This window comes from Buchnera aphidicola (Brevicoryne brassicae), from assembly GCF_005082825.1.
GTDB classification, from domain to species: Bacteria; Pseudomonadota; Gammaproteobacteria; order Enterobacterales; family Enterobacteriaceae; genus Buchnera; species Buchnera aphidicola_AK.
On the sequence record NZ_CP034882.1, the window covers coordinates 384,318 to 441,988 of the forward strand.

A 57,671-nucleotide genomic window follows, 5' to 3' on the forward strand; every position below is an offset into this window, starting at 1 on the left:
AGTAAGTTTTTATTTTTTATAAGTATAAATATTCTAATAAAATTTTTATTTAGGCTTTGAAATAGGTGAATTCGAAAAATCTGTTGCAGAATGTGCTCCAGCAGAATTTTTTCTAGTAATATTTGATTTTTTTATTAAAAAATTAGAATCAATTATTATTTTTTTTTCTTTTAAATATAAATTTTCAGAAATTTTTGTTATAGGTGCACTAGATTGATTTTGCTTCTCTGTAATTAAGATATCTTTTTTTTGTGATGTTAATAAAAAATTAGATTTTATAGTTTTTTGAATTTGATTATTATATTTTAAAGATTTTTTAATCAAATTTATTTCATTTTTTATTTTAAGAAAATTGAGTTTTTTAAATTGTTTGTTTTGTATTATTATTTTTTGTTTTTCTATTTCATTTAATTTTAATATTGGATATTTGATCCAAACTTTATTAAATGCTAGTTCTAATGAAAAAACTGAAGACATTATAATTATTGGAGATTTAAAAATATTCTCTTGTAAAAATTTTTTTTCTAAAGTATTTTTTTTTAATTTTTTAGAACTATTTAAAACATGATAGAACACAGAATTATCAATCGTATGATTATATTTATTGATTAACGTATTTTTAAAGGAAACACTTTTACTTGGATATTTCTTTTTTATATTAAAATTATTTATTTTATTTTTCTTGTTTATAAAAATGTTTAACTTTTGTTTTTTATTATTAAAAGAATTATTTTCTTTAATATCATTTGAATTTTGACTATCTAAATATTCTTTTTTATTTTTTTTATAAAAATAACTATCTTTTACTAATTTTACATTTTCATCTTTTAAAGATTCACTTTTTAAAGTTTTATCAAGAAAATTTAAATTAGTATTATAGTTTTCTTTTTGAGATTTATTTAAAGGTGGAGATTTTTTTTTAAACAATTCAGATAAAGACGATATATTTTTTTTACTTAAAGAATCCTGTTTTTTTTTTAAAAGAACGCTATTTTTATTTTGAAAAGTATTTTTTTTTAAAATTTCACTTGTAAGTAAAATATGTTTTATTAAAAATGAATTTTTTAACCAAGAAACTATTTTAAATATCAAATTATTATTTGATAATATGTTTAAAAAATTTTTATTCCAATTGTTTTTTTTTAAAATTTTTTCTCTGTCTTTTTTTATTTTTCTAGAATTATGTTTAGATGTATTAAAATTATTTAAATTTAATTTTTCTTTTTTCTTTTTTTCTAAGATATTGTCTTTTAAAATATGTGTAATTTTACTCTTTCGAAAATTATAAAGACCATAACTAGTAGAATTTATATTTTCACCTCTTTTAACTCTAGAAACAGAATAATGAGGGGTTTTCATTTTTTTGCTAGGAACAATAATTGTTTTTCCACCACCTTGACGTTTTTCTATAGCATGTACTGCATCTCTTTTTTCATTTAACAAATAACAAGCTATTTCTATAGGAACTATAGCATGTACCTCATGTGTATTTTCTTTCAAAGCTTCTTCTTCAATCAAACGCAAAATAGATAAAGATAAAGATTCATTGTCTCTAATAGTTCCTGTTCCTGTACATCTTGGACAAACATGATGACTAGATTCACTTAAAGATGAACTTAATCTTTGTCGTGACATTTCTAATAAACCAAATTTAGAAATTTGACCGATTTGAATTCGAGCTCTATCTTCGCGTGCAATCTCACGTAACCTATTTTCAATAGCTCGTTGATGACTAATAGGAGTCATGTCTATAAAATCAATTACTATTAATCCACCTAAATCTCGTAGACGTAATTGACGAGAAATTTCATCTACTGCTTCAAGATTTGTATTAAAAGCAGTAGATTCAATATCTACACCACTTGTAGAACGAGAGGAGTTAATATCAATCGCGGTTAAAGCTTCTGTACTATCCAACATAATTGATCCCCCAGAAGGTAGTCGTACTTTCCTCTGAAAGGCAGAATCTATTTGTGTTTCAATTTGAAAATAACTAAATAGTGGAACAGATCCAGTATATAGTTTGATTTTATTAATAAAATCTGGTCTACCTAAAAAGGTTATATGTGAACGAGCTAAATCTAATATTTTAGGATTGTCAATTAAAATCTCTCCAATATCCTGACGTAAATAATCACGAAAAGCACGTACAATAACGTTACTCTCTTGATGAATTAAAAACGGTGCGGGGCGTTTTTTTGCTACTTTTTGAATTGTATCCCAGTGTTTTAATCTTAGTGATAAATCCCATCGTAATGATTCTATAGATTTTCCTGCTCCAGCAGTACGCACTATTATACTCATATCTTCAGGTAACTTTAATGATACTAATAATTCTTTTAATATCATTCTATCATTACCTTCAATTCTTCGTGATATACCATCAGACTTAGGATTATTCGGCATTAGTACTAAATAACTTCCTGCTAAACTAATAAAAGTAGTTAAAGCTGCACCTTTTGTACCTCTTTCTTCCTTATTTATTTGAACAATTACTTCTTGTCCTTCTTGTAAAATATCTTTAATGTTAAAACGTAAACTATGAATGTAATGTTTTGGAAAATAATTTTTAGATATTTCCTTTAATGGTAAAAATCCATGTTTTTCTTCACCATAATCTACAAAAGCTGCTTCTAAACTGGGTTCAATACGAGAAATTTTTCCTTTATATATATTTGATTTTTTTTGTTCTGATCCCAAAGTTTCTATATCAAGATCATATAAGCGTTGACCATCAACAAGGGCTACGCGCAACTCTTCCTGCTGAGTTGCATTAATTAACATTCTTTTCATTGTAACTTTTTCTCTCTTATTTTTATAAATAAGTAAATACATCAACAGGAAATATAAATCAGTAAAAAATTAATTTCTTATTATAATAATATGACTTCTATTTGAAATACCTATAAAAATAAGTTTTTTATAAAAAAATTTAACATAAAAAGAAGTTTAAATATAAATATATAAAAAAACTTAATGTATATAAATAAAACTGATATATTTAAAAATATCAAAATCATTATCTTCACTACTATATTTAATAGTGAATAATTTAATTAATATATTTATATAAATAATTATATTATAATAAATAAAAATTAAAAAAATTACTTTAAAATAGAGATTTTTTTAATGAAACATAAAATACTGCCTATATCTATTATATATATTAATGAAGATATGATAAACCAACGATTAGATAATTTTATGCATAGTAAATTTAAAAATCTACCTAAAAGTATGATTTATCGTATTATAAGAACCGGTAAGATTCGAGTTAATAAAAAAAGAATCAAGCCGTGTTATAAATTAAAATTAGGAGATATGCTTAAAATTCCACCAATAAAAATCTCAAATAATATAAAAAAAACTTTACCTTCCTTAAATCAAAATAAAAATTTACTGCATAGTATTATATATGAAGATAATGATCTATTGATTATCAATAAACCTTCAGGAATTGCAGTACATGGTGGTAGCGGATTAAATTTTGGAGTTATTGAATACTTTCGAAAACTACGTCCACTAGAAAAGTTTCTAGAACTTGTACATCGTATTGATCGTGAAACATCAGGTGTATTAATATTAGCAAAAAAACGTTTGTCTTTAATATCTTTGCATAAACAACTAAGAGAAAAAAAAATCAAAAAAAAATATATAGCATTAGTACATGGTTTATGGCCTTTTAAAATAAAAAAAATTTCAGAACCATTATTAAGACTTAAATCACAAAATACACAAAAAAAAGTATTAATTAATCCACTTGGAAAGCCTTCAGAAACTTTTTTTAAAATAAAACAAACATTTTCTTCTTCAACATTGTTATCAATTATCCCAAAAACTGGTCGAACACATCAAATTCGAGCACATACTTCATATATAGGGCATCCCATATGTTTTGATAAAAGATATGGAAAAAATAATTTAGATATAAGCATAAAAAATAAAATAAATATTAATAGACTTTTACTACATTCTAGTGAAATAAATTTTATTCATCCAAAAAATAAAAAAAAAATATGCATACAAGCTCCATTAGACAAAGCATTTAAAAATTATTTAAAAAATATGATCTAATCGATTTGATAAAATTTAATGTAAAAAAGAAATTTTTATATTAAAATAATTTTTCTAAAACATTTAATGGAAAAACATATATGGCTGTTCAAAAAAATAAACCTACTCGTTCTAAAAGGGGAATGAGACGTTCTCATGATTTTTTAGTAGAACCAAAATTATCCATAGATAAACTTTGTGGAGAAACACATATTCGACATCATATTACTTCTAACGGTTATTATAAAGGTAAAAAGATAATTTAAAAAAATTAAAAAATGGTGCTTGTAAAAAAGTACCATTTATAAAATATATAAGAAATATTAAATTCAATTTAACCTTTTTTAACAACATATATTTTTATTAAAAACGTTTTTTGTAAAATAAAAAAACAACATTTTTAAAAAATTTTTATATTTTAATAAGCAAAATATTAATATTTTAAAATACTTTTTATAATATCTAAAAATATTTAAAAAATTAACATAGATTGTATCTGAAAATCATTAGACATAACTTTTTATGTTTTATATCATAAATTTTTTTTAAATAATACAGAACTAAAAAATTAGGTAATTATAATGTATTCATTTGCAATGTTATTTCCAGGACAAGGCTCACAATATATAGGTATGTTATCTTCTTTCTTTTACAAAAATGATAATATTATTAAACAGACTTTTAAAGAAGCATCACATTACATTAAGTATGATCTACTTAAATTGATAACAGAAGGACCAAAAGAAAAACTAAATCAAAATAAATATACACAAGCAGCCATATTAACTTCATCAGTTTCAATTTATCGACTTTGGAATAGTAAAAATGGAATATCTCCATTATTAATGTCAGGACACAGTCTTGGTGAATATTCCGCTTTAGTATGCTCTAATGCAATGAAGTTTTCTGATGCATTAAAAATTGTTTTTTTACGTGGCAAATTAATGGAAAAGACTAGTATAAATCGTCCTGCCTTAATGAATGCAATAATTGGTATAGATAAAAAAATAGTTCAAACTGCTTGTGCAATATATTCAAAAAAACAAGTAGTATCTCTAGCTAGTATAAATTCTCATGATCAAATTGTAATATCAGGAGATAAAAACGCTGTATACAAAACCAGTTTAAAATGTAAAAAATTTGGTGCTAAAAATATATTTAACTTAAATATTAACATAGCTGCTCATTCTGAACTAATGAAACCAATATGTGAAAAGTTAAACAAAATATTAAAAGTTACCGTTATACGTCCACCAAAAATCCCAATAATCAATAATGTTGATGTAAAATTTGAAAATACTGGCAAAAAAATTAAAAATGCCTTAATTAGACAAATTTATAGTACTGTAAGATGGCAAGAAATTATAAATTTAATAGAACTAAAAAAAATTTTTATGATATTAGAAGTAGGACCTAATAAAATTTTAACCAATTTAAATAAAAAAAATAAAAATTTTATTTCATTTAGTACAAATAATTTAAAAAATTTTCTAATAGCATTTAAAAAAATTAACAAAGGAAGTTATGAAAAAAAACAAAAAAACGGCATTAATTACAGGGGCTAATCGCGGAATAGGAAAAGCAATTGCAGAAGAATTCGTAAAAAAGGGAATTCAAATAATTGGAACCTCAACAACTCAGAATGGAGTTAATATAATTAATAAATATTTAAAAGAAAATGGATTTGGTTTAGTTTTAAATTTAAATAACACTGATTCTATCATACAAAATATTAAAAATATTTCTAAAAAATATTCTATTGATATATTAATTAATAATGCTGGTATTAAAAAAGATAATTTATTAATAAAAATGACTGATAAAGATTGGAATGATGTTATTAAAACTAATTTAACATCAATCTTTCATCTCATAAAATATGTTCTTCAATCCATGATAAAAAAAAGATATGGTCGAATTATTACTATTAGTTCTATAATTGGTTATACAGGCAATAAAGGACAAGTGAATTACAGTGCTTCGAAGTCAGGACTTATAGGATTTCATAAATCATTAGCTTTAGAAGTTGCATCAAAAGGTATTACTGTAAATATAGTTTCACCGGGATTTATTAAAACAGATTTTATAAAAACGTTAAATTTGATGCAATATCAAAAATATTTATCTCAAATACCTATGCAAAGATTAGGATATGCTAAAGAAGTAGCTAATGCTGTTATGTTTTTAGCTTCAGAGAAATCATCATATATTACTGGACATACATTACATGTAAATGGCGGCATGTTTATGATATAATACCTAAAAGACTATAATAATTATATTTAAAAAATAATAGAGACCATAAAAATGAAAAATGTTGAAAAACGTATAAAAAAAATCATAACTGATAAATTAGATATTAAAGAAGAAAACATCATTAATAAATCTTCTTTTACAGAAGATCTGGGTGCAGATTCACTTGATATAGTAGAATTAATTATGGCATTAGAAGAAGAGTTTGATATTGAAATTTCAGATGAGGATGCTGAAAAAATCAGTACTATACAAGAATCTATTGATTATATTAAATCTCGTTTTCAAAAATAAATAATGCAAAAAAACAAATTTATTGTAATTGAAGGATTGGAAGGTGCAGGTAAAACTAACGCCTGTATATGTATAAAAAAAATATTAAATCAATATAATATTAAAAATATAATATTAGTACGACAGCCAGGTAGTACACCTATTGCAGAAGAAATAAGAAAATTAATACAAAAAAAATTTGATACAGATAATTTTATAAAAGAAACTGAATTATTATTAATGTATGCAGCAAGAATCCAATTAATTGAAACAATAATAAAACCTGCATTAAAAAATGGAAAATGGGTTATTTGTGATCGTCATGATTTATCTTCTTTAGCTTATCAAGGTGGAGGATTAGGGATTAAAAAAACAATAATCACTCAATTAAAAAATTTATTTTTAAAAGATTTTATTCCTGATTTAACGATTTATTTAGATATATCTCCAAAAATAGGATTAAAAAGAGCACTTAAGCGAAGTCCTTTAGATCAAATTGAAAATAGATCTTTAAATTTCTTTAAAAAAGCTAGAAAAATTTACTTAAAAAACATCAAACTAAATCAAAAAATTATAAAAATTAATGCTAATTTAGATTTAAAAACTGTAACGAAAAACATTACAAAAAAAATGTCAAATTGGCTACATAAGCAAGTTATATGAACTTATATCCTTGGTTAATGAAACCATATAAAAATATTATTTACCAATATCAAATAAAAAAAGCCCATCATGCTCTTCTTATAAAAACTGAAAAAGGAATAGGAGTATCTAATTTAATTTGGTATATCAGTAAATGGTTGTTGTGTCTTAAACCTATAGGAATAAACTGTTGTAATGAATGTCATGGATGTAAATTAATGGTTGCTCGAAATCATCCAGATTGGCATTACCTAAAAAATAACACATTTAATATTAATGATATAAGAATAATCAATGAAAAAATATTCAAACATCCACAACAAGGTGGAAATAAAATTATTTTTTTATCAAATATTGAAAACTTAACACCATATGCAGTAAATGCTTTTTTAAAAACATTAGAAGAACCTCCAAAAAATACTTGGTTTTTTCTTATAAGTTATAATCATGTTAATTTACATTTAACTTTAAATAGCCGTTGTCTTTTATACAAAATATTTATTCCAAAAGAAAAAGACAGTATAAAATGGTTGAAAAAAAAAACATTTAAGAAAAATAGATCATGTTTAACTGCATTAAGAATCAATCAAGGTTCACCTATATCTGCAAAAAAATTTATTAATGAAGAAGTATGGATAGAAAGAGAAAATTTTTATAAATGTTTATTTAATGCTTTTAAAAATAAAAATATGTTAAAAATATTAAAAATTTTAAATAAAAAAAATAGCACAATTAAAATAAACTGGATATGCTCATTATTATTTGATTCTATTAAGTTCAATTTTAGTAAAGAAAAATATTTAACTAATATTGATCAAATAGCACTTATTCAATTTATTTCTTATAATTATACTAATTCTATTTTGGACATTAGTATCCGCACTTGGATGCAATGCAGATATAGACTATTAAATATACCTGGAATAAATTATGAGTTATTATTAACGGAACAACTACTCAGATGGGAACAAATTTTACATTTTGTACTTTTAACTTAATTATGAAATTACTTATATAAAAGAGATAAAATAATGTTCTTAACTGATTCACACTGTCATATTGATAGATTAAATTATAATTTATTACATAAAAGTTTAGAAGATGTTTTAAATAAGTCTTATAAAAACCACGTAAAAAATTTACTAGCAGTATCAACTTCAATAAATAATTTTCATAAAATTCAAAAAATGTCACAAAAAAATAAAAATATTTATTATTCCTGTGGTATTCATCCCTTAAATTGCAAAAAAGAATTAAAAAATTTTCATACATTAGAAATTATATCTAAAAAAATAGAAGAACAATCTTATCTAAAAAATGTAGTGGCATTAGGTGAATCTGGTTTAGATTATTACCACTCAATAGAAAATAAAAACATTCAAAAAGATTTTTTTCGTGAACATATCAGAATTGCAATAAAAGTAAAAAAACCAATTATAGTACATTCTCGTAATGCTATAAATGATACTATAAAAATACTAAAAGAAGAAAATGCACAAGACTGTAAAGGAGTATTACATTCTTTTACTGAAAACTATGATTCAGCATATAAATTATTAGATATAGGTTTTTATATTTCTATTTCTGGAATTATTACTTTTAAAAATGCTATACAATTAAAAAATACAATAAAAAAAATACCATTAGAACGTTTATTAATAGAAACAGATTCACCATATTTATCACCAGAACCACATCGAGGATTAGAAAATCAACCTGCATATTTATTTAATACAGCACAATGCATTTCTTCATTAATGAAAACAGATATAAAAATACTAGCAAATATTACAACAAAAAATTTTCGTAGATTATTTAATATAAAAAATATAAATATATAAAAAACTTTTTAATTATTATTTTTTTAAATATGAAAACGTTTATTCAAAAATAAAGTATATATGTTATTCATTTTGAATTTTTATATATATTTAGGAGTCTTTCAACGTGTTTAAAAATGTATTTGCAAACCTTCAAAAAGTTGGTAAATCACTTATGTTACCTGTTTCAGTATTACCTATTGCAGGAATACTTTTAGGAATAGGATCTGCACATCTTAGCTTGTTACCGGATATTGTTTCTCAACTTATGGCTCAAACAGGAGGATCTGTTTTTAGTAACATGCCTTTAATTTTTGCAATTGGAGTTGCTCTTGGTTTTACTAAAAATGATGGTGTTGCAGCATTAGCCGCTGTCGTTTCTTATGGTATTTTAATTAAAACAATGTCAGTAATCGAACCAATAGTTTTAGATACAACTATTGATATCATAAAAGATAAACATCTTTCTGATACTGGTATATTAGGAGGGATTATTGCAGGTGCAATTTCATCATATATGTTTAATAAATTTTATCGTATTCAATTACCTGAATATTTAGGTTTTTTTTCTGGAAAAAGATTTATTCCTATAATTTCAGGATTATCTACGATATTAATAGGTTCAATATTATCTATAATATGGCCTCCTATTGGACATGAAATTCAAATTTTTTCTCAATGGGCTGCTTATCAAAATCCTATTCTTGCTTTTGCTCTTTATGGTTTAGTAGAAAGAGCTTTAGTGCCATTTGGATTACATCATATATGGAATGTTCCATTTCAAATGCAAATTGGAGAATATACTAATGCTGCAGGACAAGTTTTTCATGGAGATATTGCTAGGTATATGGCGGGTGATTCTACAGCTGGAAATTTATCAGGGGGATTTATCTTTAAAATGTATGGTCTTCCTGGGGCAGCATTAGCCATTTGGCATTCGGCGAGAAAAGAACACAAGGCTAAAATAGGTAGTATTATGATCTCTTCAGCTTTAACTGCATTTTTAACAGGAATTACCGAGCCAATTGAATTTTCATTTATTATTGTTGCACCTGTTTTATATTTTATACATGCTATTTTAGCTGGATTATCTTTTCCTCTTTGCATTTTTTTAGATATGCGCGCAGGAACTAGTTTTTCACATGGTTTTATAGATTTTTTAGTATTAAGTGGAAATAGTAATCATATACTTTTCTTTCCTGTTATTGGAATATTTTATGGATTTTTATATTATATTATATTTTATTTATTAATTATTAGTTTTAATTTACAAACACCAGGAAGAGAAAAAATTCAAAATAATACATTATTAAAAAATAATATTGAAATTGCACCATATATTATTAAAGCGCTCGGTGGAAAAAACAATATCAAGAATTTAGATGCATGTATTACTAGACTGAGAATTACTGTATTAGACATATCTAAAGTTAAACAAAATGATTTAAAAGATCTTGGTGCAGCAGGAATAATTATTTCAGGATCAGGTATACAAGCTGTTTTTGGTACTAGATCTGAAAACATTAAAACAGCCATCGAAGAACATATAAAAAATATATAAAAAAATTATTTTAAAATAAAATATAAATTTTAAGTTTTAAAGGATTGAAATCATGTCAAACGATTCAATTTTTAAAAAAATTATTGAAAAAAAAATACCAGCAAATATTATTTATGAAGATGAAATAGTAACTGCTTTTAAAGACATAAAACCTAAAGCTCCAATACATATATTAGTCATACCTAATATCCTAATTGCTTCATCAAATGATATTAATAAAAAAAACAAAGATATTTTAGGACATATGTTTTATGTTGCTGTTAATATTGCAAAACAAAAAAAAATTAATAAAGAAGGATATAGAATAATTGTTAATTGTAATAAAAATGCAGGACAAGAAATAAATTATCTTCATATGCATTTATTAGGAGGTAAAAAATTAAATGCACTGTAATATAAAAAAATTAATTTATTTTTAAATTTAAGGAAAAAATTTTATTAAAAATTTAATGTCTATATTTTTTATTGTTATCTTTATCAATAGTTGTTCTATTTTAAAAAAAATAGAAAAAAATTCAACAAAAGAAAAAAATTCAGAATTTCTTTTTTTAGATTTTGATACTGCAGCAGAAAATATTATTTTAGAAATCTTAAAATCAAAAAATGTATTTATTTCTAATAATACATTATTTTTTGTTAATTTTTTAAAAAACAATACAAATACTATTATAGATAAAAAAAAATTAACAAATATTATAAAAAATAAAATTTCTAAAAATACTAATAAAGTGAATTTTATTACAAACGAAATAATCGATAAAGATAAAAAAAAACTAGGTTTATTAAATATAAAAAATTTAATTAACACGAGTACTGCAATATTGTTGTCTCGTAATAATCATGCAAAATATTATTTAGAAAGTTATATTTCCGGAAATAAAGAGCCTTTTTTTTTAACGTTAAAATTAATATTAGTTAAAACAGGAGAAATAATATTTCTAAAAACAGAAAAATTTTATTTATGAAAACAAAAATTTTTTATTTAAAAAATACATGTATTTATAGAAAATCATTTTTTTAATAAGAGTAGCGCTTTCTACTGAAGATTATATAAATTTATCATACATAATACTATTTTTAGTATAAAAAATAGATTTTTCTATTTACAAATCAGTAGAAAGTTCTAACTCTTAATTATTACAATACTATATGAAATTGATTTTAAAAAATATATATTTTAAAAATATTAAAATTGATAAACAACTCCAGCACCAATAATATTATCTGTAGGAATATTATTTTCTTTAATAAATTTATTACTACTCTTTAATAAATTAATTTTATAATTCATATATGTAGAAATATTTTTATTGAATTCATAACGAGTAGAAATATTTATTTGTTTTGCTAATTCCCAAGTATTTTGATCAAAATTATCTTGTTTTATATTTGAATTTTGTCCTTTAGAATCTAAATAACTTAAAGAAGGATAAAAACCAGAATGAAAATTATACTCTGCAATTGCTTCAATATTTTCTATTTTATTTATATATGATTCACTAGATGGATCATTGTTTTTATCATTCACATTAAATGGTTTTAAATTACTACCTGCACCATAAAAAGCGGCAATATATATATCATTTGCATCATATTTAAAACCTAATCCATATGCATTTATAGAAGGAATTTTTTCATTTTTTTCTTTGTCATTATATTTAGATCTTTCAGAAGAAAAACAAGAACCAATAGCAGTTAATCCCACATCAGTTTCATATTTTAAAGATGCTCCCCAAGTGGAACTATTTTCTTGATTAACAATTTTGTTCTTAGATTCATCTTTATATTGTAATGCAAAACTAATTCCGTCAAACAAACCAAAAATATTATTATTTCTATAAGTAAGAAGACTATTATTTCTACCTATCATATAGGAATCATTATTATTAAAAGCACTATTTTTGGTAATATATGGTGTGTGATTTGTTAAAGATTCTACATCATGAAAAATACCATAGTTACGACCATAATCTATTGAACCCCAATTTCCATATTTAAAACCTGCATAACCCAAACGTACAGTATTTGATTCTTGTTTATTATTAACTGTATCTTCTGGTGAAAAAAAATCAGTTTTATATTCAACGGTAGCATAACTAAAAAGTTCATCAGTAATATTTATTTTTCCTGATAAACCTAGAATAGCATTTGTACTATCATTATGCGATTCAATTTTTTTTGATAAAAATTTATGAGAAAATTCATGATTAGGATTAAGACTACCATATAATTCTAGTTTATTACCATTTTTGTTAAAAATATCTACAGCATTAACTCCATTACTAGCAGATAATAATAATGGTATTGCAATTGCTAAGGATTTACGATTTATCATAATTTTTTATATTACCTTTTTAATGAATATATAAATTATATATCAATGTATACTTTAATAAAAAATAACAGTTATTTTTTTTTATATAAAAATTAATATAATAAAATGCTTTCTGAATAAATATTAAAAATTTTTTTAGAAATTAGAATTATTAACAGTACGAGGAAATGGAACAACATCTCTTATATTTGAAATTCCTGTAATATAAGAAATTAATCTTTCAAAACCCATCCCAAATCCTGAATGTGGCACTGTACCATATTTACGAAGATCTCTATACCACCAATAATTTTCTTTTTTTAATCCTAATTCTAATAAACGTTTATCTAAAACTTCAATACGTTCTTCACGTTGAGAGCCACCTATCAATTCTCCAATATTTGGAACTAATAAATCTATTGCTGCAACAGTTTTGTTATCATCATTTAATCTCATATAAAATGCTTTCAATTTTTTTGGATAATTTTTTATTATAACAGGAATTTTAAAATATTTTTCTACAAGAAAACGTTCATGTTCAGAAGATAAATCAACACCAAAAAACACAGATTTTTCAAATTTAATTCTAGAATCAAGTAAAATATTTATGGCTTCTATATAATCTATACGTATAAAATCTAATAGTACAACTTTATTTAAACGATTAATGATATCAGCATCAATATGCTTTTTAAGAAAATTAATATCTTCAATACAATTTTTTAAAAGAGATTTACAAATATATTTTAACATATGTTCAGCAAAATCTGATATATCATTTAAATCAGTAAAAGCTGATTCTACTTCTAACATCCAAAATTCTGCTAAATGACGACTAGTATTAGAATTTTCAGCACGAAAAGTAGGGCCGAAACTATAAACTTTCGATAAAGAACAAGCATATGTTTCTAAATTTAGTTGTCCCGAAACAGTTAAAAAAGATTCTTTTCCAAAAAAATCTTTTTTAAAATCAACGGATCCATCTTTTTTTTTAGGAATATTGTGCATATCTAAAGTTGAAATCCGAAACATTTCTCCGGCACCTTCAGTATTTAGTCCGGTAATAATAGGAGTTGGTATCCAATAATAATTTTTTTTATAAAAAAAATTATGTAAAGATTGTAAAATACAATTTCTTATCCGAACTATTACTCCTATTAAATTCGTTCTAGGTCTTAAATGAGAAACTTCTCTCAAATATTCTAAACTATGTTTTTTAGCAGATATAGGATAAGTATCTGGTTGTTTAATCCAACCTAAAACTTTAATTTTTTTTGCTTGAATTTCATATTTTTGTTTATTACCAATAGAGAGTATTAAAATTCCACTAAGTGTCACAGAACATCCAATAGTTAGATGCAAGATTTCTTCATAATAATTAGATAAAGTATTATTAGCAATTACTTGAACAGAATAAAAGCATGAACCATCATAAATTGTAATAAAAGAAAAGCCTGATTTTGAATCTCTGCGGCTTCGAACCCATCCAGATACAGTAATTAAACTATTAACGATAATATCATTTTTATATATATCTGATATCGATACTGTATTCATAAAAACTTTCCTTTTATACTTGTCTTATTTAAAATAAAAAAATAAAAAATATTTTTTAAAATAGTGTGTTAATAAACTTTTATCACAAATTATAAGTATATTATAAACCTTTTTATATATTACCTATTATTTAATGATACGTTAAAAACTTTACACAAATTTCTTAAAAACTTTTTATCTAAACAAAAAGTTTTTCCTGGACTATCAGATAATTTAGCAACAGGTCTTCCATTACATTTTACTAATTTTATTACTATATTTAGCGGCTTTACATAAGGAATATCACATGTTAATTTTGTGCCTATACCAAAAACAACATTAATTCTATGGTTAAATTTTTGATAAAGAGATATAATCTTTTTAAGATTTAAATTATCTGAAAATAATAATGTTTTAGTACTAGGATCGATACCTAACTTTTCATAATGTTTAAGAGCTTTTTCTCCCCATTTTACTGGATCTCCTGAGTCGTGTCTGATTCCTTGGTATGAAGAAGTAAAATAAAAGTCAAAATCACGTAAAAAAGAATCCATATTAATAGAATCTGTAAGTGCTATACTTAAATAATTTTTATATTGATACAACCATGTTTTTAAAGCTAAAGTCTGACTTTCTTTTAAATTTGAACTAATTTGTTGATGTGCTTGAAACCACTCATGAGCTTGAGTTCCTACTGGTGATAATTTTAGTATACGAGATATATGATAATTACTCGAACCTATTAAAAAAGGAAATTTTTCTTTTAATCTTTTAATAACTGAATATTGCACATCATAAGAAAATCTTCTTCTTGTTCCAAAATCAACAATTTTTAAACGAGATAAATCTATATGTTTAGTGAAATTAAAAAATTTCATTAATTTATAATCTAAATGTTTTATAGCAGTTTTAGAAGTAATGTCTGGAGAAAAATTTCTATGAAACAGTTCACTAATTAGTGCTAAAATTGGCACTTCCCATAATATTACTTCTTTCCATAAACCACTTATACGAATATTTAACTGACCTTGATGATTATGAATTTTTACTTGAGAAATATTATAACGAAAATTTCTTAACCAATGTAAATATTCTTGTTTAAAAAATGGAAAAGAATTCATATAAACATATTCTTCATCACTTAAAGATAAAAATTTCATCATATTGATCTGTTCTAATAAAGCATCAGAATAACAACCTAAAACATTCTCTCCCCTACAAACAAATTCAGCTATTACCTCTACATTTTTATAATTACAAAACACAGCTTGTTGCATATAAAATTTATATGCGTCAGTATCAAGAAGTGTTTTTACTATTGGATAATCGTATCGTTTCATAGTATATTCTAATTATCTATTATACTTATTTGCTATTTCATATATCTATAAAAACTGTATGTTAATTTATGTTCTAATAAATAAAATTAATTTCTTATTTAAAAATATAACATAAATAAAAAAGTTATCACAAAGAAATAATATTTTTCTAATCAGATAAATAGTTTGTAGATACAAAATATTTCAATTTATTTAATTTATAAAATTTTTTTATAAGTTTTTATATCATCTTAATTTAAGTTAAAGAGGAATTATAATGTTTTATTATTTCATTCGTAAACTATTATTTTTATTAGATCCAGAAAAAGCTCATACTTTAGTATTCAAATACCTTAATTCTAAAAAAGTTCAATTAATAAGAGATTTTTTTTTACATATGAAATTCCATCAAAAAAAATTAAATGTATGGGATTAACATTTAAAAACAGATTAGGAGCAGCAGCTGGGATAGATAAAAATGGAGAATATATAACTTGTTTATCAAGAATGGGTTTTGGTTTTATTGAAGTTGGTACTGTTACTCCTTTACCTCAATACGGCAATCCTAAACCCAGAATGTTTAGAATTCCTTCAAAAGAAGCTATAATTAATAGAATGGGATTTAATAATTTAGGTATAGATAATTTGATTAGAAATATAAAAAAATCTAATTTTAAGGGAGTTATAGGTGTAAATATTGGAAAAAATAAAGATACGAGTATGAACAATGCAATTAATGATTATTTAATATGTATAGAAAAAATTTATCTTTACGCTAGTTATATTGCTATTAATATTTCATCTCCAAATACTATTAATTTAAGAAAATTACAACATGGAATTATTTTTGAAAATTTATTATATCATGTAAAAAAAAAGCAAAAAGAATTAAATAAAAGGTATTTAAAATATGTTCCAATAGCTATTAAAATTTCACCGGATCTTTCAAAAAAAGAATTATTGCAAATTTCAAAAAAATTAATTCAATACGAAATAGATGCAGTTATTGCGACTAATACAACATTAAATCACTCATCAATGTTTAATTTGAAAAATAATGTTCAAAAAGGAGGCTTAAGTGGATTACCTTTACAAAAAAAAAGTACTAATATAATTTCAATATTATCAGAACATTTAAAAAAGCAAATTCCTATTATTGGAGTAGGTGGAATCAATTCAATTCATGCAGCACAAGAAAAAATAGAATCAGGAGCTACTTTAATACAAATTTATTCTGGATTAATATATCATGGTCCGAAACTTATTAGAAAAATCATCCAAAACATATAAAAATTTTTATTTATATCTATTGAAAAAATATTTATATATATCCAATTTCATGTTGGATATTTATTAATAAATTTTATATAAATATACAAAAAAAGTATGTAATATACTATTTGATTAAATCAATTATAAAAAATTAAAATGAACTGTTTATTTGCAAGTACAAATTTTGGAACTGAAAATTTATTAGAACAAGAACTGTTAGATATAGGAGTTAAAATTTTAAATGTAAAACGTGGAGGAATTTACTATGAAGCAAATGAATTATTATTGTATCAAAGTTTAATGTGGAGTCGTATTGCATCACGAATTTTTTTATATATAAAAAAATTTAGAATCAATAATATCAAGGACCTTTATAATAATATATATGATATTAATTGGACTGAATTTTTTAATGTAAACAATACTTTTATGATAAATTGTAAAGGAACTAATAATATTGTTCGTAATAGTTTATTTGGATCTTTAATAGTAAAAGATGCCATTGTTGATCAATTTAATAAAAAATATGGTTGTCGTCCAAATGTTGATCGTATTTCTCCTAATATTAGAATAAAAGTATTAATATCAAATAAAAATATAATGCATGTTATGTTAGATTTAAGTGGTGATGCTTTATATAAAAGAGGTTATCGTCAATTTTGTCATTCCACTCCTATTAAAGAAAATTTAGCTTCAGCAATAGTATTAAATTCAGGATGGATAAAAAATACTCCTATAATAGATCCTATGTGTGGATCAGGGACATTATTAATTGAAGCAGCAATGATGTCGTGTGATAAAGCACCTGGATTAAACAGAGTAAAATGGGGTTTTAAATTCTGGAAAAAATATAATAAAAGTTTATGGGAAAATGTATTCGAAACTGCACAAAAAAGATTTCAAATAGGATTACAAAAATGTTCTAAAAATTATTTTATAGGATACGATTACAATGCTGAAATTATAGAAAAAGCCAAAATAAACACATCAAATGCAGGATTATCAAACATTATTCAATTTTTCACAAAAAACTTAAACAATTTAAAAAATACTTATAATAAAAAAGAATTTGGAATATTATTAAGCAATCCGCCATATGGAGAAAGAGAACAAACAGAAAGTCAACTAGTTGGATTATATGTACAATTAAGTATGATATCAAAAAAATATTTTAAAAACTGGCAATTATCAGTCTTTAGTTCATCAAATTTTTTGTTAAATTTTTTACAAATGCAATCACATAAAGAATATATTTTAAGAAATGGTGCATTAAATTGTACTCAAAAAAACTATAAAATTTTCTTACATTCTTCTATTACTGAAAGTGATGAATTTCAAAATAGATTAACTAAAAACTTTAAAAAATTAAATAATTGGACACAACAAGAAAACATAGAATGTTTTCGTGTATACAATGCTGATTTACCAAATTATAATATAATAATAGATATTTATAAAAAATGGATAGTTCTTCAAGAATATAAAGCTCCTAAAATAATAAATTATAAAAAAGCACATAAAAGATTATGTAATGCTATTTATCATACTAAAGAAATATTATCTATTAATATTAATAATATAATATTAAAAATTAGACAAAAAAATAAAAATAAAACACAATATCAAAAATTATTTAATCAAAATAATTTTATAGAAATAAAAGAACATCATGCAAAATTTTTAGTAAATTTAACAGACTATTTAGATACTGGATTGTTTTTAGAAAAACGACTAATAAGAAAATTAATAGGAAAAATGTCTAAGGGAAAAGATTTTTTAAATTTATTTTCATATACTGGAACTGCAACTGTTTATGCTGGATTAGGAAATGCAAATAGTACAACTAGCATAGATATATCTAATACTTATATACAGTGGTCTATACGAAATATGTCTATTAATAATTTATCTGGTTCTAAACATAATTTTATTCAAACAAATTGTTTGAATTGGATAAAAACAACTAAAAAAAAATTTGATCTTATATTTATTAATCCACCTACTTTTTCAAATTCAAAAAAAATGAATAAATCCTTTGAATTAAAAAGAGATTTTTTTCATCTTATTAAAGATTTAAAAAGAATTTTACGTCAAGACGGTAATATTATTTTTTCAAGTTCTACACATAATTTTAAAATTAACTTAGATGTTCTTGATAAAATAAAATTATATGCAAAGAATATTACAAAAAAAACTCAATCTAAAGATTATATAAACGATTCAAAAATTTACCATTCCTGGATAATTAAACATTCTCAACAAATTCAAGGATAGAAAATTTATGTCTCTTGTTAGTATTCAAAACGCTTATTTATCTTTTAGCAATTTAGAAATTTTAAAAAATAGTACATTTTATATTAATAAACGTGAAAGAATATGTTTAATTGGTAAAAATGGAGCTGGAAAATCTACTGTTTTAAAAATTATCAATCAAGCACAAGATTTAGATAACGGGAAAATTTTTTATAAAAAAAACATAAAAATATCTTATTTAGAACAAAAAAATCCTAATAATGTTGATATTTCTATATATGATTTTATTAGTTTAGGACTAAACCAAGAAAATACAACAAGTAACAATGATATTATATTAAATACAAAAAAAATAAATATAAAAGATCATATAAAAATTATAAAAATAATCGAAATAATTCAACTAAAAAAAAATACTTTATTATCCGAACTATCTGGTGGTTTATTAAGAAAAGTGACTTTAAGTCGGGTGTTAATAGGACAACCTGATGTATTATTGTTAGATGAACCTACTAATCATTTAGATATAAAAACAGTAAAATGGTTAGAAAGTTTTTTAAATAAATTTCCTGGAAGTATATTATTTGTGTCACATGATAGAAATTTTATTCAAAATATATGCACACGTATTATAGATATTGATCGTGGGAAATTAGTTTCTTGGCCAGGAAATTATAAAAATTTTATCAAATTAAAAAATGAAAGTAATCGTATTGAGAAAACAAAAAAAAAAATATTCGATAAAAATTTAAAAAAAGAAGAAAAATGGATTAGAACAAGTGTTAAAGCACGTTCTACTCGAAATGAAGGAAGAGTTAAAAGTTTACAAATATTACGAAAAGAAAATGATAATTATCAGAAAATAGAACAATTAGGTAAAATTAAAATAAATGAATCTAAAAATTATTTAGGAAAAATTCTTTTTAAGTTAGAAAACGTAAACTTTTCTATAAATAATAAATTTATTATTAAAAATTTTTCATCAATAATTGAACACGGTGATAAATTAGGATTAATTGGAGATAATGGATGTGGAAAAAGTACAATGATTAAAATTCTCATGGGAGAAAAACAACCTCAAAAAGGAAAAATTTATAAAAATACAAGATTAAAAATATCTTATTTTGATCAAAATAGATCTTCTTTAGATCCAAACAAATCTATTATAGAAAATATGAATTATGGAAAAGAACAATATTTAATAAAATATTTAAATAATTTTCTTTTTAAACCTAATGAGTTAAAATCATTAGTAAAAACATTATCTGGTGGTCAATGCAACAGATTGTTATTAGCACAACTATTTTTACAACCAAGCAATGTTTTAATTCTTGACGAACCTACAAATGACTTAGATTTAGACAGTTTAGAATTATTAGAAAAAATTATTATTAATTACCAAGGAACTGTTTTAATAGTTAGTCATGATGAAAGTTTTATTCAAAATACCATAAAAAAATGTTGGAAATTTGAAAATGATGGAATAATTAATACTTATATTGGTAATTGTAACTCTTTTAAAAAAGAAAAAAAAATTTACAAAAAATTAAAAAATAAAAAAAATACTTTTTCTGTAAATATAATACAAAAAAAATTAAAAAAAGATTTAGATAATATGTTATTTAAAATAGAAAAAACAGAATTTCATATTAAAAAATTACAAAAAGAGATAAATCAAATAAATTTTTTTAAAAACAATTTAAAAGACAAATTACCAATATTAAAAGCTTTAACTGAAAAAGAAAAAGAACTAGAAACACAAATAATACATTGGGAAGATTTAGAAAAATCTATTATAAAATATAAAAATTAAAATTTAATTAGAATTAATATAATAATATTATGTTTTTTTCATACATTGAAAAGAACAACAATAATTAAAAATATTAGAACAATTTATACACTGAATAAAAAGAAGATGACATGAATTATTTTTACAATTTACATAAATATCTGAAGGTTTTTGGCACTGATTACAATATGATATTATTTCATTAGAAATTTTTTCAGACATACGATAATCAAAAACAAAATTTTTCCCTTTAAAAAGAATTGGTAAATTGTTTTTTTTAGCGTCATGTACATAACCAATAATTCCACCTTCTAAATGATAAATATATTTAAAACCGTTAAAACGCATCCAAGCAGTGGCCTTTTCACAACGAATTCCACCGGTACAGTACATGACAATTTTTTTATTTTTAGCATGTTGCATTATTTTTATAACTTTTTGCAATTGTTCTCGAAAGGTTGAACTTTCAATTTCTATTGCATTTTCAAAATGACCAATTGCATATTCATAAGAATTTCTCATATCGATAAAGATTGTTTTTTTGTCATTTAACATCAAGTTAACTTGTTTTGATTTAATATAAACACCAACATTTTTAGGATTAAAAAAATGCTCTTCGATTCCATCTGATACAATTTTTTTTCTTGTTTTAACTGAAAGTACCCAGAAAGATTTTTTATTATTTAATGATTTATTGATACGTAAATTATTTAATTTTGAATCTAATTGATATAAAAAACTCTTTATAAAAGAATAGTTTTTTACTGGTACACTTATCTGCGCATTAATGCCTTCATTCGCAATATAAATTCTTCCTAAAACATTATTTTTATAAAAATTTTGATAAATTTTATCTCGATATTCTTGAGGGTTTTTTATGTTAAAATATTTATAAAAAGATAAAGTTAAACGTTCTATTATTTCAGATAACATTCGTTTTTTTAATTCTTTTTTAGAAATAACATTATGTAAAACTGACATTAAAAAATACCTTCAGTTGTAATTAATAAAAATGATTTAAAATTATTAATAATATTATTTTTTTTAAAATATACTCATATGAACTTATTCAAAAATAAAAATATTATTATATATGAGATAAATTTGTAAATTTTTTTATCTGTTGAGATAATTCTGTATATATTTTATTTAATTTCAATAATTTATTTTTTTCTTGATTTACTATTTTTTCTGGAGCATAGAGTACAAATTTTTTATTTAAAAGTTTTTCTTGTATAACTAAAATATTGCTTTGAATTTTTTGTTCTTCTTTTTTTAATCTTATCAATTCTACTTTTACATCTACTAATTTTAATATAGGAATCATTACTTCCATTTCATTAATTATTTTCTTTATATATAAATTTTCATCATATTTTTCAAACAATATTGTAATACTTTCTAAAAAAGCTATTTTTTTTAAAAATAAAATATTTTCGTTAATAATATTTTTTTGCTCAAAAGTTGTATTATAAAAAAATAATGGTAGTAATTTACTAGAATTAACACGCATATTAGTTCTAACTTGTCTTAAAAAAATAACTATTTCTTTTATCCAATTCACGTCATTGACCACTTTTTCATCAATTAATTTACTATTATATTTTGGAAAAGTTTGTAACATAATTGTTTTTTCTTTTATATTAGTAATTGATTTTATACGTTGCCAAATCGCTTCTGTTATAAATGGAATAACAGGATGACATAGTCTTAAAACTAATTCTAAAGTATAAACTAAAATATTTTTAGTAGTATAAATTTGTTTATCAGAACCATCTTTAATAATTATTTTTGTAAATTCTAAATACCAATCACAAAACACATTCCAAATAAAATCATATAAAACATTAGCAGCAATATCAAAACGATAAGTATCTAATGCATCACGATATGATTTAACTGTATTATTAAGTTGTATCAAAATCCATTTATTTATTAACAACATATCCTCTGTAAAATCAACTGTAAAAAAATGATGATTTTTAGTGTTTATTAAAACAAATCGACTAGCATTCCAAAGTTTATTACAAAAATTTCGATACCCTTTTAATCTATTCATATCCCAATTTATATCACGTGTGTTAGACGCTAATGCAAAAAAGGTAAAACGTAATGCATCGGTTCCAGTCGAATTAATACCCTTAGGAAATTGTTTTTTAGTACGTTGAATAATTTTATTAGATAAATTTGATTGCAATAAATTACTCGTTCTTTTTGCAATTAAATTCTCTAAAGAAATTCCATCTATCATATCTAATGGGTCGATTACATTACCTTTTGATTTTGACATTTTGATGCCTTGATCATCTCGAATTAATCCTGTTATATAAACATTTTTAAATGGTACTTCAGGTTTTCCCTTATCATCTTTAATAAGATACATTGTCAACATAATCATTCTAGCAATCCAAAAAAAAATAATATCAAAACCACTTACTAAGACATCAGTAGAATGAAAAATTTTTAAAAATGTTGTTTTTTTAGGCCAACCTAAAGTAGAAAAAGTCCATAATCCAGAAGAAAACCATGTATCTAATACATCTTCATCTTGTTTTAATAAGATTTTTTTTGATAAAGAGTATTGTTTACGTATTGTTTCTTCATCTTGTCCAACATATATATTTTTTTTATCATCATACCATATAGGAATTCTATGACCCCACCATAATTGACGAGAAATACACCAATCTTCGATATTATTCATCCAAGATGAATACATACTTTCATATTGTTTAGGTATAAATTTTATTTTCTTTTCTTTAACAGCATTAAGAGCTACTTTAGCCATTTTCAATGTTTTTAAATACCATTGATTTGTGAGAATAGGTTGAATAATGGCGCCACTTCGATCACTATAAGGAATAGTAATTTCACATTCTTCTACTTGTTTTAATAATCCCAATTTTTTAATTTCTTCGATAATTTTAATTCGTGCAGATAAAATATCTAATTTTTGAAAAGAAATTGGAATAGAACTACTATATACATCAGATTTTTTTCCATTATAATCATAAACATCAGAAACGCATTTAATTTTTCCATCAAAAGAAAAAACGTTAATCATGGGTAATTTATGATTAAACCCTACTTTATAATCATTAAAATCATGTGCTGGTGTGATCTTAACGCAACCTGTTCCCTTATCTATATCAGCATATTCATCTCCAATAATCGGAATAATTCTATCAACTAAAGGACATTTTACGAATTGACCAATAAATTGGTTATATTTATTATCTTTAGGATTTACTGCAATAGCTGTATCTCCTAATAAAGTTTCAGGTCTAGTTGTACAAACTATTAAATATTTAATATTGTAATTTGAAAAAACATTATTTTTAACAATTGGATATTTAATTAACCATCTTTTACCTTTTTCTAAACGATGTTTAACTTCTAAATCTGATATTACGGTTTCTAATTTTGAATCCCAGTGTACTAACCTTTTTTTTTGATAAATAAAGTTATTTTTATAAAATATAATAAACGCTTCTCTAACAGCAAAAGAGATATCAGGATCTAAAGTAAATTTTTCACGATCCCAATCAGCAGAAATTCCTAAACGTCGCATTTGTTTAGTTACAATACTATTGTATTTTTTTTTCCAAATCCAAACTTTTTTAATAAAATCGTCTCTACTGTAGTCTTTTTTAGTTTTTTTTTCTTCTAAAAATATTTGACGCTCAACTAATATTTGTGTTGCTATTCCAGCATGATCTGTTCCAATTTGCCAAAGAGTATTTTTTCCTTGCATCCTATGATAACGAACTAATACATCCATAATTGTTTGTTGAAAAGCATGTCCCATATGCAAATTGCCTGTAATATTAGGAGGTGGCATCATAATACAAAAAGTTGGTTTTTTTAGATTATTAGGTTTAAAGTATCCATTTTTTTCCCAAAAATCATATAAAGACTCTTCAATATATTTAGGATTATAATTTTTTTTCATTTTATTTCACTATTTATAAATAAAAAGAAGATATTACCATATTATAAAAAAGATAATGTATTAATATATATTATTTAGTTGATTCAATAAAAATTGACATAAGAGTTCAACAGGACGACCAGTAGCGCCTTTATCTGTTCCTGATTTCCAAGCAGTTCCTGCAATATCTAAATGTGCCCAATTATATTTTTTTGCAAAATTAGAAAGAAAACAAGCTGCAGTTATAGCACCAGCCTTACCATTTCCTACATTAGAAAAATCTGCAATAGAAGAACTTATTTGTTTTTGATATTCTGAAAATAAAGGTAGACGCCATATTTTATCATCTGTTTCTTTTGAAGATTTTTTAAATTCATTAGCTAAATATTCATTATTTGTAAAAAAACCACTTACAGATTCTCCCAATGCTATCACACATGCTCCGGTTAATGTAGCAATGTCAATAACCACGTTTGGAGAAAAACGTTCTACATATGTTAATACATCACATAATACTAAACGTCCTTCGGCATCAGTATTTAATACTTCTACTGTTTTACCTGACATAGTCGTCAAGACATCTCCTGGTCTAAAAGAATTACTTCCTGGCATGTTTTCACATCCAGCTAAAACTCCTATAATTGTCAAAGGTAATTTTAATTCAGCTACCATAATTATAACTCCATAAACTGCTGCAGCACCAGACATATCATATTTCATTTCATGCATATTTAATGCTGGTTTGATAGATATTCCTCCAGAATCAAAAGTTAAACCTTTTCCTATTAATACAATTGTTTTATCATTACTAGTATTATTGTTTCCAGAATATTTTATTACAGACATAAATGGTTTATTTTTAGATCCATCTCCAACAGATACATAAGCATTCATTCCTAATTTTTTCATTTGTTCCATATTAATTACTTCAACAATAACATTTTCTGGGTATTTTTTAGACAGTTTTTTTGCTTTATAAGATAAATATAAAGGATTACAAATATTAGGTGGTAAATTATTAATATTTTTAGTAGATACTATTCCAGTGTTAATAGCTAATGCATGTTTTAAAGATTTCTTTGCTATAAATAATTCATTTTCTTTTAAGATGTTTAATATAATTGCATTAAAATGAATATTCTTTTTAAGAACATGATTTATTTTTGTGATTCTATATAAATATTCATGTATAAAAAGAGTTATTGATCTAATTAACCAATATATATTATTTTCACTATTAATATCTATTTCAGAAAAAGAACATATAATATTTTTTACAGATGTTTTTTTCAATTTTTTTATGATATTTTTAAATATTTCTTTTAAAATCGATCTAGTAACTTTACTTTCTTTTCCTAAACCTACTAAAAGTATTCTTTTAGAAAAAATTCTAGGAACATTGTATAACATAATTGTTTCACCTACTTCACCTTTAATATCACCTAATTTTAGTAAAGAAGTAATATAACCACCACTGCATTTATCTAAGTAATTAGCAGAAATAGAAAGTTTGCATGAATCAAACAGACCAATTATTATACAATCTGTCTTTTCTTTATCTAAAAAACAGTTTTTTACAAGAAATTTCATGATATTTACTCTATTTAAAGTATAATTTTTTTATATTTAACAATATCTATTATTATTAACATTACTACAATATAAAAAAATATTATATACTAGTAGTAATATTTTTATTTTTAATAAAATTTTTAATTTAAATTTAATTTTATTAAAAATATATTTTTATAATACTGAGACTTTAGAATATGAATAATCTTTATCATCGTAATTGTTTAAGATTATTAGATTTTTCCTCTCTAGAATTAAAAACAATTATAAAATTAGCTCAAAAATTAAAAAAAGATAAAAAAAATAATAAAGAAATTCAATTACTTAAAAAAAAGAATATAGCTTTAATTTTTGAAAAAGAATCCACTCGTACAAGATGCTCTTTTGAAATTGCTGCATTTGATCAAGGGGCACATGTTACTTATCTTGGACCTGGTAGTACACATTTAGGATCAAAAGAATCAATTCAGGATACAGCAAAAGTACTTGGTCGATTATATGATGGTATTCAATATAGAGGTCATCAACATAGAACAATAGAAATTTTAGCAAAATACTCAAAAGCACCAGTATGGAACGGTTTAACCGAAAAATTTCATCCTACACAATTACTTGCTGATTTGATGACTATTAAAGAAATATATCCTAAAAGAAAATTTAATGAAATAAAATGTGCATATGTTGGTGACACACGTAATAATATGGGGAACAGTTTTTTAGAAGCAGCATCACTAATTGGACTAGATTTACGTTTAGTATCTCCTGAAGAATGCTGGCCACAAAAAGAATTGTTTGCATTTTGCCAAGAAAAAGCAAAAGAAAAAAAAGGTAAAATAATATGTACTGAAAATATTAAAAAGGGTGTAGAATATGCAGATTTCATCTATACTGACGTTTGGGTTTCTATGGGAGAATCTGAAAAAACATGGAAAAAAAGAATTCAGTTATTAAAATCTTATCAAGTTAATGACTTTATGTTAAATGCGACTAAAAATTCTCAAGTAAAAATATTACATTGTCTTCCTGCTTTACACGATCAACAAACAGACATAGGAAGATCTATATTAAAACAATATGGATTTGAAAATGGAATGGAGATAACAGACAATATTTTTCAAAAACATGAAGAAACCATTTTTGAACAAGCAGAAAATAGATTACATACTATAAAAGCCATTCTTGTATCTAGTCTATCAAAAACAATTAGCTTGTAAAACACTGTAAATACACTTAAAATTAAATATTTTTAATAATATTGTTTATGTACATATGTTGACTAGTTATCAAATATTTTTTATAGGGTTTTATATTTATATACTAAAAGTATCACATAGTTTCTTTTCTGAAATTACTAAGGAAAACAAAGTTGAGAAATCCTTTATTCAAAAAGAATATTATTTCGATTAATGAACTTAAACGCAACGAACTAGAGTTAGTTTTAAAAAAATCTGAAATTCTTAAAAAAAAACCACAACCTAATTTATTAAAAAATAAAATTATAGCTAGTTGTTTTTTTGAAGCGTCTACTCGTACTCGTTTATCATTTGAAACAGCCGTTTATCGATTAGGAGCGTCAATAATAGGATTTCCTGATGGAAACAATATTTCTTTAAAAAAAAAAGGAGAAACATTATCAGATACTATATCAGTAATTAGTTCTTACGTTGATGCAATTATTATTCGACATCCTCAAGAAGGATCTGCACGTTTAGCGACTGAGTTTTCTAATGGAACACCAATATTTAATGCAGGAGATGGAGCAAATCAACATCCAACACAAACACTTTTAGATCTATTTACTATTAAAGAAACTCAAGATAGACTTTCTCATTTAAATATTGCCATGGTTGGAGATCTGAAATATGGAAGAACAGTACACTCATTAACGCAAGCACTAGCTAAATTTAAAGATAATAAATTTTTTTTTATTTCACCTGATGCATTAATCATGCCAAATTACATTAATGATATGCTTCAAAAAAAAGAAATTTTTTGGAAAAGATGCAAAAATATTGAAGAAATAATTTCTGAAATAGATATTCTTTATATGACACGAGTTCAAAAAGAAAGACTTGATTCTACTGAATATGCAAATGCTAAATCAAAATTTGTACTACATGTTAAAACTTTGAAACATGCACGTAAAAATTTAAAAATATTACATCCTCTTCCTCGTATAGATGAAATAGATTATGATGTAGATCAAACACCGTATGCATGGTATTTTAAACAAGCAGCAAATGGAATTTATGCTCGTCAAGCTATTTTATCTTTAGTATTAATAGAGAAACACTAAGAACAAAAGTATGCAAATTAATAAACTTCAAGTAGAAGCAATTAGATCTGGTAGCGTAATCGATCATATCCCAGCTCATATAGGATTTAAGTTACTATCATTGTTTAGATTTACAGAAACAGAAAAACGTATCACTATAGGTTTAAACTTACCTTCTAAAAAATTAGGGAAAAAAGATATTATTAAAATTGAAAATACTTTTTTAAGTGATGATCAAATTAATCAATTAGCAATTTATGCTCCGCATGCAACTGTAAATTATATTAATGAATACAATCTAGTCGGAAAAACCTTTCCTACTCTACCTAAAAAAATAGATAGAATTCTCATTTGTCCAAATAGTAATTGTGTGAGTCATCATAATTTCATTACTTCTAGTTTTATTTTTAAAAAAAATAAATTTTCTAATATGGATTTAAAATGTAAATATTGTGAAAAAGAATTTCCTAAAAACATAGTGTTATCATATTGATAATTGTAATTGTTATATTAAATATATAAAAATGGTATTATATGAATTATATAATTAAAACTAAAAATGCACCTAAACCCATTGGTCCTTATTCACAAGCTATAAAAATTGATAATTTTATTATGTTGTCTGGGCAAATACCTATTGATGTAAAGTCTAATTACATTCCAAAAAATATTGCTGAACAAACGTATGTTGTATTAACTAATATAAAGTCAATTTTAATTGAATCAGGATTCTTAGTTAAGGATATTATAAAAACAACAGTTTTTACTACCGAATTAAAAAAAATTGATATTATCAATGAAATTTATATGAAATTTTTTTTAGATAATGATTCAAAATTTCCTGCTAGATCGTGTATAGAAGTTCAAGCACTTCCTAAAAATGTAAAAATAGAAATTGAAGCAACAGCATTTAAAAAAATTAATTCAATATAAAAATATATTTTTCCATTAATATTATTTAAAATAAATTGTTTAATATGCCGCAAAGCGGCATAGAAAATAAAAAATTAAACACTTCGACGACGAAAAAAAGATGATTTTAATTCATTTTTAGATGTATTAGATTTATTTATACGATTTTCAGAAAAACGACGATTGCTGCTTCTATCTTTACTAAATAGAGACCTATTAGACATTTTTCCTTCATATGTTCTAGGATCTCGTAATAACTTTATATTGATCAATTTATTTAATATTCTAGTACGAGTAAATTTATTTAATAGATCTTTAGATAACCCTTTAGGCAATTCAATTGTAGAATAAGTAGAAAAAAGTTTAACATTACCAATATTACGACTATTAATATTTCCTTCGTTTGCAATTGCTCCGACTATATGTCTTACTTCTATTCCATCATTACGTCCTATTTCAATACGATATAAATCTATATCTTTACTATCACGACGTGATCGATTATGACGACTGTTATCTTCACGTCTACGATCATCTTTTGAAAAAAAAGTATTTTTAGAAGAAGATGAACGTTTTAGTAAATCTGTTTTTATAATTAAAGGGCGTTCACCTTGAGCCATTTTTAATAAAGCAGCTGCTAAAGTTTTTATATCTAAATCATCTGAAGAATATAATTTATCTAACAAAGCAGTATATTCATCTAAATCTCGACTTTCTAGTTGTTGTTGTACTTTTTTTGAAAATTGTTCAAGACGTCTTTGACATAACAACTCAATTTTTGGTAATTGAACTTCTTGAATAGATTGTTTGATAGTACGTTCTATATTACGTAATAAACGACGTTCACGATTTTCAACAAATAACAAAGCACGACCTGTACGACCAGCACGACCTGTACGACCTATACGATGTACGTAAGACTCTGCGTCCATAGGAATATCATAATTAATAACAAAACTAATACGATCAACATCTAAACCACGAGCTGCAACATCTGTTGCAATTAAAATATCTAATCGACCATTCTTTAATCTTTCTAATGTTTGTTCTCTTAATGCTTGATTCATATCTCCATTTAAAGCTGCACTATTGTAACCATTACGTTCTAAAGCTTCAGATACTTCTAAAGTTGCATTTTTAGTTCTAACAAAAATAATAGTAGCAGAAAAATCTTCAGTCTCTAAAAAACGAATTAATGCATCAGTTTTTCTACCATATACCATCCAATAACTTTGTTTTATATCTGGACGTGTAGTGACATTAGATTTTATTTTAATTTCTTTTGGATTTTTCATAAACCGTTTAGAAATACGGCGTATCGCTTCTGGCATAGTTGCAGAAAACAATGCAGTTTGATGATCTTTAGGGATTTTAGTCATAATTGTTTCTACATCTTCTATAAATCCCATCCGTAACATTTCATCTGCTTCATCTAAAACTAATCCATGTAAATTTGAAAGATTAAGAGTTCCTCTCTTTAAATGATCTAATAAACGTCCTGGAGTTCCTACAACGATTTGAGGTCCTTGTCGCAATGCACGCAACTGTAATTCATATCTTTGACCACCGTATAAAGGAAGTACATGTATTCCGATCATATATTTAGAAAAATCAGAAAAAGCTTCAGCTACTTGAACTGCTAATTCTCTTGTAGGAGCTAATACTAATATTTGAGGAGCTTTTAAATTAATATTAAGATTATGTAATAAAGGTAATGCAAAAGCAGCTGTTTTACCACTTCCAGTTTGTGCCATTCCCAATACGTCATGTTCTTCTAAAAGTAAAGGAATACAAGTTGCTTGAATAGGAGAAGGTTTAACATATCCCATTTCAGTTAAAGATTGAATAATAAAAGGATTTAAACCAAGAAAAGAAAATGTGCTTTCAATACGAGTCATGCAGTAGATATGCCTTTTAAGTTACAGTGGCCAGTCTACATAGCTCATGATGAAAATATTTTATTTATTCTCATTGAAAAGTGTGAACCGGCTCAAATGAAATGATTTAATAAATAAAAAATTGATTTTTTTAATACCAAAAGTTTTATTTATGAGTTATTACTAATAATTTTTAGATATATAAATAACTTGTGTTATTTATAAAAACCACATTAGTAATTTATTAGAATTTATTTTTTAAAATTAAAAGTCTATTTTTATACAATAAAAATTATTAAACTAAAATATTTTTATAATATTTCTATCTATATGTTACTATTTGAAAAGATATAAATCTATATTTTATTAAAAAATGTTTTAACATTTTAAAAAAAAATATTAACTAGTAATAATTATATCAGATAATGTTATTATTTATCGATTTATTAGAAATGATAAAATTTTCTGTCTCTTTAATACTCAACCTCAAACGACCTTGACGATCTATTTCTAGTACTTTTACAGATATTATTTGATCAATTGTTAAATGATCAGAAACTTTTTCTACTCTTTTTTCAGAAATTTGAGAAATATGTACTAAACCTTCTTTTCCAAATCCAATTGAAACAAAAGCACCAAAATCAACAATACGTGTAACTTTACCAGAGTAAATTCGCCCTACTTCAATTTCAGCTGTAATTTCTTCAATTCTACGGATAGCATTTCTTGCTTTTTCTTTAACAGTAGCTGATATTTTTACTGTTCCATCATCTTCAATTTCAATTATAGTTCCTGTTTCTTCAGTAAGCATGCGAATAACAGAACCCCCTTTTCCTATTACATCTTTAATTTTTTCAGGATTAATTTTTATGGTGTGAATGCGAGGAGCAAACTCAGAAATTTCAGTTCTTGATCTACTTAAGGCTTGATTCATTATATTTAAAATATGTAATCGAGCTGATCTTGCTGAATTTAAGGCTGTACGTATAATTTCATTAGTAATACCTTCTATTTTCATATCCATTTGTAAAGCAGTAATACCTTTTTCTGTACCAGACACTTTAAAATCCATATCTCCTAAATGATCTTCATCTCCTAAAATATCTGAAAGTAATACATATTGACTGCCTTCTTTTACTAAACCCATAGATATTCCAGCAACAGCAGATTGAATAGGCACTCCAGCATCCATTAATGCTAAAGAAGCACTACATACAGAGGCCATAGAAGAGGACCCATTGGATTCAGTAATCTCGGAAACTATTCTAATAGTATAAGGAAAATCTTCTAATTTAGGCATAACAGCTAAAAGACTTCTTTTAGCAAGACGACCATGACCAATTTCTCTTCTTTTAGGTGATCCCACCATTCCTATTTCTCCAACTGAATAAGGAGGAAAATTATAATGAAACAAAAAATTATCTGTTCTATCTCCTAACAATTCATCTAAATTTTGTGCATCTCGAGATGTTCCTAAAGTTACTGCAGCTAAAGATTGAGTTTCTCCTCGAGTAAATAAAGCAGAACCATGTGTTCTTGGTAAAACACCTGTACGAACATCTAATGCACGTATCATATCTTTTTCACGTCCATCAATACGTGTTTCATTATTTAATATTCGTTGACGTACAATTTTTTTTTCAATTTTATGTAAAATATCTTCTATTTCTGATTGATCTATATTTGAATCTTCGTTAAAAATAAAATTTATTATTTCTTCTTTAATAAAATTTAATTTTTCAGATCTTTCTTGTTTATTAAATATTAAATAAGCAGAACGTATATCTTTTTCTGCTAATTCTATTATTTTTAATTCTAATGCTTTATTAATTTCTGGATAAGATATACTCCAAGGTAATTTGCTTGCTTCATTCGATAATGAACGAATATTATTAATTACTACTTGTTGTTGTTGATGTCCAAACATAATAGCTTCAAGGACTTTTTCTTCATTTAATATTTTTGCCTCTGCTTCTACCATAAGCACAGCATTTTGAGTTCCTGAAATTACTAAATCTAAAGAACTGTGTTTCATATCATCACTAGTAGGATTTAATATATATTGATTATTAATATAACCTACTCTAGCAGCACCTACTGGTCCATAAAATGGAATTCCTGATAAACTCAATGCTGCTGATGCGCCTATAATAGAAATTATATCTGGATTAATTTGTGGATTAACTGACACTACTGTTGCAATTATCTGAATTTCATTAAAAAAACTTTTAGGAAATAAAGGACGAATAGGTCTATCTATTAAACGAGCAATTAATATTTCATTTTCACTTGGACGTCCTTCTCTTCTAAAAAAACCACCGGGTATGCGACCTGCAGCATATGTGCGTTCTTGATAATTGACAGTAAGTGGAAAAAATTTTTGACCTAAATGTGTTTTTTTTTGTCCAACAACAGTTACAAAAACAGCAGTATCATCCATACTAGCCATAACAGCAGCTGTAGCTTGTCGAGCCATTATACCTGTTTCTAAAGTAATCGTATATTGACCATATTGAAATTTACGTACAATTGGATTTAGCAAAATAATATCCTTAACATAAAACTAATTTTTTAAATTACTTGCAAGTTGTACTTTAAAATTTTTAATATAATAAAAATATATTAATATAAATTTTAAATTTGATAATTGTAAAAAAAGGGCCAAATAAAGCCCTTTATAAAAAATATTTTTGATTTTTTATTAATATAAAATTTTTGATTTTATAACTTCTAATACAACTTTTTAGCGTCTTAATTTTAAATCTTCAATTAAAATAGTATAGCGAGATATATTTTTTTTCTTCAAATAATCTAATAATTTACGACGTTTTGATACCATATTTAAAAGACCCCTACGACTACAATGATCTTTTTTATGTTGAGAGAAATGTGTTTGAAGATGATTAATTTGAGTCGTTAACAATGCCACTTGTACTTCTGTTCTACCAGTATCTTGTTCAGATTTCCCATATTGTAAAATGATTTTTTTCGTGTCTATTACAGATAAAGACATATAATACTCCATATATTTAAAATTATATTAAATTAATTATTGAATTTAATTAATTTGTTTGAAAAATAATATCATGCTAATCTTAAATTTAACAGTGAATAACTTAATTACCAAATGTAGAAACTAATCGATATGGAATTAATAATTCTTCCATGTTAATTTTTCCTAATCCAATAAATTTATTATCTTTATCTCTGACTCGTACTAAACTGTTTTTAATATTAGAATTAAAATTTACTGTTTGTCCTAATTTAAAATTATATGATTTTTTAGGAGAAAGATATACTTCTGGCAAAAAAGATACAGGACTATCTACAGGCATCAACAAATCATCTATTTTGTTAAAAAAACTATTATTTTTAATATTTTCTTTTTTTAATAATTCATGTAAATCAGATATTTTTACTAGTTTTTTAGAAAAGTATGATCCTACTTGTAAACGACGTAAAAACACTACATGAGCTCCACAACCTAATTTTTCGCCTAAATCTTCAACAAGAGTGCGAATATACGTACCCTTTGAGCAAAATACTTTAAACTCAATTAAATCATTTTTTTGATGAATAGCATCAATATTATATATTGAGACTTTTCTTGCGCTACGCTTAATATTTAATCCTTGGCGTGCATATTTATATAAAGATATACCATTATATTTAATAGCTGAATACATTGAAGGAACTTGATCAATTAAACCAGTAAGTTCTTTTATAGATAAATTGAGCTGCAAATCAGTAAAAGTAATTGGACGTTTTTTAATGATAACACCATCAGAATCAGATGTAGATGTTTTCTCACCCAATTTAGCAATTACATGATATCGTTTGTTAGAATCTGTTAAATAATGAGAAAATTTTGTACATTCTCCAAAACAAATTGGCAATAGTCCTGTTGCTAAAGGGTCAAGAGTACCAATATACCCTGCTTTTTTTGCATTAAAAATTAGTTTTACTTGTTGTAAAGCGTTATTGGAGGATATACCTTTCGGCTTATCTAATAAAAGTAATCCATTAATATTTCTTTTTTTATGAAAAAACATCTATTTATCCTTTATTTTTTCATAATATCATGCATGTTTATCTTTTTTAGATAAATCATTTAATAAAATAGAAACGTTGTTACCTATTGAAAAAGAATTATCATGGTAAAATACAATATTTGGTATAATTCTTAATCTCATTTCTTTACATAATAATTTACGAATATAAGTAGAAGCTTTATTTAAAATAATTAAAAGTTTTTTTATATTTAATTTATTATAATTTTTTAAAAAACTTATAAATATTTGAGCATGAGATAAATCTTTAGATACTCTTACTTCAGAAACTGTTATTATTGTTTTAATGCGTGGATCTTGAAGCGAATACTGTATAATTATAGCTATTTTTTTTTGTAATTCTTGAGCAATACGAACAGATCGATTAAACGATTTTTCCATAATTATATTACCAAATTAAACCCTTTATAATAAAATCATATATTTCTATTTACAATATTCTTTTAATTTCTTTTAATTCAAACACTTCTATAATATCTTTAATACGTATATCATTATAATTTTTTATACCTATTCCACATTCTAATCCATTACGTATCTCATTTACATCTTCTTTAAAACGACGTAATGATTCTAATGAACCTTCATAAATAACTATATTATTTCTTAATACGTGAATTGGATTATTTCTTTTAATTATTCCTTCTAAAACCATACAACCAGCAATTAAGCCAAATTTAGGAGATTTAAAAGTATTTCTAACTTCAGCTAAACCAAGAATATTTTGTTTATACTCAGGTGATAAAAGACCTATCATAGCTGATTTTACTTCATTAATTAAATCATAAATAACTGAATAATACCGAAGATCTAAATGTTCTGCATTAATTATTTTTTTAGCAGAAGAATCAGCTCTAACATTAAATCCTAAGATAATAGCATTTGAAGCTAAAGCTAAAGAAGCATCTGTCTCTGTAATACCTCCAATACCTAAACCTATTATTTTTACTTTTACTTCTTTAGTAGATAGTTTTAATAGAGCATTAGATATTGCTTCTAAAGAACCTTGTATATCAGATTTGAGAATAATTTTTAATTCAGAAACATCATTTTTATTTATGTTATCAAACATATTTTCTAAATTGACTTTATTTTGACCTGATAATTTTGTTTCACGAGATTTTTCTTTACGATAACATGCTACCTCTCTTGCTTTTTTTTCATCACGAACAACGGTAATTACATCACCTGAAAAAGGAACTTTAGATAATCCTAAAATTTCTACGGGAATAGATGGACCTGCACTTAAAATTTCATTTCCAATTTCATTACGCAAGGCTTTTACACGACCATATTCAAAACCACATAGTATTATGTCTCCTTTTTGTAAATTTCCTTTTTTTACTAGAACAGTAGCTATAGGTCCTCGACCTTTATCTAAATAAGATTCTATAACAACACCTTCAGCCATACCACTATGAACTGCTTTTAATTCCAAAATTTCTGCTTGTAATAAGATAGCATGTAATAATTCATTAATGCCTTTTCCTGTTTTTGCAGAAATAGGTATAAATATATTTTCACCCCCTAATTCTTCTGAAAGAATATTGTATTTCATTAAATCATTTTTAATTTTATTAATATCTGCATCTGTTTTGTCTATTTTATTAATAGCAATTATCACTGGAACATTAGCTTCTTTTGCATGTTGAATTGCTTCGATTGTTTGTGGCATAACTCCATCATCTGCAGCTACAACTAATACAACAATATCAGTTATCTGTACTCCACGGGATCTCATGGCAGTAAAAGCCGAATGTCCTGGTGTGTCTAAAAAAGTAATAGAACCTAAATCAGTATTCACATGATAGGCTCCAATGTTTTGTGTAATTCCACCTGCTTCATAAAATGCTATTTTAGTTGAACGAATATAATCTAATAACGATGTTTTCCCATGATCAACATGACCCATTATAGTTACTACTGGAGCTCTAATAATAGAAATATTATTTCCTTTATCACGATCTTGCATTATCATTTCTTCTAATGCATTTTCCCGGTGTAAAATAACTTTATGACCCATTTCTTCTGCAATTAATTGAGCTGTATCTTGATCAAGAATATAATTAATATTTCCTATGATTCCCATATTCATCATAGTTTTAATAAGCTCAGAACTTTTTATAGCCATTTTATTTGCTAAATCAGATACAGAAATTGCACCACTAATAACAACATCTCTATTAATAGTAAATACAGGCTTTTGAAAAACTTGATGTAATAAAACAGTCTTATTTTTTTGTTTTATGTTTTTTTTATTACGATTATTAATACGAATTTCTTCTTTTTGATATTTTCCGTTATGAAAGTTTTTACTATTTTTCTTATGACGATAATTTTTAGTAATTCGACCATAATTTTTTTTGTCTTTTTCTACTTTTTGATCATTATCGTCTTCATCTTGACGAGTATGTAAAAATGTTGTTAAATTATAATCTTTTTTCTGTTCTTTATAAGACTCCCAAACGTCTTTTTTTTCCTTTATTCTTTTTTTATTATTTAAATCAGAAATATTATTTTCTATGTTTTTTTTGATTTTTTTATTGTGTTCTTCTCTATTAGAATTATTTGAATTTTTTAATCTATTCATTTTTTTTAAATTTAAAGATTCAATCTGATTTTTATTTAATTTGGATATATCAATAGTTTTTTTATATTTTTTTTCTACAGACGTTTTTATATTATTTTTTTCTTGATTTTTTAACGATATATGTTTCTTGTTCACAGAAAATTTATTTTTTTTTATTGTATTTGATACAAAATCATTTTCAAATTGATCGTTTTTTACATAAGTTCTTTTTTTTCGTACTTCTATTTGTATAGATTTGTTTTTTCCTCCAATGGTAGAAACATTTAAAGTACTCCGTGTTTTTCTTTGCAAGATTAAAGTATTTAAAGAAGATTTCTTTTTGTTTTTTAAATATTTTAGTAAAACACTTTTTTCATTTAAATTAATATAATCATTTTCATTTTTTACTATATCAATATTAGATAATTCTTGTATCAACTCTTGAATTGATATTTTTATTTCACTAGATAAAACTTTTAAACTTATATCTGTCATACTATTTTTTCCTATTATTAAACTTTACTACCAAACCAACAGATATTACGAGCAGTCATAATCAATAAACCAGCTTGCTCAGAATTTAAACTCTTAATATCAGTTAAATCATCTATTCCTTGATTAGCTAGTTCTTCTAAGGTAAATATATTTTTTTCTGCTAACTTTGATGCTAATACTAAATTCATTCCATTAATACCTAATAAATCATCTGATGTTGTCTTTTTTTCAATTTGATTTTTTTTATCTAACTCTATTAAAAGTAATTTACTTTTAGCACTTTCACGTACTAAAGAAGCTTCTTCTTTAGTTAAATTCTCAATTTCTAATAATTCTCTAAAGGGTACATAAGCTAATTCCTCAAGAGAAGAAAATCCTTCTTTTACTAAAATTTTAATAATTTTATCATTAATATTTAAATTTTTTTTAAATGTATTAAAGGCAGCATGAGCTTCTTCTTGATGTTTAAAATGAAGATCTTCTTTAGTCATAACGTTTAATTCCCAACCACTAATTTGTGAAGCTAAGCGAACGTTTTGACCATTTCGACCAATAGCTTGTGCTAAATTACTTGCATCTACAGCTATATCCATAGTATGACGATCTTCGTCTACTACAATAGAAGATACATCGGCTGGTGCCATAGCATTGATAACAAATTGAGCAGGATTGTCATCCCATAAAATAATATCTATACGTTCACCACACAACTCACTTGATACTGCTTGTACTCGAGCACCTCTCATTCCTACACAAGCTCCTACTGGATCAATACGTTTATCATTAGTTTTTACCGCTATCTTTGCTCGAGAGCCTGGATCACGTGCTGCTGCTTTAATTTCAATAACTTCTTCGCCTATCTCTGGTACTTCTATTCTAAATAATTCAATGAGCATTTCTGTTTTTGAACGACTAATAAATAGTTGAGCATTACGGGATTCAGGATATACTTTATATAAAATACCACGAATGCGATCACCAATACGAAAGTTTTCCCTAGGTAACATTCCCTCACGTAAAATTAATGCTTCAGCATTATTACCTAAATCTAAAGTTAGATTATCTCGATTTATTTTTTTTACTATACCAGTAATTATTTGACCAATATATTTACGAAATTGATCAACTAACATTGCTCGTTCTGCTTCACGAACTTTTTGTACAATCACTTGTTTTGCAGTTTGAGTTGTTATTCTATCAAAATTAACAGATTCAATTTGATCTTCTACAAAATCATTAATTTTAACATTTTCGCCTTCAAAACATGCTGCTTCCAAAGTAATTTCTCTAGTAGGTTGTGTCACAACATCTACTACCATCCAACGTCTGAAAGTAGTAAAATTTCCAGTTTTTCTGTTTATACTAACTTTAACATCGATTTCCTGTTCATGTTTTTTCTTAGTTGCTGTTGCTAATGCAATTTCCAAAGCTTCAAAAATTTTTTCACGAGGAAGAGATTTTTCATTAGACACAGCTTCCACGACAGCTAAGATTTCTTTATTCATTTTAAAGAACCTCAAAATAAAAATTTTTTAAATGAGAAATAGTAACTCATTTTACATGTATTAATTACAAAAAATTTAATTATGAAATTAGATAATTAATACACTAATTTTTACTAATCAAGAGTTTATATAATTAATTATTAATTAATATTAAAAATAACTATTAAGATTGTATAATTAGAATAAATATTCTAATAAAAAACCCCGAAAATTCGGGGTTTAAGTGATTTCACCCTATATATAAATTTTTTATTAAAAATATTTTTATATTGTAAATTTTTAAATATTATTAATATAAAAATTATATATAATTAATCTAGAATTTTTAAATAAAAAACTAAATGGTACCGAGGATGGGAGTTGAACCCATACGCTTATTTAGCACTATCCCCTCAAGATAGCGTGTCTACCAATTTCACCACCTCGGTAAAAAAATCTTAAATAAAATTAATATATATAATTTATTCTATTAGAAAAAATTAATGAGGTATATCAAGATTTAACGATTTTTTTTCTAAAATAGATTCATGTTTTGTAATATTTTTTTTATTATCTTCTAAAAAAAAATCTACGTCCATTTTTCTATTATTAATATTACATAAAACAATACTTATTATTAAAAATAAAAAAGATAGAACTGAAATAATATTTGTTATAAAACTGTTTGTTCCTATATTATTAAATAATTTAATATTGCTTGTTGTATTTGAATTTAAGGTGTTATTAAGTCCTTTTCCTGGTTGTAATAAAATCAAAAAAATTAAAGAAAGAGAAACGAAAATAAAAAAAATTAAGAAAAACAAATACATAAAAAATAATTTCCTTTTTTATAAAGTTTTCAAAAAAATATAATTTTTTTTCAATAAAAATTATTATTGATGGTAAAATATAAAAATTCAAAACACTTTAATTATATCTGCAATATAATGAGCTAATTTATAAACTTTTAAATAATTTTCTCCTTCAACCATAATTCGAATACAAGATTCTGTTCCAGATTTACGAATTAAAACACGACTATTTTTACCTAAAATTTTTTTATATTGACTAAGAATAGTTTTTAATTTAACATTTTCTTCTAAATTTATATCTTTTTCTAAAAAAACATTTAACAATACCTGAGGAAATAATTTTATTTGACTTAGTAAATCATATAAAGTCATATTATTATGAATCATAATCAACAAAACTTGTAAACTAGCTATAATCCCATCTCCGGTAGAATGTTTATCAGATAAAATAATATGACCTGACTGTTCTGCTCCTAGTATCCATTTTTTTTCTTGTATTTTTTTATATATATTACGATCTCCTATTTGTGTTGGATAGAAGGGAATACCTAATTTTTTTAATCCTAAAACTATTCCCATATTAGTCATTAAAGTTCCTACAACACCTCTATTTAACTCTTTTATTTTCAAATATTCTTTTGCAATAATATAAATTATTTGATCTCCATCTATTTTATTTCCTAAATGATCTACCATAATAACACGATCTCCATCACCATCAAATGCTAAACCAATGTTTGCTTTTTCTGATATCACTGCATTTTTTAAATTTGAGATATTAGTAGATCCTGAGTTTTTATTAATATTTACTCCATTAGGAGTGGCAGAAAGAATTATTACTTTTGCTCCTAAATCCTGAAAAACTCTTGGTGCTACATTATAAGTTGAACCATTCGCACAATCTATAACAATAGTAAATTTAGATAAATTTAAATCTTTAGGATAAATATTTTTACAAAAATTAACGTATTTACATTCAGGATTAATAATTTTACTAGAATAACCATAATGTATAAAATCAGGATAAGTAAAAATATTTTTTATTTTTTTTTCAATTTTTAATTCTATTTTTTTAGTTAATTTAATTCCATTTTTATAAAAAATTTTTATCCCATTATCATCAAAAAGATTATGTGATCCTGAAATAATAATACCCGCTGAAGCATTAAAATATCTGGTAAAATATGAAATTGCTGAGGTCGGTATACAACCAGCCAATAAAGTAGATATACCTGTAGATAAAATACCAAATTCTAAAGCTGACTGTAATAAAGATCCAGAAATACGCGTATCTCTTCCGATAACAATTTTTTTTTCTGGATTGTTTCCTAACACCATTCCAATAGCTTTTCCTAATGTCAAACAAAATTCTGGGGTCATAGGATTTTTTCCTACTTTCCCACGTATACCGTCTGTTTTAAAATATTGCAAATGAGTCATAACAATTTTATTCCTACACTCAATTTTAAATATAATTATATTTGCAATAAATTATAATAATTATTCTGTATAGTTAAAAAATAAGATGAAGTTATAATAACTTTATCACTTCATCTTATTTTAATACACATTAAATTAAAAAATTTTAAAAAAAATAAAATAATATTATTGATAGAAAAATTTTTTTTAAACATATTATGAAATATATTTATATTTCTAAATTTTTAAAAATTATGTACTAATGTCAGTCGCTGTCCATCCTTGTGGTTTGCGTACTTCTCGTCTTTCCATTAAATCATCAATTTGAAATGCATCAATAGTTTCATATTTTATTAAAGCATCTTTCATTGCATGTAATATATCAATATTTTCATTTAAAATATTTCGAGCTCGACTATAATTAGTTTCAATTAATAATTTTACTTCTTCGTCAATAATTCTAGCTGTTTCATCAGACATATGTTTTGCTTTAGCTACTGAACGACCTAGAAACACTTCTTCTTCTTCTTCAGCATATAGTAAAGGTCCTAGTTTATCTGAAAAACCCCATTGAGTTACCATATTTCGAGCTAAATTTGTAGCTATTTTAATATCATTACAAGCACCAGTAGAAACATTTTTTGATCCATAAATAATTTCTTCTGCTAAACGACCACCATATAAAGTAGATATTTGACTTTCTAATTTTTGTCGACTGATACTAAGTGTATCTGATTCTGGTAAAAAGAACGTAACACCTAATGCTCGTCCTCTAGGAATAATAGTAACTTTATGAGCAGGATCATGATCAGGTACTAATCGTCCAATAATTACATGACCAGCTTCATGATAAGCAGTAGACTCTTTTTGAAAATCACTCATAACCATTGATTTTCTTTCAGAACCCATCATCATTTTATCTTTAGCCCTTTCAAATTCCAACATAGATACTACACGATTATTAAGTCTGGCAGCAAAAAGAGCAGCTTCATTAACTAAATTTGCTAAATCAGCACCTGAAAAACCTGGGGTTCCACGTGCAATAATCATAGGGTCTACATCTTTAGATAAAGGAACTTTTTTCATGTGAACTTTTAAAATTTGTTCTCTTCCACGAATATCTGGAAGAGGTACAATAACCTGACGATCAAATCGACCAGGACGTAATAATGCAGGATCTAAAACATCAGGTCTATTAGTAGCGGCTATTAAAATAACACCTTCATTTCCATCAAATCCATCCATTTCAACTAGCATTTGATTTAGTGTTTGTTCTCTTTCATCATGTCCACCGCCTAATCCTGTACCTCTTTGTCGTCCTACTGCGTCAATTTCATCAATAAATATTATACATGGAGCTGACTTTCTTGAATGCTCAAACATATCTCTCACTCTAGAAGCACCAACTCCAACAAACATTTCTACAAAATCAGATCCTGAAATAGTAAAAAATGGAACTTTTGCTTCTCCAGCTATTGCTTTTGCAAGTAAAGTTTTACCAGTCCCAGGTGGACCAACCATTAATACTCCTTTCGGAATTTTTCCTCCTAGTTTTTGAAAACGACTAGGTTCTTTAAGGTATTCAACTAATTCACTCACTTCTTCTTTTGCCTCATCACATCCTGCAACATCTGAAAAAGTAGTTTGAATTTGATTCTCTGATAACATACGTGCTTTACTTTTTCCAAAAGACATAGCACCTTTTCCACCACCTATTTGCATTTGCCTCATAAAAAATATCCATACACCAATTAATAATAACATTGGAAACCAAGAAATAAAAATCGAAATTAGAAGACTTGGTTCTTCAGGAATAGAACCTGTAATTTTAACATTTTTTGTTAAAAGATTATCTAATAATTTAGGATCATTAATAGGTATATAAGTAGTATATTTACTGCTATCTTTTTTAGTTACGCTAATTACACGTCCATTAATATATGCTTCACGAATCTGATTCTGATTAACTTCTGATAAAAAAGTTGAATAATCAACTCTATGATTATTTACATCATGAGCATTGAAGTTTTGAAAAATAGACATCAATATAACTGTTATGACTAACCAGAAGATCAGGTTTTTAACCATATCATTCAAAGGAACAACCTCTCATTGAATCTATATATTAAAAATAACACAGACTAATAACTATAATGTTTATCTGATTGCTAGAATGAATATTTCTCGAGATCTTGTTCGAGAAGTTTTAGGTTTGCAAATTTTGACTTTTTTAAATAGTGTTTTGATTTCTTTGTAAAACTCATTAAAACCTTCTCCTTGAAATGATTTTAACAAAAAAATACCGTTTTTAGATAATAAAAAATCTGATATTTTTAATGCTAATTTACATAAATTAATAATACGTGGCATATCAATAGAAAAATTCCCTGTAATATTAGGAGACATATCTGACATGACTAAATCAAATTTAATATCACTTAAAGAACTTAATACTAAATTAAATATTTTTTTATTACGAATATCTCCTTGAAAAAAATTAACACCTTTTATTGGTTTAATAGGTAATACATCAAAAGCTGCAATATATCCTGTTTTTCCTATCTTAGTAATTGCATATTGTGACCAACTTCCAGGAGCCGCCCCTAAATCAATGACATTCATACCAATTTTAAATAATTTATTAGTTTTGTCTAATTGCTCTAATTTGAACCAAGCTCTAGAACGTATTTTATTTTTTTGTGCTTCCTTGACATATTTATCATTAAAATGTTCTAATAGCCAACGATTAGAACTTTTTGATTTTTTTTGAGAATTCATATTCTTATATACGTTATAGTTAACTTTTAAAAAATAAAAAATATTTTTTATATGATTAAATATAATCTATTTTTAAAATTTTATATTCAACATTGCCACCTGGTGTATATATTACTACAGTGGCATTATTTTTTTTTCCAATCAGACCTCTAGACATTGGAGAATTTATAGAAATTAAATTTTGTTTAAAATCAGATTCATCATCACCTACAATTTGATAAGTAAATTTTTCATTTGTTTTTATATTTAAAACAGTAACAGTAGAACCAAAAATTACTCGTCCATTGTTAGATAATTTTGTTACATCTATAATTTGCGAATTAGATAATTTTGCTTCAATTTCCTTAATACGTCCTTCACAAAAACTTTGTTCTTCACGAGCTGAATGATATTCAGCATTTTCTTTTAAATCACCATGTTGCCTTGCTTCTGCAATTGCATTAATAATACGAGGACGTTTTATACTCTTTAATTGTTGAAGTTCTTGACGAAGTTTCTCTGCACCTCTTACAGTCATTGGAATTAAATTAATCATATTTACACACTCCATTATTTTTTTATTTAATATTGTAAAAAATTATTTTTAATAAAAAAAACATCTTGTTTACAATATATATATATATAAATACTTTTTAAAATTAAAAAAAATGTTAAAATTTTAAATATTTTCAGTAAAAATATATATTTTATAACATAATATGTTTGTATGTAATTTTTAAACTATCAAGATTTTTATTAATGTGATTAAAAATTTTTTATAAAAAATTATATTTAAATAAATATAAAAAATAATTTAAAATTAATTATGTATTTTTTAGTTTCACTTAAAAATATTTTTTTTAAATATATACTTTTTTTGATAATAAAAATTTATATTGTTTTATATTAAAGTAAAAAATATAATTTATCAAAATTTTAAAAAATTCATTCTATTAATATGTAACATTATATGTCTTATTTGAAATATTTAATATATTTTACATATTTTTTAGTATCGATAAAATCATCATTTCAATTTTTTTAAGATTTTAAAATCTTTTCAAAAATTTAATCAAAAGTACATTAAAAATGAATAATCAAGAAATAAAATCATTACTTATTACTGAGTTAAATTTAAAAGAAGCATATATTACAGGCGATAGTAATCATATTAAAATAATCGTCATAGGAGATATATTCAAAGGAGAAAGTCAAGTAAAAAGACAACAAATAGTTTATGCACCTTTAATAAATATGATTGCAAAACAACATATTCATGCAATTTCTATTGTTGCTTATACAGCTGAAGAATGGAAAAAAAACAACAAAAAAATTAAGAACTCTATTCATAAAACATAAGAAAATTTTACATATTAATAAAATAGAGATTTATCAATAAATGGATAAATTTTTTATAATAGGTAGCAAAAGTTTAAATGGAAACGTTTCTATTTCTGGTTCTAAAAACGCCGCATTACCAATTTTATTTATGAGTATATTGACAGAAGAAAAAATAAAAATCAGAAATATTCCCAATTTGACAGATGTTAATATAGCACTTGAATTACTTGAATACTTAGGAGCAAAAATAAAACATCAAAAAATATTATATATTGATCCTAGTTCAATTAATAACTTTTCACCTCCATATGATTTGATTAAAAAAATCAGAGCTTCTATATGGATATTAGCTCCTCTTTTAACACGATTTGGAAAAGCTAAAATATTTTTTCCTGGAGGATGTCAAATAGGAAAAAGGCCAATAGATTTGCATATAAAAGGTCTAATTAAATTAGGTGCTACAATTAATTTAGAAAAAAACTGTATTAATGCATCTATAAAAGGACGTTTTCAAGGTAAATACATCCTAATGAAAAAAAATAGTGTTGGCGCAACTATTACAATTATGAGTGCAGCTGCTTTAGCTCAAGGTATTACCGTTATTGATAATGCAGCTCAAGAACCTGAAATAATTGATATTGCAAATTTTTTAAATACATTAGGTGCTAATATTATTGGAGCAGGTAGTAATAAAATATTTATTACAGGTGTTTTAAAATTAAAAGGAGGCACACATCAAATCATTCCAGATAGAATTGAAACAGGAACTTTTTTAGTTGCCGCAGCTGTATCTCAAGGGAAAATTATTTGTCATAACACTGAACCTAAACACTTAAAAAGTGTATTAGTAAAACTAACTGAAGCTGGAGCAAATATTAATATAGGAAAAAATTGGATTAAATTAGATATGAGAGGGAAAAGACCTAAATCCTTAAATATTCATACCGCACCTTATCCCGGATTTCCAACGGATATGCAATCTCAATTTGCTTTATTAAATACAATTTCTAAAGGCGTAGGTAATATTACTGAAACCATATTTGAAAATCGTTTTAATTATGTTTCAGAATTGATTAATATGGGAGCTAAAATTAAAATAAAAAAAAATACTATTGTGTGCTATGGGATACCTATATTATCATCTGCAAATGTTTTTTGTACTGATTTAAGAGCATCTGCAACATTAGTTTTAGCTGGCTGTATTTCTAAAGGCGTAACAATAGTTAATAAAACACAACATCTTATTAGAGGATATGAATTATTTCATAAGAAATTAAATAAATTAGGAGCTGATATTACAATGATATGAAAAAATACTCGTCATTTAATTTATGAAATAAAACAATTGTAAAATAGACTTTTTATTTAAAAAAATAGTATTTTTAAGTAAAAAATTAATTATATTTTATTTTAAAACAAGCAAAAAATTAACTATAAAAAAATACAAATAATTAGTCACAATCATCGGAGTCTTGTATGTATGCAGTTTTTATAAGTGGTGGAAAACAACATAGAGCAACTAAAAATCAGATTATAAGATTAGAAAAATTAAATAATTCACTTGGTACAACTATAGAATTTAATCAAATTTTAATGATTTCTAATGAAGATTTTACAAAAATTGGCACACCTTTTATAAAAGGTGCAAAAATAAAAGCTCATATTGAAAATCACGGTCGTCTGAAAAAAATAAAAGTTGTTAAATTTAATCGCCGCAAGCATTATAAAAAACAACAAGGTCATCGTCAATATTTTACTGATGTAAAAATTATAGATATTAATCATATTTCAGAAGAGAGTTAAAAAAATGGCACATAAAAAAGCTGGAGGATCTACTAGAAATGGACGAGATTCTAATGCTCAAAGACTGGGTGTTAAATGTTTTGGCGGTCAGTTAATTTCAGCTGGTAGTATAATTGTTAAACAACGTGGAACAAAATTTCATCCTGGTAAAAATGTATCCTGTGGGAAAGATCATACAATTTTTGCTACTTCAAAAGGAAAAGTAGAATTTAAAAAAAAAGGATTAAAGAAAAGAACGTATATTAATATTATAAATTAAAATATGCAAAAACCCCCTTTTTTTAGGGGTTTAATAATCAACATCTTCTAAGATATATAATTTTTTAAAATAAAAAACAATAATAATTGGATATAAAATGAAATTTGTTGATCAAACTATAATACAGGTTATTGCTGGAAATGGTGGAGATGGATGTATAAACTTTAGAAGAGAAAAGTATATTCCTAAAGGTGGTCCAGATGGTGGAGATGGTGGAGATGGTGGAAATATTTGGTTAGAGGGTAATAACAACTTAAATACTCTAATAGACCTTAGATTTAAAAAAAAATTCCAAGCTCAAAATGGGCAAAATGGATCAGGTAAAAAATGCACAGGAAAAAAAGGAAGCGATATAATAATACACGTACCTGTAGGGACAAAAGCAATAAACTATCAAACACGTGAAATCATAGGTGATTTAATTAAACATCAGCAAAAAATATTAATTGCCAAAGGAGGTTGGCATGGATTAGGTAATACTAGATTTAAATCTCCTACTAATCGTACTCCAAGACAAAAAACCCTAGGCTCAATAGGAGAAAAACGAGATATACAATTAGAATTGTTTTTAATTGCAGATGTAGGCACATTAGGCATGCCTAATGTAGGAAAATCTAGTTTAGTTGCAAGTATATCAGGAGCTAAAACGAAAATTGCAAACTATCCATTTACAACATTAAATCCAATTTTAGGAAGTGTAAATGTTAAAAATAATAAAAAATTCATAATAGCAGATATTCCAGGTATAATAAAAGGAGCATCTAACGGTTGTGGATTAGGAATTCGTTTCTTAAAACACCTAGAAAGATGTAAAATATTATTACATATAGTTGATTTAATGCCTCAAAATAATTGTCATCCAGCACAAAATATACAAATAGTTTTAAATGAACTCAAAAGATATAGTATAAAATTATATAATAAACCGAGATGGTTAGTCTTTAATAAAATCGATTTATTCACTTCAAGAAAAGTTAATCAGATAATTAATGAAATTCAAACTCAATTAAAAATAAAAGAAAAATATTATTTTATTTCATCATTAAAAAAAGCAGGTATAAAAAAATTATGTTTGGATATAAGTAAATATTTAGAAAAAGAAAAAAAGAACTCGGTTTTTTAAAAAAACCAAGTTCTTCTAAAAAATAACTATTTTTAAAGTTTTTTCTAATCTTAACGTTTTGAAAATTGTGGACGCTTTCTTGCTTTACGAAAACCTACTTTTTTGCGTTCAACTTGACGAGAATCACGTGTCACAAATCCAGATTTTCTTAATTCAAAACGTAATGATTGATTATATTTAATTAACGCACGCGTAATACCTTGACGAATTGCACCTGCTTGACCAGAGATACCTCCTCCTTTAACAGTAATATAAATATTGAATTTATTCATCATGTCAACTAATTCTAATGGCTGACGAACAATCATACATGAAGTTTCGCGACCAAAATATTCTTGTAAAGAACGTTTGTTTACAACTATCTCTCCATTTCCAGATCTTAAAAAAACTCGAGCAGAAGAGCTTTTTCGACGACCAGTTCCATAATTTTGATGCTGAATCATTTTTTATACCTTTAATTAAATTTTTAATAATTGAGGATTTTGCGCTATATGATAATGATTTTCATTTGGAAAAACTTTTAATTTTTTAAACATTGCACGTCCCAAAGGTCCTTTTGGCAACATACCTTTGACTGCAATTTCAATTACTTTTTCCGGAGAACGAATTATCATCTCTTCAAATCTAAATTGTTTTATTCCACCGACATAACCAGTATGGTGATAATAAATTTTATTTGTTTTTTTTCTTCCTGTAACTAATATTTTTGAAGCATTTAAAACAATAATATAATCTCCAGTATCAAGGTGAGGAGTATATTCCACTTTATGTTTACCCCGAAGACGAAGAGATAATTCACTTGCTAATCTACCTAATATTTTATTAGTTGCATCTACGTAATACCAATTTCTTTTAATATTACTTGATTTAATTGAAAAAGTTTTCATTGACAAACCACATTGAAATATAATTATTTGTATATAAAATAATACTATGATTAGAATTAATAAGATATAGTAAATACATTTAACTACAAACATACAATTTAAACTATCTTATACAAGATTATAAAAATAATTTAATATAATATCTTTGTTTAAAATAATAAATATATAATTAAAAATATTGATTTACTCATGCTTTTAATAAAATTAAATTTTTATACAAAACATGTTTTTAAGAAAAATTCACTTTTTAAATATCAGAAATGTTACATATTTCATAGGTAATAAATTATGCCTAACAATCCACTACTTGTTTTCCGTGATCAAATTAATAATATTGATAAAAAAATAGTACAATTATTATCAGAAAGAAAAACACTAGTATTAAAAATAGCTAAATCTAAAATAAAAAATAATCAATCAATACGGGATATAGAACGTGAAAAAAAAATGTTACAAGAATTAATTGTTTTAGGTAAAAAAAATCATTTAACGGCTGAATATATTACTCGATTATTTCAACTGATAATTGAAGAATCTGTGTCAACTCAAAAAAAAATGTTACAAAAATTTTGTAATAATCATAAAAAAAATATTTCTAATTTTTCTTTTTTAGGTCCTAAAGGTTCCTATTCTCATATTGCTGCTTGCGAATATGCAAATCAAAATTTTAAAACATGTATTACAAAAGAATGTACAACATTTGAAGAAGTTGTCATATCAGTAGAAAATAATGAATCAGACTATGCTGTTTTACCAATAGAAAATACTTGTTCTGGTTATATTAATGAAATTTTTTATTTATTAAAAAAAACTAATTTATTTATTATTGGAGAAATTAGTATATTGATTGATCACTGTTTACTTTCAATTCAAAAAGTTGAATTAAATAAAATTAAAACAGTATATAGTCATCCTCAACCCTTTCAACAATGTAGTAACTTTATTAAAAAATTTCCAAAATGGAAAATAAAATATACAAAAAGTACAGCTGATGCAATGAAAAAAATTTCTCAGTATAACGATCCAAGAAATGCAGCATTAGGAAGTGAAATAGGAAGTAAAATTTATGGATTAAATATTTTATCTAAAAATTTAGCAAATCAAGAAAAAAATATTACAAGATTTATTTTACTGAATAGAAATCCTATTGAAGTATCTAAAAAAATACTAGCTAAAACAACATTAATATTTAGTACAGGACAAGAATTAGGAGCTCTTGCTAAAGTATTATTAATATTACAAGAAAAAAAAATAATTATGAAAAAATTAACTTCTCATACCATTTATAAAAATCTATGGGAAGAAATTTTTTATATTGATATTGAAGCAAATCTATCATCAACTTTAATGCAAGAAACAATAAAAAAAATCGAAAAAATCACTAAATTTGTAAAAATTCTAGGATGTTATCCTAGTGAAAAAATTATTCCAACAATACCGTGAAATTTTCAAAAACAAAAATATTTTAATAAAATATAGTTACTTTTAAAAAAAGTATCTAAAATATTAAAAATAATTTTTTAAAAACATTATTTTAATTAAGATATATATTCAGAAATTTTAATATGAGCAATCAACAATGTTTAACAACTTAACTCAACGTCTTTCACAAAGTTTACGTAAAATTATCAACAAAGGAAGACTTACAGAAGAAAATATTGAAGATACTATACGCGAAGTAAGAAAAGCATTTTTAGAAGCAGATGTAACCTTATCAGTAATAAAAAAATTTATAGAAAATGTTAAAAAAAAATCAATTGGTCATCAAATCAATAAAAGTTTAACTCCAGGACAAGAATTTATAAAAATTGTTAAAAATGAATTAATACTTGCTATGGGTGAAAAAAGTAATAGTTTAAATTTATCTATTACACCACCAGCAGTAATATTAATAGTAGGTTTACAAGGAGTTGGAAAAACTACTAATTTAGCAAAATTAGCTAGATGGATCAAAAACAAACACAAGAAAAAAATATTAATTGTATCTACTGATATTTATCGTGCTGCCGCTATTAAACAACTTCAAATGTTATCTCAACAAATCGAAGTAGATTTTTTTTCATCTAATATAAATCAAACACCAATAGAAATTACTGAGCAAGCAATAAAATATGCTACGCTAAAATTATATGATGTGTTATTAATTGATACAGCAGGACGTTTACATATTGATAAAAAGATGATGAATGAAATTCATGAAATACAGGCTTTATCAAAACCCATTGAGACACTTTTAGTAGTAGATTCAATGATGGGACAAGATGCAATAAATATGGCTAGAATATTTAATGAGGAATTATCTATATCTGGTATAGTATTAAGTAAAACAGACGGTGATTCTAGGAATGGAATTGCTTTATCTATGCGTTATGTTATTGGAAAACCTATTAAATTCATAGGAACAGGAGAGAAAATAAATGAATTAGATGCTTTTTATCCTGAAAGAACTGCAGAAAGAATTTTAGGTATGAACGATGTTATGTCTCTTATTGAAGATATCGAAGAAAAAGTAGATCAATTTCATGTTAAAAAACTAACAAAAAAATTAAAAAAAGGTCATGATTTTAATTTAAACGATTTTTTGATACAAATTAAACAAATGAAAAAAATAGGAGGACTTAATTATTTTATCGATAAATTTTCTACGAATAATAAATTTTTTAATAAAATATCATCATTAAATACAGATAAAAATACATTAAATAGAGTAGAAGCAATGATACAATCCATGACGCCCAAAGAAAGAATAAAACCAATAATTATAAAAGGTTCAAGAAAACGTAGAATAGCTTCAGGTTCAGGAACAAAAATACAAGATGTAAATAAATTATTAAAAAATTTTGATGATATAAAAAAAATCATGAAAAAAATAAAAACTAGTGGGATAGCAAAAGTAATGAGGGGAATTAAAAATATACTACCAAAAAACTTTTAAAAATAAATTTACGAAGAGATACATTTAATTAAACGTTTAATAGTTTTGAATATGGGATATTATCCTTTATTTTAATTAAAAATTATTAATTTTTTGATCTAATTAACCTTAAAAGAAGAAAATACATATGGTAAAAATTCGTTTAGCTCGTTATGGAACAAAAAAACGTCCTTTTTATAAAATGGTCGTAGCTGATAGCCGTTTTTCTAGAGATGGTCGATTTATTGAACATGTTGGTTACTTTAATCCTATTGCGAAAGGAAAATCTGAAAAAATTAAATTAAATTTAAACCGTATTGAATATTGGAAAAACCAAGGTGCTCAAATGTCAGAAAGAACTAAAAAAATAATTAAATTGTTAAATGAAAAAAAGTAACATTATAAATATGGCTCTAAATAAAACAGTTAATCCAATATTAATAGGAAAAGTAGGAAAACCTTATGGTATATTAGGTTGGATAACTATTTTTTCTTTTTCAGAAAAAAAAGAAAAAATTTTTAATTATCTTCCATGGTTTTTTTTTAAAGAAAAAAAATGGATAAAAATTAATCTTGATAATTGGAAAAAACACAAAAAAAACTTTATAGTAAAGATAAAAGGGGTTTCTGATCGTACAGAAGCCACGATGCTAACTAATTCAAATATATTAATTAATAGTCATCAATTACCTATATTAAAAAAAAATGAATATTATTGGTTTGAAATTATTAGCTTTAACGTATTTAATACAAATCAAGAATATTTAGGCCAAGTAATCGATTTAATGAGAACAAAAAACAATGACATTTTAATAATTAAAAATGAATTAAAAAACTATAAAAAAAAAATTCTCATTCCTTTCATTGATAAAGAAATAATAAACAAAATAGATGTTTATAATAAAATTATAATAGTCCAATGGAATTCAATCATATACTATAAATGAAAAAAAAATATGATAATACCTTTATATGGTTTAAAATTATTACAATTTTCCCAGAAATGTTTCGTGCTATTACTCATTATGGTGTAACTAATAAAGCAATTAAAAAAAACATTATTAACATTGATTGTATTAATCCAAGGGATTTTTCTAAAAACAAATATAAATCTATAGATGATCGTCCTTACGGAGGAGGACCAGGTATGTTAATGAGTGTTGAACCATTATACTTATCTATTCAACATGCAAAATCTATGCTAAAAAATGCTTTTATTATTTATTTATCTCCTCAAGGAAAAGTATTTCAACAGAATCATATAGAACAATTAATCAATAAAAAAAAAATAATTTTTATTTGTGGTAGATATGAAGGAATAGATCAAAGAATTATTGATAACTATGTTAATGAAGAATGGTCTGTTGGAAATTACATACTTACCGGAGGAGAATTAGCAGCTATGATTATGATCGATTCTATTTCTAGACTAATCCCTGGTGTTATTAAAACAAAAAAATCAATAGAAGAAGAAACGTTTTCTAAGAATTTACTTGATTATCCTAATTATACTAGACCGAAAATAATAAGAAATAAGTCAGTACCCGAAATATTATTATCTGGAAATCACAATAAAATTCGTCTTTGGAGATTAAAACAATCACTCGGAAAAACATGGAAAAATCGTCCTGATCTTCTAAAAAACAAATTAACAAAAGAAGAAAAAATACTATTAGATGAATTTAAAAAAGAGCATAAAAAATAAAAAATATCATTAATATCTTTAGTTGTCTAATTTAAAGGGAAATACATGACAAACATTATTCACACAATAGAAAAAGAACAACTAAAAAAAAATATACCTATTTTTAGGTCTGGAGATACTCTAGAAGTAAAAGTATGGGTTATTGAAGGTTCTAAAAAACGTTTACAATCTTTCGAAGGAATTGTAATAGCAATAAAAAATCGTCATTTAAATTCATCTTTTACTGTACGTAAAATTTCTAATGGAGAAGGTATTGAACGTGTTTTTCAAACACATTCACATAGTATAGATGAAATTCTTGTAAAAAGAAAAGGTTTAGTAAGAAAAGCAAAACTATATTACTTAAGAAGTAGAACTGGTAAAGCTGCACGTATCAGAGAACGACTTAATTAATAATGTTTAAAATACTTATGACATGCAGTCACGATATACTTCTTGACTGCATTATTTTTTAGTATTACGTAAATTAAAAAAGAATTTTTACTTTAAATAATTAAGCAGTTCCGCCTATTGTCAAGCTGTCTAATTTAATAGACGGTTGACCAATTCCCACTGGAACGTTTTGTCCATCTTTTCCACAAACACCCATGCCTTGATCCATTTTTAAATCATTACCAACCATTGATATCTTTTGCATAACTTCCAAACCAGATCCTATTAAAGTTGTATTTTTAATAGGTATAGAAACTTTTCCTTCTTGTATTAAATAAGCTTCCGAAGTAGAAAAAACAAATTGTCCTGAAGTAATATCAACTTGACCTCCTGAAAAATTCACAGCATATATTCCATAATCAACACTTTTAATGATATCTTCTATTTTTGATGTTCCAGATAACATATAAGTATTTGTCATGCGAGGCATGGGCAAACAAGAATAAGATTCACGACGAGCGTTTCCAGTAGATTTTGTCCCCATTAAACGTGCATTAAGTTTATCTTGCATGTATTTTTTTAATATTCCTTTTTCAATTAAAATATTATATTGACCTGGAGTACCCTCATCATCAATAGTTAATGAGCCACGTTGATCTTGTATTGTTCCATCATCAATAATTGTACATAATTCTGATGCAACTTTTTTACCAATCATACCAGTAAAAATTGAAGTTCTTCTTCTGTTAAAATCACCTTCTAAACCATGTCCAACTGCTTCATGTAACAATACTCCTGGCCATCCAGATCCCAAAACTACTGGAAATGTTCCTGATGGAGCTTCTTTTGAAGATAAGTTTAAAAGAGCTATACGTACTGCTTCTCTAGACCAATAATCAATTCTAACTTCTCTTGAAAGATCATCTTTTTTTAAAAAAAAGTCATAATCAGTACGACTACTTCCTCCACTTCTACCACGTTCTCTTTTTCCATGATCTTCAACTAAAACACTAATTGAACAATATACTAATGGTCTTATATCTGAAGCTAAATTTCCATCAGTTGATGCAATTAAAATTTGTTCATATGAACCTGTTAAAGTAACATTTACTTCTACGACACGATGATCAACACTTCTAGCTATATGATTAGCTCTATAAAGCAAATCATTTTTTTCTCTAGAAGAGATTTTTTTTAATGGATTCATATTAGTGTAAAATGGTATTATCTTTTTTTTTGATAATGTTTTTGTTTTTCCTCCGCCTTTTGAAAAAATAATACTATTCGCCATATTAGTACTTTTTATTAGAGATTCTTTTGATATTTGATCTGCATATGCAAATCCTGTAGTTTCTCCTTGAATAGCTCTTACTCCAACTCCTTGATCTGAATGATAATTTCCTTCTTTTATAATTCCATTTTCTAAAAACCAAGATTCATGAAGATGAGATTGAAAATAAAGATCCCCATAATCTATTTTACGTTTACATAGTTCTTCTAAAGAAACAAAAAGATCTTGATGATTTATGTTATTTGCAGTTAATAAAGATTCAGTAACTAATTCAAATGTCATTCGAACCTACTTAATTTATAATAGTCTTGTAAAAACTTATTATAAAATATAATATAAAAAAATAAAAATTATTATTTTACATATTTTAAATAAAAATTATCCAAACTAGAGATTAAATCATGAAAAAAGTTACAAAAATACTAATAATAAATGGACCTAATTTAAATCTTTTAGGAACAAGAGAAACTGAAATTTATGGTAATATAACTTTATCTGCTTTATTAAAAAAATTAGAAATAGAAGCTAAAAAACTTAATATTTTATTACAACATATACAATCTAATGCAGAACATGTTTTAATTGATAAAATTCATTCTTCAAAAAATGAGATTGACTATATTATAATTAATCCAGCTGCATTTACACATACTAGTATAGCAATTAGAGACGCATTAATAGCAGTTAACATTCCCTTTATTGAAGTTCATAT

Annotated in this window: 51 protein-coding genes, 1 tRNA gene and 1 pseudogene (1 of these 53 only partly in view); 30 read left to right on the forward strand and 23 right to left on the reverse strand. The window is 24.7% G+C overall.

Annotated features, from left to right (window positions below; genetic code table 11):
* Positions 1-45: 45 nt before the first annotated feature.
* The gene (gene rne / locus D9V66_RS01770; protein ID WP_158365736.1) at positions 46-2,793 is read right to left on the reverse strand and encodes a ribonuclease E; all 2,748 of its coding nucleotides are present in this window, start codon (positions 2,791-2,793) and stop codon (positions 46-48) included.
* Between the two features lie 339 nt (positions 2,794-3,132).
* On the opposite strand from rne, the gene rluC reads away from it, so the two are divergent.
* The 11 genes from rluC (at position 3,133) to D9V66_RS01825 (ending at position 11,570) form a co-directional block, all read left to right on the forward strand.
* Positions 3,133-4,077: a 23S rRNA pseudouridine(955/2504/2580) synthase RluC gene (gene rluC / locus D9V66_RS01775; RefSeq protein ID WP_158365737.1), complete on the forward strand. Its 945-nt coding sequence runs from the start codon at positions 3,133-3,135 to the stop codon at positions 4,075-4,077.
* A gap of 80 nt (positions 4,078-4,157) precedes the next feature.
* On the forward strand, positions 4,158-4,322 hold the full coding sequence (gene rpmF, locus D9V66_RS01780; protein WP_158365738.1) for a 50S ribosomal protein L32: 165 nt from the start codon (positions 4,158-4,160) through the stop codon (positions 4,320-4,322).
* A 315-nt stretch (positions 4,323-4,637) separates the two neighbouring features.
* Positions 4,638-5,621: an ACP S-malonyltransferase gene (gene fabD, locus D9V66_RS01785; RefSeq protein ID WP_158365739.1), complete on the forward strand. Its 984-nt coding sequence runs from the start codon at positions 4,638-4,640 to the stop codon at positions 5,619-5,621.
* Positions 5,581-6,312 (forward strand): 3-oxoacyl-[acyl-carrier-protein] reductase, encoded by a 732-nt coding sequence (gene fabG, locus D9V66_RS01790; RefSeq protein WP_158365740.1) that lies wholly within the window; start codon positions 5,581-5,583, stop codon positions 6,310-6,312. Before fabD ends, fabG begins: the two co-directional genes overlap by 41 nt.
* A 51-nt stretch (positions 6,313-6,363) precedes the next feature.
* Positions 6,364-6,603 carry an acyl carrier protein gene (gene acpP / locus D9V66_RS01795; protein WP_158365741.1) on the forward strand — a complete coding sequence of 80 codons (240 nt, stop codon included), beginning with the start codon at positions 6,364-6,366 and terminating at the stop codon, positions 6,601-6,603.
* A gap of 3 nt (positions 6,604-6,606) precedes the next feature.
* Entirely contained in the window at positions 6,607-7,245 is a 639-nt protein-coding gene (tmk, locus tag D9V66_RS01800) for a dTMP kinase (protein WP_158365742.1), read from the forward strand.
* Positions 7,242-8,222 (forward strand): DNA polymerase III subunit delta' C-terminal domain-containing protein, encoded by a 981-nt coding sequence (locus D9V66_RS01805; RefSeq protein WP_158365743.1) that lies wholly within the window; start codon positions 7,242-7,244, stop codon positions 8,220-8,222. The genes tmk and D9V66_RS01805 overlap by 4 nt, the downstream gene beginning before the upstream one ends.
* A gap of 33 nt (positions 8,223-8,255) precedes the next feature.
* Positions 8,256-9,065, forward strand: a complete 810-nt coding sequence (locus D9V66_RS01810) for a TatD family hydrolase (protein ID WP_158365744.1) — start codon at positions 8,256-8,258, stop codon at positions 9,063-9,065.
* Positions 9,066-9,171: 106 nt separating this feature from the next.
* Complete coding sequence (gene ptsG / locus D9V66_RS01815; protein ID WP_158365745.1) at positions 9,172-10,605, forward strand: PTS glucose transporter subunit IIBC; 1,434 nt, start codon at positions 9,172-9,174, stop codon at positions 10,603-10,605.
* A gap of 52 nt (positions 10,606-10,657) precedes the next feature.
* Positions 10,658-10,999, forward strand: a complete 342-nt coding sequence (locus tag D9V66_RS01820; RefSeq protein ID WP_158365746.1) for a histidine triad nucleotide-binding protein — start codon at positions 10,658-10,660, stop codon at positions 10,997-10,999.
* A 55-nt stretch (positions 11,000-11,054) separates the two neighbouring features.
* Positions 11,055-11,570 (forward strand): hypothetical protein, encoded by a 516-nt coding sequence (locus tag D9V66_RS01825; RefSeq protein ID WP_158365747.1) that lies wholly within the window; start codon positions 11,055-11,057, stop codon positions 11,568-11,570.
* A 221-nt stretch (positions 11,571-11,791) separates the two neighbouring features.
* On the opposite strand, the gene D9V66_RS01830 is transcribed toward D9V66_RS01825, so the two are convergent.
* The 3 genes from D9V66_RS01830 to pncB all read right to left on the reverse strand — a co-directional run bounded on the left by D9V66_RS01830 (position 11,792) and on the right by pncB (position 15,795).
* Positions 11,792-12,940 (reverse strand): porin, encoded by a 1,149-nt coding sequence (locus D9V66_RS01830; protein WP_158365748.1) that lies wholly within the window; start codon positions 12,938-12,940, stop codon positions 11,792-11,794.
* 135 nt (positions 12,941-13,075) lie between these two features.
* Complete coding sequence (gene asnS / locus D9V66_RS01835) at positions 13,076-14,476, reverse strand: asparagine--tRNA ligase (RefSeq protein ID WP_158365749.1); 1,401 nt, start codon at positions 14,474-14,476, stop codon at positions 13,076-13,078.
* A 119-nt stretch (positions 14,477-14,595) separates the two neighbouring features.
* Positions 14,596-15,795 carry a nicotinate phosphoribosyltransferase gene (gene pncB, locus D9V66_RS01840; protein WP_158365750.1) on the reverse strand — a complete coding sequence of 400 codons (1,200 nt, stop codon included), beginning with the start codon at positions 15,793-15,795 and terminating at the stop codon, positions 14,596-14,598.
* Between the two features lie 256 nt (positions 15,796-16,051).
* Between pncB and pyrD the strand changes: the two are divergent.
* The 3 genes and pseudogenes from pyrD (at position 16,052) to D9V66_RS01860 (ending at position 21,112) form a co-directional block, all read left to right on the forward strand.
* Positions 16,052-17,064: pseudogene (pyrD, locus tag D9V66_RS01850) on the forward strand (quinone-dependent dihydroorotate dehydrogenase).
* A gap of 138 nt (positions 17,065-17,202) precedes the next feature.
* The gene (gene rlmKL, locus D9V66_RS01855; RefSeq protein WP_158365753.1) at positions 17,203-19,320 is read left to right on the forward strand and encodes a bifunctional 23S rRNA (guanine(2069)-N(7))-methyltransferase RlmK/23S rRNA (guanine(2445)-N(2))-methyltransferase RlmL; all 2,118 of its coding nucleotides are present in this window, start codon (positions 17,203-17,205) and stop codon (positions 19,318-19,320) included.
* A 7-nt stretch (positions 19,321-19,327) separates the two neighbouring features.
* The gene (locus D9V66_RS01860; protein ID WP_158365754.1) at positions 19,328-21,112 is read left to right on the forward strand and encodes an ATP-binding cassette domain-containing protein; all 1,785 of its coding nucleotides are present in this window, start codon (positions 19,328-19,330) and stop codon (positions 21,110-21,112) included.
* Positions 21,113-21,139: 27 nt separating this feature from the next.
* Here the strand turns inward: D9V66_RS01860 and D9V66_RS01865 are convergent, their stop codons facing one another.
* From D9V66_RS01865 to D9V66_RS01875, 3 genes are all read right to left on the reverse strand, one after another.
* Entirely contained in the window at positions 21,140-22,072 is a 933-nt protein-coding gene (locus tag D9V66_RS01865; RefSeq protein ID WP_158365755.1) for a rhodanese-related sulfurtransferase, read from the reverse strand.
* A gap of 106 nt (positions 22,073-22,178) precedes the next feature.
* Positions 22,179-25,043 (reverse strand): valine--tRNA ligase, encoded by a 2,865-nt coding sequence (locus D9V66_RS01870; RefSeq protein ID WP_158365756.1) that lies wholly within the window; start codon positions 25,041-25,043, stop codon positions 22,179-22,181.
* Between the two features lie 60 nt (positions 25,044-25,103).
* Positions 25,104-26,612, reverse strand: coding sequence for a leucyl aminopeptidase (locus tag D9V66_RS01875; protein WP_158365757.1), 1,509 nt, complete (start codon positions 26,610-26,612; stop codon positions 25,104-25,106).
* Positions 26,613-26,791: 179 nt separating this feature from the next.
* Between D9V66_RS01875 and argF the strand changes: the two genes are divergently transcribed.
* The 4 genes from argF (at position 26,792) to D9V66_RS01895 (ending at position 29,802) form a co-directional block, all read left to right on the forward strand.
* Positions 26,792-27,808 (forward strand): ornithine carbamoyltransferase, encoded by a 1,017-nt coding sequence (gene argF / locus D9V66_RS01880; protein ID WP_158365758.1) that lies wholly within the window; start codon positions 26,792-26,794, stop codon positions 27,806-27,808.
* Between the two features lie 152 nt (positions 27,809-27,960).
* Positions 27,961-28,890 (forward strand): aspartate carbamoyltransferase, encoded by a 930-nt coding sequence (gene pyrB / locus D9V66_RS01885; RefSeq protein ID WP_158365759.1) that lies wholly within the window; start codon positions 27,961-27,963, stop codon positions 28,888-28,890.
* Between the two features lie 10 nt (positions 28,891-28,900).
* On the forward strand, positions 28,901-29,362 hold the full coding sequence (gene pyrI / locus D9V66_RS01890; RefSeq protein WP_158365760.1) for an aspartate carbamoyltransferase regulatory subunit: 462 nt from the start codon (positions 28,901-28,903) through the stop codon (positions 29,360-29,362).
* A 41-nt stretch (positions 29,363-29,403) separates the two neighbouring features.
* Entirely contained in the window at positions 29,404-29,802 is a 399-nt protein-coding gene (locus tag D9V66_RS01895) for a Rid family detoxifying hydrolase (RefSeq protein ID WP_158365761.1), read from the forward strand.
* A 74-nt stretch (positions 29,803-29,876) separates the two neighbouring features.
* Here the strand turns inward: D9V66_RS01895 and D9V66_RS01900 are convergent, their stop codons facing one another.
* From D9V66_RS01900 to greA, 13 genes are all read right to left on the reverse strand, one after another.
* Complete coding sequence (locus tag D9V66_RS01900; RefSeq protein WP_158365762.1) at positions 29,877-31,679, reverse strand: DEAD/DEAH family ATP-dependent RNA helicase; 1,803 nt, start codon at positions 31,677-31,679, stop codon at positions 29,877-29,879.
* Positions 31,680-32,076: 397 nt separating this feature from the next.
* On the reverse strand, positions 32,077-34,200 hold the full coding sequence (pnp, locus tag D9V66_RS01905) for a polyribonucleotide nucleotidyltransferase (protein ID WP_158365763.1): 2,124 nt from the start codon (positions 34,198-34,200) through the stop codon (positions 32,077-32,079).
* Between the two features lie 201 nt (positions 34,201-34,401).
* Positions 34,402-34,671: a 30S ribosomal protein S15 gene (gene rpsO / locus D9V66_RS01910; RefSeq protein ID WP_158365764.1), complete on the reverse strand. Its 270-nt coding sequence runs from the start codon at positions 34,669-34,671 to the stop codon at positions 34,402-34,404.
* A gap of 103 nt (positions 34,672-34,774) precedes the next feature.
* A complete protein-coding gene (gene truB, locus D9V66_RS01915; protein WP_158365765.1) occupies positions 34,775-35,710 on the reverse strand; it encodes a tRNA pseudouridine(55) synthase TruB in 936 nt (311 codons plus the stop codon).
* 27 nt (positions 35,711-35,737) lie between these two features.
* The gene (rbfA, locus tag D9V66_RS01920) at positions 35,738-36,109 is read right to left on the reverse strand and encodes a 30S ribosome-binding factor RbfA (protein ID WP_158365766.1); all 372 of its coding nucleotides are present in this window, start codon (positions 36,107-36,109) and stop codon (positions 35,738-35,740) included.
* A gap of 49 nt (positions 36,110-36,158) precedes the next feature.
* Complete coding sequence (infB, locus tag D9V66_RS01925) at positions 36,159-38,792, reverse strand: translation initiation factor IF-2 (protein WP_158365767.1); 2,634 nt, start codon at positions 38,790-38,792, stop codon at positions 36,159-36,161.
* 17 nt (positions 38,793-38,809) lie between these two features.
* Complete coding sequence (gene nusA, locus D9V66_RS01930; RefSeq protein WP_158365768.1) at positions 38,810-40,297, reverse strand: transcription termination factor NusA; 1,488 nt, start codon at positions 40,295-40,297, stop codon at positions 38,810-38,812.
* Positions 40,298-40,639: 342 nt separating this feature from the next.
* Positions 40,640-40,725, reverse strand: a tRNA-Leu gene (locus D9V66_RS01935).
* A gap of 51 nt (positions 40,726-40,776) precedes the next feature.
* Positions 40,777-41,106, reverse strand: a complete 330-nt coding sequence (secG, locus tag D9V66_RS01940; RefSeq protein WP_158365769.1) for a preprotein translocase subunit SecG — start codon at positions 41,104-41,106, stop codon at positions 40,777-40,779.
* Positions 41,107-41,193: 87 nt separating this feature from the next.
* The gene (gene glmM / locus D9V66_RS01945; RefSeq protein WP_158365770.1) at positions 41,194-42,528 is read right to left on the reverse strand and encodes a phosphoglucosamine mutase; all 1,335 of its coding nucleotides are present in this window, start codon (positions 42,526-42,528) and stop codon (positions 41,194-41,196) included.
* Between the two features lie 231 nt (positions 42,529-42,759).
* Positions 42,760-44,595: an ATP-dependent zinc metalloprotease FtsH gene (gene ftsH / locus D9V66_RS01950; protein WP_158366036.1), complete on the reverse strand. Its 1,836-nt coding sequence runs from the start codon at positions 44,593-44,595 to the stop codon at positions 42,760-42,762.
* Between the two features lie 69 nt (positions 44,596-44,664).
* On the reverse strand, positions 44,665-45,285 hold the full coding sequence (rlmE, locus tag D9V66_RS01955) for a 23S rRNA (uridine(2552)-2'-O)-methyltransferase RlmE (RefSeq protein WP_158365771.1): 621 nt from the start codon (positions 45,283-45,285) through the stop codon (positions 44,665-44,667).
* Positions 45,286-45,340: 55 nt separating this feature from the next.
* Positions 45,341-45,820: a transcription elongation factor GreA gene (gene greA / locus D9V66_RS01960; RefSeq protein WP_158365772.1), complete on the reverse strand. Its 480-nt coding sequence runs from the start codon at positions 45,818-45,820 to the stop codon at positions 45,341-45,343.
* A 533-nt stretch (positions 45,821-46,353) separates the two neighbouring features.
* On the opposite strand from greA, the gene D9V66_RS01965 reads away from it, so the two are divergent.
* The 5 genes from D9V66_RS01965 to cgtA all read left to right on the forward strand — a co-directional run bounded on the left by D9V66_RS01965 (position 46,354) and on the right by cgtA (position 49,790).
* Positions 46,354-46,623, forward strand: a complete 270-nt coding sequence (locus D9V66_RS01965; protein WP_158365773.1) for a BolA family protein — start codon at positions 46,354-46,356, stop codon at positions 46,621-46,623.
* 40 nt (positions 46,624-46,663) lie between these two features.
* Complete coding sequence (gene murA / locus D9V66_RS01970) at positions 46,664-47,914, forward strand: UDP-N-acetylglucosamine 1-carboxyvinyltransferase (protein ID WP_158365774.1); 1,251 nt, start codon at positions 46,664-46,666, stop codon at positions 47,912-47,914.
* A gap of 167 nt (positions 47,915-48,081) precedes the next feature.
* On the forward strand, positions 48,082-48,408 hold the full coding sequence (gene rplU, locus D9V66_RS01975; RefSeq protein ID WP_158365775.1) for a 50S ribosomal protein L21: 327 nt from the start codon (positions 48,082-48,084) through the stop codon (positions 48,406-48,408).
* Between the two features lie 4 nt (positions 48,409-48,412).
* Complete coding sequence (gene rpmA, locus D9V66_RS01980) at positions 48,413-48,667, forward strand: 50S ribosomal protein L27 (protein ID WP_158365776.1); 255 nt, start codon at positions 48,413-48,415, stop codon at positions 48,665-48,667.
* A 97-nt stretch (positions 48,668-48,764) separates the two neighbouring features.
* On the forward strand, positions 48,765-49,790 hold the full coding sequence (gene cgtA / locus D9V66_RS01985; RefSeq protein ID WP_158365777.1) for an Obg family GTPase CgtA: 1,026 nt from the start codon (positions 48,765-48,767) through the stop codon (positions 49,788-49,790).
* 50 nt (positions 49,791-49,840) lie between these two features.
* Here cgtA and rpsI read toward each other — a convergent pair whose 3' ends face one another.
* Together rpsI and rplM are read right to left on the reverse strand one after the other, a co-directional pair.
* Positions 49,841-50,233: a 30S ribosomal protein S9 gene (rpsI, locus tag D9V66_RS01990; RefSeq protein ID WP_158365778.1), complete on the reverse strand. Its 393-nt coding sequence runs from the start codon at positions 50,231-50,233 to the stop codon at positions 49,841-49,843.
* Between the two features lie 15 nt (positions 50,234-50,248).
* On the reverse strand, positions 50,249-50,677 hold the full coding sequence (gene rplM / locus D9V66_RS01995) for a 50S ribosomal protein L13 (RefSeq protein WP_158365779.1): 429 nt from the start codon (positions 50,675-50,677) through the stop codon (positions 50,249-50,251).
* A 288-nt stretch (positions 50,678-50,965) separates the two neighbouring features.
* Between rplM and D9V66_RS02000 the strand changes: the two genes are divergently transcribed.
* The 6 genes from D9V66_RS02000 (at position 50,966) to rplS (ending at position 55,689) form a co-directional block, all read left to right on the forward strand.
* Complete coding sequence (locus tag D9V66_RS02000) at positions 50,966-52,120, forward strand: chorismate mutase (RefSeq protein WP_158365780.1); 1,155 nt, start codon at positions 50,966-50,968, stop codon at positions 52,118-52,120.
* A gap of 136 nt (positions 52,121-52,256) precedes the next feature.
* Positions 52,257-53,612 carry a signal recognition particle protein gene (gene ffh / locus D9V66_RS02005; protein ID WP_158365781.1) on the forward strand — a complete coding sequence of 452 codons (1,356 nt, stop codon included), beginning with the start codon at positions 52,257-52,259 and terminating at the stop codon, positions 53,610-53,612.
* Between the two features lie 127 nt (positions 53,613-53,739).
* Complete coding sequence (rpsP, locus tag D9V66_RS02010) at positions 53,740-53,988, forward strand: 30S ribosomal protein S16 (protein ID WP_158365782.1); 249 nt, start codon at positions 53,740-53,742, stop codon at positions 53,986-53,988.
* A 1-nt stretch (position 53,989) separates the two neighbouring features.
* Positions 53,990-54,538: a ribosome maturation factor RimM gene (gene rimM, locus D9V66_RS02015; protein ID WP_158366039.1), complete on the forward strand. Its 549-nt coding sequence runs from the start codon at positions 53,990-53,992 to the stop codon at positions 54,536-54,538.
* Positions 54,535-55,296 (forward strand): tRNA (guanosine(37)-N1)-methyltransferase TrmD, encoded by a 762-nt coding sequence (gene trmD / locus D9V66_RS02020; protein WP_158365783.1) that lies wholly within the window; start codon positions 54,535-54,537, stop codon positions 55,294-55,296. The genes rimM and trmD overlap by 4 nt, the downstream gene beginning before the upstream one ends.
* A 45-nt stretch (positions 55,297-55,341) precedes the next feature.
* A complete protein-coding gene (rplS, locus tag D9V66_RS02025) occupies positions 55,342-55,689 on the forward strand; it encodes a 50S ribosomal protein L19 (protein WP_158365784.1) in 348 nt (115 codons plus the stop codon).
* Positions 55,690-55,789: 100 nt separating this feature from the next.
* Here the strand turns inward: rplS and tldD are convergent, their stop codons facing one another.
* A complete protein-coding gene (gene tldD, locus D9V66_RS02030; protein ID WP_158365785.1) occupies positions 55,790-57,241 on the reverse strand; it encodes a metalloprotease TldD in 1,452 nt (483 codons plus the stop codon).
* Positions 57,242-57,360: 119 nt separating this feature from the next.
* Here tldD and aroQ point away from each other — a divergent pair, with 119 nt between their 5' ends.
* Positions 57,361-57,671 carry the 5' portion of a type II 3-dehydroquinate dehydratase gene (aroQ, locus tag D9V66_RS02035; protein WP_158365786.1) on the forward strand. 139 nt of this gene lie beyond the right edge of the window, so only the first 311 of its 450 coding nucleotides appear in the window; its start codon is at positions 57,361-57,363; its stop codon lies off the right edge, out of view.

Excerpts from the sequence above, each read along its gene's own strand:
- rne (WP_158365736.1), bottom strand. The coding sequence starts at position 2,793 with ATGAAAAGAATGTTAATTAATGCAACTCAGCAGGAAGAGTTGCGCGTA.
- rluC (WP_158365737.1), top strand. The coding sequence starts at position 3,133 with ATGAAACATAAAATACTGCCTATATCTATTATATATATTAATGAAGAT.
- rpmF (WP_158365738.1), top strand. The coding sequence starts at position 4,158 with ATGGCTGTTCAAAAAAATAAACCTACTCGTTCTAAAAGGGGAATGAGA.
- fabD (WP_158365739.1), top strand. The coding sequence starts at position 4,638 with ATGTATTCATTTGCAATGTTATTTCCAGGACAAGGCTCACAATATATA.
- fabG (WP_158365740.1), top strand. The coding sequence starts at position 5,581 with ATGAAAAAAAACAAAAAAACGGCATTAATTACAGGGGCTAATCGCGGA.
- acpP (WP_158365741.1), top strand. The coding sequence starts at position 6,364 with ATGAAAAATGTTGAAAAACGTATAAAAAAAATCATAACTGATAAATTA.
- tmk (WP_158365742.1), top strand. The coding sequence starts at position 6,607 with ATGCAAAAAAACAAATTTATTGTAATTGAAGGATTGGAAGGTGCAGGT.
- D9V66_RS01805 (WP_158365743.1), top strand. The coding sequence starts at position 7,242 with ATGAACTTATATCCTTGGTTAATGAAACCATATAAAAATATTATTTAC.
- D9V66_RS01810 (WP_158365744.1), top strand. The coding sequence starts at position 8,256 with ATGTTCTTAACTGATTCACACTGTCATATTGATAGATTAAATTATAAT.
- D9V66_RS01820 (WP_158365746.1), top strand. The coding sequence starts at position 10,658 with ATGTCAAACGATTCAATTTTTAAAAAAATTATTGAAAAAAAAATACCA.
- D9V66_RS01825 (WP_158365747.1), top strand. The coding sequence starts at position 11,055 with ATGTCTATATTTTTTATTGTTATCTTTATCAATAGTTGTTCTATTTTA.
- D9V66_RS01830 (WP_158365748.1), bottom strand. The coding sequence starts at position 12,940 with ATGATAAATCGTAAATCCTTAGCAATTGCAATACCATTATTATTATCT.
- asnS (WP_158365749.1), bottom strand. The coding sequence starts at position 14,476 with ATGAATACAGTATCGATATCAGATATATATAAAAATGATATTATCGTT.
- pncB (WP_158365750.1), bottom strand. The coding sequence starts at position 15,795 with ATGAAACGATACGATTATCCAATAGTAAAAACACTTCTTGATACTGAC.
- rlmKL (WP_158365753.1), top strand. The coding sequence starts at position 17,203 with ATGAACTGTTTATTTGCAAGTACAAATTTTGGAACTGAAAATTTATTA.
- D9V66_RS01860 (WP_158365754.1), top strand. The coding sequence starts at position 19,328 with ATGTCTCTTGTTAGTATTCAAAACGCTTATTTATCTTTTAGCAATTTA.
- D9V66_RS01865 (WP_158365755.1), bottom strand. The coding sequence starts at position 22,072 with ATGTCAGTTTTACATAATGTTATTTCTAAAAAAGAATTAAAAAAACGA.
- D9V66_RS01870 (WP_158365756.1), bottom strand. The coding sequence starts at position 25,043 with ATGAAAAAAAATTATAATCCTAAATATATTGAAGAGTCTTTATATGAT.
- D9V66_RS01875 (WP_158365757.1), bottom strand. The coding sequence starts at position 26,612 with ATGAAATTTCTTGTAAAAAACTGTTTTTTAGATAAAGAAAAGACAGAT.
- argF (WP_158365758.1), top strand. The coding sequence starts at position 26,792 with ATGAATAATCTTTATCATCGTAATTGTTTAAGATTATTAGATTTTTCC.
- pyrI (WP_158365760.1), top strand. The coding sequence starts at position 28,901 with ATGCAAATTAATAAACTTCAAGTAGAAGCAATTAGATCTGGTAGCGTA.
- D9V66_RS01895 (WP_158365761.1), top strand. The coding sequence starts at position 29,404 with ATGAATTATATAATTAAAACTAAAAATGCACCTAAACCCATTGGTCCT.
- D9V66_RS01900 (WP_158365762.1), bottom strand. The coding sequence starts at position 31,679 with ATGACTCGTATTGAAAGCACATTTTCTTTTCTTGGTTTAAATCCTTTT.
- rpsO (WP_158365764.1), bottom strand. The coding sequence starts at position 34,671 with ATGTCTTTATCTGTAATAGACACGAAAAAAATCATTTTACAATATGGG.
- truB (WP_158365765.1), bottom strand. The coding sequence starts at position 35,710 with ATGTTTTTTCATAAAAAAAGAAATATTAATGGATTACTTTTATTAGAT.
- rbfA (WP_158365766.1), bottom strand. The coding sequence starts at position 36,109 with ATGGAAAAATCGTTTAATCGATCTGTTCGTATTGCTCAAGAATTACAA.
- infB (WP_158365767.1), bottom strand. The coding sequence starts at position 38,792 with ATGACAGATATAAGTTTAAAAGTTTTATCTAGTGAAATAAAAATATCA.
- nusA (WP_158365768.1), bottom strand. The coding sequence starts at position 40,297 with ATGAATAAAGAAATCTTAGCTGTCGTGGAAGCTGTGTCTAATGAAAAA.
- secG (WP_158365769.1), bottom strand. The coding sequence starts at position 41,106 with ATGTATTTGTTTTTCTTAATTTTTTTTATTTTCGTTTCTCTTTCTTTA.
- glmM (WP_158365770.1), bottom strand. The coding sequence starts at position 42,528 with ATGACTCATTTGCAATATTTTAAAACAGACGGTATACGTGGGAAAGTA.
- ftsH (WP_158366036.1), bottom strand. The coding sequence starts at position 44,595 with ATGGTTAAAAACCTGATCTTCTGGTTAGTCATAACAGTTATATTGATG.
- rlmE (WP_158365771.1), bottom strand. The coding sequence starts at position 45,285 with ATGAATTCTCAAAAAAAATCAAAAAGTTCTAATCGTTGGCTATTAGAA.
- greA (WP_158365772.1), bottom strand. The coding sequence starts at position 45,820 with ATGATTAATTTAATTCCAATGACTGTAAGAGGTGCAGAGAAACTTCGT.
- D9V66_RS01965 (WP_158365773.1), top strand. The coding sequence starts at position 46,354 with ATGAATAATCAAGAAATAAAATCATTACTTATTACTGAGTTAAATTTA.
- murA (WP_158365774.1), top strand. The coding sequence starts at position 46,664 with ATGGATAAATTTTTTATAATAGGTAGCAAAAGTTTAAATGGAAACGTT.
- rplU (WP_158365775.1), top strand. The coding sequence starts at position 48,082 with ATGTATGCAGTTTTTATAAGTGGTGGAAAACAACATAGAGCAACTAAA.
- rpmA (WP_158365776.1), top strand. The coding sequence starts at position 48,413 with ATGGCACATAAAAAAGCTGGAGGATCTACTAGAAATGGACGAGATTCT.
- cgtA (WP_158365777.1), top strand. The coding sequence starts at position 48,765 with ATGAAATTTGTTGATCAAACTATAATACAGGTTATTGCTGGAAATGGT.
- rpsI (WP_158365778.1), bottom strand. The coding sequence starts at position 50,233 with ATGATTCAGCATCAAAATTATGGAACTGGTCGTCGAAAAAGCTCTTCT.
- rplM (WP_158365779.1), bottom strand. The coding sequence starts at position 50,677 with ATGAAAACTTTTTCAATTAAATCAAGTAATATTAAAAGAAATTGGTAT.
- D9V66_RS02000 (WP_158365780.1), top strand. The coding sequence starts at position 50,966 with ATGCCTAACAATCCACTACTTGTTTTCCGTGATCAAATTAATAATATT.
- ffh (WP_158365781.1), top strand. The coding sequence starts at position 52,257 with ATGTTTAACAACTTAACTCAACGTCTTTCACAAAGTTTACGTAAAATT.
- rpsP (WP_158365782.1), top strand. The coding sequence starts at position 53,740 with ATGGTAAAAATTCGTTTAGCTCGTTATGGAACAAAAAAACGTCCTTTT.
- trmD (WP_158365783.1), top strand. The coding sequence starts at position 54,535 with ATGAAAAAAAAATATGATAATACCTTTATATGGTTTAAAATTATTACA.
- rplS (WP_158365784.1), top strand. The coding sequence starts at position 55,342 with ATGACAAACATTATTCACACAATAGAAAAAGAACAACTAAAAAAAAAT.
- tldD (WP_158365785.1), bottom strand. The coding sequence starts at position 57,241 with ATGACATTTGAATTAGTTACTGAATCTTTATTAACTGCAAATAACATA.